Annotated in this window: 49 protein-coding genes (2 of these 49 only partly in view); 15 read left to right on the top strand and 34 right to left on the bottom strand. The window is 45.7% G+C overall.

Translation table 11 applies throughout. The features are described 5' to 3' along the window. The 17 genes from OO774_RS21105 to OO774_RS21025 form a co-directional block, all read right to left on the bottom strand. A protein-coding gene (locus OO774_RS21105) for a peptidylprolyl isomerase (RefSeq protein WP_264906494.1) crosses the window boundary here: on the bottom strand, positions 1-237 show its beginning. Its footprint begins 600 nt before the window's first position; only the first 237 of its 837 coding nucleotides appear in the window; the start codon lies at positions 235-237; the stop codon falls past the left edge of the window. Positions 238-247: 10 nt separating this feature from the next. Beyond that, entirely contained in the window at positions 248-700 is a 453-nt protein-coding gene (locus tag OO774_RS21100) for a nitrogen fixation protein NifZ (protein WP_264906490.1), read from the bottom strand. A 4-nt stretch (positions 701-704) separates the two neighbouring features. Beyond that, complete coding sequence (locus tag OO774_RS21095) at positions 705-998, bottom strand: nitrogenase-stabilizing/protective protein NifW (protein WP_264906489.1); 294 nt, start codon at positions 996-998, stop codon at positions 705-707. A 25-nt stretch (positions 999-1,023) separates the two neighbouring features. After that, positions 1,024-2,163, bottom strand: coding sequence for a homocitrate synthase (nifV, locus tag OO774_RS21090; protein ID WP_264906488.1), 1,140 nt, complete (start codon positions 2,161-2,163; stop codon positions 1,024-1,026). A gap of 10 nt (positions 2,164-2,173) precedes the next feature. Next, positions 2,174-3,406 carry a cysteine desulfurase NifS gene (nifS, locus tag OO774_RS21085; RefSeq protein ID WP_264906487.1) on the bottom strand — a complete coding sequence of 411 codons (1,233 nt, stop codon included), beginning with the start codon at positions 3,404-3,406 and terminating at the stop codon, positions 2,174-2,176. Next, entirely contained in the window at positions 3,396-4,286 is an 891-nt protein-coding gene (nifU, locus tag OO774_RS21080; protein ID WP_264906486.1) for a Fe-S cluster assembly protein NifU, read from the bottom strand. The genes nifS and nifU overlap by 11 nt, the downstream gene beginning before the upstream one ends. 450 nt (positions 4,287-4,736) lie before the next feature. After that, on the bottom strand, positions 4,737-5,021 hold the full coding sequence (gene fdxB / locus OO774_RS21075) for a ferredoxin III, nif-specific (RefSeq protein ID WP_264906485.1): 285 nt from the start codon (positions 5,019-5,021) through the stop codon (positions 4,737-4,739). Between the two features lie 24 nt (positions 5,022-5,045). Next, on the bottom strand, positions 5,046-5,525 hold the full coding sequence (locus OO774_RS21070; protein WP_264906482.1) for a NifB/NifX family molybdenum-iron cluster-binding protein: 480 nt from the start codon (positions 5,523-5,525) through the stop codon (positions 5,046-5,048). Then, positions 5,522-6,892: a nitrogenase iron-molybdenum cofactor biosynthesis protein NifN gene (gene nifN, locus OO774_RS21065; protein ID WP_264906480.1), complete on the bottom strand. Its 1,371-nt coding sequence runs from the start codon at positions 6,890-6,892 to the stop codon at positions 5,522-5,524. The genes OO774_RS21070 and nifN overlap by 4 nt, the downstream gene beginning before the upstream one ends. Position 6,893: 1 nt before the next feature. Then, positions 6,894-8,312 carry a nitrogenase iron-molybdenum cofactor biosynthesis protein NifE gene (gene nifE, locus OO774_RS21060; protein ID WP_264906479.1) on the bottom strand — a complete coding sequence of 473 codons (1,419 nt, stop codon included), beginning with the start codon at positions 8,310-8,312 and terminating at the stop codon, positions 6,894-6,896. Positions 8,313-8,461: 149 nt separating this feature from the next. Beyond that, the gene (locus tag OO774_RS21055; RefSeq protein WP_264906477.1) at positions 8,462-8,776 is read right to left on the bottom strand and encodes a hypothetical protein; all 315 of its coding nucleotides are present in this window, start codon (positions 8,774-8,776) and stop codon (positions 8,462-8,464) included. Next, positions 8,773-9,462, bottom strand: coding sequence for a NifB/NifX family molybdenum-iron cluster-binding protein (locus OO774_RS21050; protein ID WP_264906475.1), 690 nt, complete (start codon positions 9,460-9,462; stop codon positions 8,773-8,775). The genes OO774_RS21055 and OO774_RS21050 overlap by 4 nt, the downstream gene beginning before the upstream one ends. 16 nt (positions 9,463-9,478) lie before the next feature. Continuing rightward, on the bottom strand, positions 9,479-9,700 hold the full coding sequence (gene nifT / locus OO774_RS21045; protein ID WP_264906473.1) for a putative nitrogen fixation protein NifT: 222 nt from the start codon (positions 9,698-9,700) through the stop codon (positions 9,479-9,481). A gap of 60 nt (positions 9,701-9,760) precedes the next feature. Next, positions 9,761-11,326, bottom strand: coding sequence for a nitrogenase molybdenum-iron protein subunit beta (nifK, locus tag OO774_RS21040; protein WP_264906471.1), 1,566 nt, complete (start codon positions 11,324-11,326; stop codon positions 9,761-9,763). Between the two features lie 77 nt (positions 11,327-11,403). After that, positions 11,404-12,873 (bottom strand): nitrogenase molybdenum-iron protein alpha chain, encoded by a 1,470-nt coding sequence (gene nifD / locus OO774_RS21035; RefSeq protein ID WP_264906470.1) that lies wholly within the window; start codon positions 12,871-12,873, stop codon positions 11,404-11,406. A 65-nt stretch (positions 12,874-12,938) separates the two neighbouring features. Then, positions 12,939-13,814 carry a nitrogenase iron protein gene (gene nifH, locus OO774_RS21030; RefSeq protein ID WP_264906467.1) on the bottom strand — a complete coding sequence of 292 codons (876 nt, stop codon included), beginning with the start codon at positions 13,812-13,814 and terminating at the stop codon, positions 12,939-12,941. Between the two features lie 244 nt (positions 13,815-14,058). Next, positions 14,059-16,551 carry a nitrate reductase gene (locus OO774_RS21025; RefSeq protein WP_264906465.1) on the bottom strand — a complete coding sequence of 831 codons (2,493 nt, stop codon included), beginning with the start codon at positions 16,549-16,551 and terminating at the stop codon, positions 14,059-14,061. 385 nt (positions 16,552-16,936) lie between these two features. On the opposite strand from OO774_RS21025, the gene cobA reads away from it, so the two are divergent. From cobA to narL, 6 genes are all read left to right on the top strand, one after another. Beyond that, positions 16,937-17,749: a uroporphyrinogen-III C-methyltransferase gene (gene cobA / locus OO774_RS21020; RefSeq protein ID WP_264908677.1), complete on the top strand. Its 813-nt coding sequence runs from the start codon at positions 16,937-16,939 to the stop codon at positions 17,747-17,749. Positions 17,750-17,793: 44 nt separating this feature from the next. Continuing rightward, on the top strand, positions 17,794-20,334 hold the full coding sequence (gene nirB, locus OO774_RS21015) for a nitrite reductase large subunit NirB (RefSeq protein WP_264906463.1): 2,541 nt from the start codon (positions 17,794-17,796) through the stop codon (positions 20,332-20,334). 36 nt (positions 20,335-20,370) lie between these two features. Further along, positions 20,371-20,697, top strand: coding sequence for a nitrite reductase small subunit NirD (gene nirD / locus OO774_RS21010; RefSeq protein ID WP_264906461.1), 327 nt, complete (start codon positions 20,371-20,373; stop codon positions 20,695-20,697). A gap of 81 nt (positions 20,698-20,778) precedes the next feature. Then, positions 20,779-22,248, top strand: a complete 1,470-nt coding sequence (locus tag OO774_RS21005) for a NarK family nitrate/nitrite MFS transporter (RefSeq protein WP_264906460.1) — start codon at positions 20,779-20,781, stop codon at positions 22,246-22,248. Positions 22,249-22,436: 188 nt separating this feature from the next. After that, the gene (locus OO774_RS21000) at positions 22,437-24,191 is read left to right on the top strand and encodes a bifunctional protein-serine/threonine kinase/phosphatase (protein ID WP_264906458.1); all 1,755 of its coding nucleotides are present in this window, start codon (positions 22,437-22,439) and stop codon (positions 24,189-24,191) included. Between the two features lie 104 nt (positions 24,192-24,295). Then, the gene (gene narL / locus OO774_RS20995; RefSeq protein WP_264906456.1) at positions 24,296-24,940 is read left to right on the top strand and encodes a two-component system response regulator NarL; all 645 of its coding nucleotides are present in this window, start codon (positions 24,296-24,298) and stop codon (positions 24,938-24,940) included. Positions 24,941-24,964: 24 nt separating this feature from the next. Here narL and OO774_RS20990 read toward each other — a convergent pair whose 3' ends face one another. From OO774_RS20990 to OO774_RS20975, 4 genes are all read right to left on the bottom strand, one after another. Next, a complete protein-coding gene (locus tag OO774_RS20990) occupies positions 24,965-25,972 on the bottom strand; it encodes an AraC family transcriptional regulator (protein WP_264906454.1) in 1,008 nt (335 codons plus the stop codon). A 242-nt stretch (positions 25,973-26,214) separates the two neighbouring features. Next, on the bottom strand, positions 26,215-28,773 hold the full coding sequence (locus OO774_RS20985) for a glycoside hydrolase family 3 C-terminal domain-containing protein (protein ID WP_264906452.1): 2,559 nt from the start codon (positions 28,771-28,773) through the stop codon (positions 26,215-26,217). Positions 28,774-29,038: 265 nt separating this feature from the next. Continuing rightward, on the bottom strand, positions 29,039-29,512 hold the full coding sequence (locus OO774_RS20980; RefSeq protein WP_264906450.1) for an OsmC family protein: 474 nt from the start codon (positions 29,510-29,512) through the stop codon (positions 29,039-29,041). 38 nt (positions 29,513-29,550) lie between these two features. Then, on the bottom strand, positions 29,551-29,676 hold the full coding sequence (locus OO774_RS20975) for a hypothetical protein (protein ID WP_264908739.1): 126 nt from the start codon (positions 29,674-29,676) through the stop codon (positions 29,551-29,553). 363 nt (positions 29,677-30,039) lie between these two features. Here OO774_RS20975 and OO774_RS20970 point away from each other — a divergent pair, with 363 nt between their 5' ends. The 3 genes from OO774_RS20970 to OO774_RS20960 all read left to right on the top strand — a co-directional run bounded on the left by OO774_RS20970 (position 30,040) and on the right by OO774_RS20960 (position 35,038). Next, entirely contained in the window at positions 30,040-32,691 is a 2,652-nt protein-coding gene (locus OO774_RS20970) for an EAL domain-containing protein (protein ID WP_264906448.1), read from the top strand. A gap of 175 nt (positions 32,692-32,866) precedes the next feature. After that, positions 32,867-34,246, top strand: a complete 1,380-nt coding sequence (locus OO774_RS20965) for a nodulation protein NfeD (RefSeq protein WP_264906447.1) — start codon at positions 32,867-32,869, stop codon at positions 34,244-34,246. A gap of 9 nt (positions 34,247-34,255) precedes the next feature. Beyond that, entirely contained in the window at positions 34,256-35,038 is a 783-nt protein-coding gene (locus OO774_RS20960; RefSeq protein WP_264906446.1) for a slipin family protein, read from the top strand. 279 nt (positions 35,039-35,317) lie between these two features. On the opposite strand, the gene choV is transcribed toward OO774_RS20960, so the two are convergent. From choV to OO774_RS20895, 13 genes are all read right to left on the bottom strand, one after another. Beyond that, complete coding sequence (gene choV / locus OO774_RS20955) at positions 35,318-36,502, bottom strand: choline ABC transporter ATP-binding protein (RefSeq protein WP_264906444.1); 1,185 nt, start codon at positions 36,500-36,502, stop codon at positions 35,318-35,320. Positions 36,503-36,504: 2 nt separating this feature from the next. Next, the gene (gene choW / locus OO774_RS20950) at positions 36,505-37,347 is read right to left on the bottom strand and encodes a choline ABC transporter permease subunit (protein WP_264906442.1); all 843 of its coding nucleotides are present in this window, start codon (positions 37,345-37,347) and stop codon (positions 36,505-36,507) included. Between the two features lie 94 nt (positions 37,348-37,441). Continuing rightward, the gene (locus OO774_RS20945) at positions 37,442-38,380 is read right to left on the bottom strand and encodes a choline ABC transporter substrate-binding protein (RefSeq protein ID WP_264906440.1); all 939 of its coding nucleotides are present in this window, start codon (positions 38,378-38,380) and stop codon (positions 37,442-37,444) included. A 46-nt stretch (positions 38,381-38,426) separates the two neighbouring features. Beyond that, positions 38,427-40,130, bottom strand: a complete 1,704-nt coding sequence (gene betA / locus OO774_RS20940; RefSeq protein WP_264906438.1) for a choline dehydrogenase — start codon at positions 40,128-40,130, stop codon at positions 38,427-38,429. A 19-nt stretch (positions 40,131-40,149) separates the two neighbouring features. After that, positions 40,150-41,610: a betaine-aldehyde dehydrogenase gene (betB, locus tag OO774_RS20935; RefSeq protein WP_264906436.1), complete on the bottom strand. Its 1,461-nt coding sequence runs from the start codon at positions 41,608-41,610 to the stop codon at positions 40,150-40,152. 18 nt (positions 41,611-41,628) lie between these two features. After that, positions 41,629-42,228 carry a transcriptional regulator BetI gene (betI, locus tag OO774_RS20930; protein WP_014233980.1) on the bottom strand — a complete coding sequence of 200 codons (600 nt, stop codon included), beginning with the start codon at positions 42,226-42,228 and terminating at the stop codon, positions 41,629-41,631. A 616-nt stretch (positions 42,229-42,844) separates the two neighbouring features. Beyond that, positions 42,845-43,603 (bottom strand): SDR family oxidoreductase, encoded by a 759-nt coding sequence (locus tag OO774_RS20925; RefSeq protein WP_264906433.1) that lies wholly within the window; start codon positions 43,601-43,603, stop codon positions 42,845-42,847. Positions 43,604-43,612: 9 nt separating this feature from the next. Then, entirely contained in the window at positions 43,613-44,509 is an 897-nt protein-coding gene (mmsB, locus tag OO774_RS20920) for a 3-hydroxyisobutyrate dehydrogenase (RefSeq protein WP_264906431.1), read from the bottom strand. A 47-nt stretch (positions 44,510-44,556) separates the two neighbouring features. Beyond that, complete coding sequence (locus OO774_RS20915; protein ID WP_264906429.1) at positions 44,557-45,687, bottom strand: enoyl-CoA hydratase/isomerase family protein; 1,131 nt, start codon at positions 45,685-45,687, stop codon at positions 44,557-44,559. Between the two features lie 9 nt (positions 45,688-45,696). Next, on the bottom strand, positions 45,697-46,473 hold the full coding sequence (locus OO774_RS20910; protein ID WP_264906427.1) for an enoyl-CoA hydratase: 777 nt from the start codon (positions 46,471-46,473) through the stop codon (positions 45,697-45,699). 48 nt (positions 46,474-46,521) lie between these two features. After that, positions 46,522-47,676 carry an acyl-CoA dehydrogenase family protein gene (locus tag OO774_RS20905; protein ID WP_264906425.1) on the bottom strand — a complete coding sequence of 385 codons (1,155 nt, stop codon included), beginning with the start codon at positions 47,674-47,676 and terminating at the stop codon, positions 46,522-46,524. Between the two features lie 87 nt (positions 47,677-47,763). Continuing rightward, positions 47,764-49,257, bottom strand: coding sequence for a CoA-acylating methylmalonate-semialdehyde dehydrogenase (locus tag OO774_RS20900; RefSeq protein WP_264906424.1), 1,494 nt, complete (start codon positions 49,255-49,257; stop codon positions 47,764-47,766). Positions 49,258-49,327: 70 nt separating this feature from the next. After that, complete coding sequence (locus OO774_RS20895; RefSeq protein ID WP_264906422.1) at positions 49,328-50,506, bottom strand: thiolase family protein; 1,179 nt, start codon at positions 50,504-50,506, stop codon at positions 49,328-49,330. Positions 50,507-50,715: 209 nt separating this feature from the next. Between OO774_RS20895 and OO774_RS20890 the strand changes: the two genes are divergently transcribed. The 6 genes from OO774_RS20890 to OO774_RS20865 all read left to right on the top strand — a co-directional run. Beyond that, positions 50,716-51,102 carry a MerR family DNA-binding transcriptional regulator gene (locus OO774_RS20890; RefSeq protein WP_203492019.1) on the top strand — a complete coding sequence of 129 codons (387 nt, stop codon included), beginning with the start codon at positions 50,716-50,718 and terminating at the stop codon, positions 51,100-51,102. Positions 51,103-51,147: 45 nt separating this feature from the next. Beyond that, the gene (locus OO774_RS20885; protein ID WP_264906420.1) at positions 51,148-52,317 is read left to right on the top strand and encodes an isovaleryl-CoA dehydrogenase; all 1,170 of its coding nucleotides are present in this window, start codon (positions 51,148-51,150) and stop codon (positions 52,315-52,317) included. A gap of 101 nt (positions 52,318-52,418) precedes the next feature. After that, positions 52,419-54,026 carry a carboxyl transferase domain-containing protein gene (locus OO774_RS20880; RefSeq protein ID WP_264906419.1) on the top strand — a complete coding sequence of 536 codons (1,608 nt, stop codon included), beginning with the start codon at positions 52,419-52,421 and terminating at the stop codon, positions 54,024-54,026. 107 nt (positions 54,027-54,133) lie between these two features. Continuing rightward, positions 54,134-54,916: an enoyl-CoA hydratase-related protein gene (locus OO774_RS20875; RefSeq protein WP_264906418.1), complete on the top strand. Its 783-nt coding sequence runs from the start codon at positions 54,134-54,136 to the stop codon at positions 54,914-54,916. After that, complete coding sequence (locus tag OO774_RS20870) at positions 54,909-56,969, top strand: acetyl/propionyl/methylcrotonyl-CoA carboxylase subunit alpha (RefSeq protein ID WP_264906416.1); 2,061 nt, start codon at positions 54,909-54,911, stop codon at positions 56,967-56,969. Before OO774_RS20875 ends, OO774_RS20870 begins: the two co-directional genes overlap by 8 nt. Beyond that, on the top strand, positions 56,950-57,671 hold the 5' portion of the coding sequence (locus OO774_RS20865) for a hydroxymethylglutaryl-CoA lyase (RefSeq protein WP_264906414.1). It continues 181 nt past the right edge of the window; the window shows 722 of its 903 coding nt (coding positions 1-722); the start codon lies at positions 56,950-56,952; its stop codon lies beyond the right edge, outside the window. Before OO774_RS20870 ends, OO774_RS20865 begins: the two co-directional genes overlap by 20 nt.

Raw genomic sequence — 57,671 nt, 5'->3', positions numbered from 1 at the left:
TTCTTCCAAGCTTGGATACCCCTCCATCACTTCATTCATCGCTTGTTCAAGCTCATTATCATGAATATAAGTTTGGATACCTAAACTAGAACTCAGCACTGCAGACTGAATTCGAAATAGCTGTGCAACCTGGGCATCGACATCTTGGCGCTGCTGATCACTTAACCATTCCGGGTTTAATTTAAATTTTTCTGTCGCCACTTTCGCTGTAAGGTAGTGGCGTTGATATGCTTCCATGCTGACACTCCTAGGCCTCTATTGGGGTTAATCGTGTGGCATCTAACCTGATAATATGTTCACCAAACTTAACTTCATAATTCACCGAGCCATCCTCTAAATTTCGATATGCCCGATGTACTTCTATTACTTCGCCTTTAGACGCGAGCGGTTTACCAAACATCACTAAGCTGCAGGTTAATTTTGCTTTATCCAAAGATCGAAATAGGCAAGGAACCCAAGGTAATGCGGCGTCAATGACTTCACTGTCTCTAACACCAACCACTTTGTTTTCTGCTTCGATAAAAACCTGATAAATGAGCTGTGTCTGTAAAAAATAACCGCAACTTCGAACAATACCCGTGCTTCCGGCAGTCACTAGCAAGTCTCCCTTGTTCCGGTCTCGAAAACTGCCATCATTACGAATATTTCTCACGACTCTTACTTCTGTACCCGGCTCAAAACGGGGCATGTTCATCTGCATACTGTTACTCCGTTTTATCGCAGTCCGACTGACACGTCGCGCAAGCACTTTGATTCACCGTCGGCAGTCGCCCACGGGCAATTTGTCCATAGGCTGTCGATAGTGCATCTCGATAATCATCGTAACTATCCGTCGCCTTTTTCGCCGTTAATAACTGTCGGCATAGCCTTAACAGGGGAATGTGCTTGCTTTGCACAACCTGGCTACTGTATTCAATCGCGAAATAGTCTAAAAAGTCCTCTACACTCTCAAGTTGCTCAAGATCTTCAACGAGAGTGCTTTGTTCGGTGATGTCCATATCATTCACTCCTAAGATGTCGAGGCTAAGCCGTGTGTAACATTGATGTAAAACTTCTTAACTGCTGAGGAGTTGGGACGCATTTATAGGTTTCTGACCAGTAAACCAGCTGAGCTTTTATCAATTCACACTGTGCTCTAGTCAGTCGAATGCCCATTCCCCCATAGATTGACTCAATCGCCTGAATACCAGAGTGCTTACCCAACACCATTTGATGGGAACGCCCTACTAAGTCAGGTGCAACCCCCTGATAGTTATTGATGTCTTTAAGTAAACCATCGACATGGATACCCGATTCATGGGTAAAAACACATTCACCAACTATCGCTTTTTGTGGCGCAGGCTGTCGTCCAGATACGACTTGCACGTAACGACATAAGCCATCAAGTTTTAATAAATCAACGCCGGTTTCCGCTTGTTTCAGCACATTCAGGGCAACGGTAATTTCCTCTAGTGCCGCATTACCCGCACGCTCGCCAAGCCCATTAACTGTGGTATTGACAGAGTTCGCTCCAGCACGTATCGCCGCCAGAGAGTTTGCTGTCGCCATTCCCAAATCGTTGTGCGCATGCATTTCAATCTGCAGGCCCGTTGTTGCTCGCACCTCGGAGATGATCTGGTAAGTCGAAAATGGGTCCAGAATACCGAGTGTGTCAGCGAACCGAACTCGACTCGCGCCAAAAGACTCGACCACTTCGAGCACCCGGCATAGCACATCATGATCGGCGCGAGAGGCATCCTCCATCCCTACACAGACCTGCATTCCGCTCTCAAGCGCTTGTTGAATAACGCGCTCACAACCATTCAAAACATCGTCCAAAGTTTTATTCAGCTTATGTTTAATTTGTTGATGCGAAACAGGAATTGAGAGATCGAGCCAATCAAGTCCGAGGTTGCCAGCACACTGAACATCTTCCGCCAACATGCGGCACCATCCCATCGTCTCTGCCTGATGCAAACTACTGGTAATCGCTTTAATGGTTTCCCGCTCTTGCTCTCCCATCGCGGGAATGCCCACTTCAAGCTCTGGTACTCCGGCCGCTTCAAGTAACGACGCGATCTTTACCTTTTCTTCGGTGGTAAAGCCCACTCCTGGGCTTTGTTCACCATCACGCAAGGTTGTGTCATTGATAATGACGCTTGCTGGCTGTACATCCTTGTCCATCGCCATACTCCTAGCCGTATACAGGAATAAATTCCGTGGCACTTCCTTGTTGAGTTTCCGTATTCCAGTACGGTGACATTTCACGCAGTCGCTCTACGATTGGAGGCAAATGCTCGAGCACATGATCGATATCTTCATCGGTGGTAAATCGCGACAATGAAAAACGTAACGTGCCGTGTGCAGCAGTAAATGGAATCTGCATTGCTTTCATGACATGCGAAGGTTCTAATGAGCCAGATGTACAAGCAGAACCCGACGATGCGGCAATTCCGACCTGATTCATCATTAACAGCAGTGCCTCACCTTCAATATATTCCACTGCGATGTTGGTCGTATTCGGAACACGTCTCTTAGGGAAACCCGTCACGAAGCAACTTGGAATACGTGCTAACAGCCCTTGCTCAAGACGATCGCGGAGCATTTGAATACGTGATGTGTCTGTTTCCAGTGCAATGTAAGCCAGTTCAGCCGCTTTGCCCATCGCAATTACGGAAGCCGCGTTCTCTGTGCCTGCACGTCTCCCACGTTCTTGGTGGCCACCACGCAGTAACGGACGAAACTTAGTGCCGCGTTTTACATACAGCGCACCAACCCCTTTAGGTGCATGGAACTTGTGACCAGAAATAGACAACATGTCGATAGGACAGCTTTGAACATTAACCGGGCATTTTCCGACCATCTGTACTGCATCGACATGTACGACGACACCATAGCGTTTCGCTAGCTGTGCGACTTGTTCTACGGGGAATATCGTACCGGTTTCATTATTCGCCCACATGATAGAAATTATCGCCACATTACGACTTAAAGCTGCTTTCAGGGCTGTCATGTCGAGACGACCTTTTTTATCTACACCAATCCAGTGAATGGTGTAGCCTTTGCGATCCAATGTCTGGCAAAGTTGCAGTGTCGCCGGATGTTCGACTTGTGTAGTGATGATCTCTTTCTTGTCTGGGTAAGCTTCAACCGCAGACAAAATAGCCGTTGATGTGGCTTCGGTCGCGCAAGAGGTAAAGATCACTTCGCTTGCATGCTCCGCACCAATTAACTGTTGAACTTGTTCGCGAGCAGTCTCCATCGCATGGCCGACGACAGCGCCCAGGCGATGAATCGAAGAAGGATTACCATAATAGGTGTCTAAATACGGTAACATCACTTCCAGAGCTTTAGGATCAATGCGCGTTGTCGCATTATTATCAAGGTAAACCAGCTTATCACTGCTTAATTTAGCGTTAAACGTCATAAGAGCCTTCCTTTTTAATCGTGTTCGATGGAGTTTCTTGTACTGGGAACACCGTATAAGTGTCACCCAAGGCTTGGGTAATTTTTTGTTCCAGATTTGCCAGTGTCAGGCCAGATAAGCCACAACCGACACACGCACCGCTCATCTCGACAAAAACAATGTTGTCTTCAATATCTAACAGGCGTACATCACCACCATCCGCTTGTACCGAAGGGCGAACCTGTTCAATGATCGACTCAACAGTCGCAACGATCGCTTCGTCTGGCTCATAACGGCTTTTCGCCACGTCTATAATGAGCCCTTTTTCCGCCATCTCTTTGAGGCAGTCTTCCAAAACCCACTCAATTTTCTCGTGGCAAGAAGTACAAGCCCCACCCGCTTTGGTGTAGTTGACCACTTGTTCAAGCGTGGTGAGCTTATTGTCTTCCACTACACGTTTGATCATCAAATCATCGATAGCAAAGCACTTACAGATTAGCTCGCCTTCTTCATGATCATCTTCTAAAGTCTCACCACGATAGTTTGCAACTGCCGCATGTAATGCTTCCATACCCATTACGGAACAGTGCATTTTTTCTGGCGGTAACCCATCAAGATATTCCGCGATGTCGTTATTGGTAATGCTCATCGCCTCATCCAGTGATTTACCAATGATCATTTCCGTTAGCGCTGATGAAGACGCAATGGCACTGCCACAGCCGAATGTTTGAAAACCTGCGTCTAAGATCACTTCACTGCCCGGCTCTACTTTAAGCGTTAAACTCAATGCGTCTCCGCAACTAATTGAACCGACATCTCCACGTGCATTAGCATCACTAACTAATTTTGCGTTTTTAGGTTGAAAGAAATGTTCCTTCACCTTGTCTGAGTAATCCCACATAGCCACTCCTTGGTTGAATTTCTTTCGATTCTTTCGATGTTGTTACTGTTGCAATAAGCCGACCAAGATCACAAAAAATCGTAACCTTTTGACTTATATAGATAAAAGCATATGCTTTATATGGCATTGAAATAACCACGACAAAATTGTCGCACTGTTTGTAGGGATTGTGACAATACAAATTGTCAGCTAAGAAACATCAAGGGTACAAAGAGGATTGACTAAAAAGGATGAGACCTCACCCTTATTAGAAATTAAGCCCAAGCGGTGAGTCAAATCTAAAAGTCAACGTCATTCCGAGGAGCCATAGCGACATCAGGAATCTACTCACTTTTAGCGCAGAACCGGAGCTGTCACCTTCAGCGCCAGTACACTCGCAAAGAAGATCCTGAATCACACTCCTTCGTCGCTGTTCAGGATGACCGATTAATTGGAATAGGATATCCGTTGCTAAGCCGCAGCAAAGGTTTGGCAGTTTTTCGGACACACTTTTGAACACGCTTCACAACCAATACAATCTTCGGCGTTTTTAAGCGTCATGACCATCATGACTTCATCTTCGTCATAGTAGTCATCATCTTCATCAATGTCGTCGTTCTCAACCAGATCAAACACATCACGTGAACACACTTTAAAGCAGCGTCCACAGCCGATGCAGTTTTGTTTATCAATTGCTTCAATAAATTGAGGTACCCATGGATCACCACCGCGGGTATAGCTTATTTTATTACTCACATTAATCATCCTTGTATTAAGCGTTTACCAATCTTCATCCATTAGCTGAGTTAACCTCTTTTGCGTGTCTGAGGCGTCTGGCAGCTTATTTTTCTTAAGGGCTCTGGCGAGCCATCCAGTCTGAGCACTGTCTAATTCTGACATCACTTCCGTCAGTAAGAAGTGAATGTCGCACCCCTCACTGACTTTGACTGGCTGGATATCATATTCAATCAATTGTCGAATAGCGGAAGCGCCACATGCATTGCAAAAGATCGCTGCACACCCTGATAAGTCAGCGATGCGACTGGGTAATTTATCGTGTGCTGGGCCGCTAGTGCTGTATTCAATGGCTTCCATCAAGTGCCACTCCGACTCGTAGATACCGTAAATCAGCACGCCTTTGGCGGAACCAAAATGTTGGTCAACCGTTTGTCGATCCGAAGTGGTAAAAGCTATTTTAACGCGCAGGTCCTCCTCGGTTGGCTCCGGTGGAAGGTGTAGCCTTCTTTTTGTCGACTTCATAACACCTCCGTTGTCGGCATTACGTCATCCGCACTAAATCGATAGTAACTGACGTGGGGTGTTACCTCGTCTTTATGGTTACGAAGTAATAAGTTAGCGAGAGAGAACAGTCGTTGACGAGCACCTTCATAGCCTATTTGTTTCATCTCCATGTTGCCAAACTGATCAAAACATGGGAAGCCGACTCGCATAACCGGGACAACCGACTCGCACACGTTTGCGCAATGGCTGTTGCCAATCACTAGGGTGAGCTCAGGATTGGAAAGGTCGATGCACGAAAGATCACCGACAATGATCTCTTGCGCTTCCATGTTTTGTAACCCCGCTACATCTAGTGTCGTAACAACCTGACTAATAGTGCCACCAGCCATTGCCAACAGACCGACGTAACCTTGCGCCAAATCAGGTTCAAGTGCGATGGTGTATTGCTCGCCACTGAGCAGAAAATGCACATCAAGCAAGGCATCCTGCAGTCGTTGGCGCTCACGTGTTATCCATCCGGGAACCGGACGGCCACTTATTTCAGATAACGTCATGATAAATGGGTCGATTGCATCCAGATTCATCGCCATGCCAAATTGGCGATACCCAATGTCGAATCGCACTTTAAGCCATCGCGCGACATCGTCCATAGATTCGCCGAATACCAGCGTGATCGCGCTGTCGGCCATCAGCTCAACTTCAAGCACGGAGGTGCCACCCGTGCTGGTTGCACTGTAATCCTCACCGCCTAAGTGACCATCTAATGAAAGCGATAAGTCAGGAACAACAACAGAGTCCAGATCGAATGCTTCTACGTAGCGTTTAATCGTTTCAATATCCGCAGAAGTCATGCCAATAGTACAGAGAATATTCACTTGCGTGCGCTGTTTGGCACGACCTGTTGGTCCTCTCACCAATTGTTTCACCACACTACGAACCGTATGCGCATAACCGGATTGCATTGAACCGATAAAGTCTGGAGTCATCACCGGGACAATTCGAGTTTCGGCGTATTGCGGATGCTGCAGTGTAAAATTGGTGATCGCATGGTACAGGTCAGCCCCCTGCATTTCAGTTAGCCCTGTGCTCATGAGCACGATCAATTCTGGGGAATGCTTTTCACATAACACTTGTAGTGCTTCACTGACATTCCCCTCTCCCCCCATGACGGCAGAAACTTGATCAATTGCCGTATTCTGTAAGGGAATAGGTTCTCTTAAGTGTTGAATAAGGTAAACCTTAGTGAACGCACTGCAGCCTTGAGAGCCATGCATCAAAGGTATCGAGCCCGCAAAACCAAGGGTTGCCAGGGTTGCCCCCGTTGCCGGACTCGTCTTTAACGGCTGGGTAACCAGTGGTGAGTTTTGTTTGATTGGAGTAACCATATCAGGCTCCTTTTTCAATGATGGTAGAAGTGAATGTTGCGTCTTCGACGATCCAGGGAGCCTGACTTTGAACGGCTTGCCAGATAGGTGCTTCGATTGTTCTGCACAGTTCTTGCGCTAAGGTGAGCATTCCTTCATACCCGGCATAGGCATGTTCACGCTCTTGGTTGATATCCAGAAATGGCAACTTAGCTTTTAATGCGGTGTACATGTTTCGCCCACCGGCAATCATGACATCAGCGTGATGTTGATGATAAGTCTCAAGCAACAAAGTCGCGCCACCTTCATCCAGCATTAACGCCTCTTTGCCCATAATCTCCAGGATTTTATTTTTATCAGATTGGGTCGATTTACGGGTGCCAGTTGCAACACACTCAATACCCAGCTCTTGCAAGGCACTCACGACTGACCAGGATTTAACGCCCCCGGTATAAAGCAGCGCTCGCTTACCACTCAGTTTTTCTGCGTAAGGTGCCAGAGCAGAGCGAATGCGTCTTTCTTCTTCTGCAATCAAGATTTCTACTTCTTCGCTCAGCTTGGGGTCGCCCAGTAAACGGGCAAACTCTCGCAGTGAATTCGACGTATCTTCGATACCGTAGAAGCTCCCTTCAAACCAGGGGATACCCCATTTTTCTTCCAGTTTTCGTGCAACATTTACTTGTGCGCGAGCACAAACGACCATGGCAGCGTCTGCACGATGCATAGTTTGTATTTGATGGAACTGAGTATCACCTGCCATACAGCACAACACTCTTAACCCTAAACGCTCAAATAACGGCGATACATGCCAAAATTCTCCGGCGATGTTGTATTCGCCGATAAGAACGATATCGTGTACTCGGCGTGTCGAATCATGAAGCATGTTTGGTTTTTCCGGCGGCTCGGCGCTGCCCACCACGCGCTCAACCATCACATTACCGGCGATTCGGTTACCCAGGTTTTTGTTACCATAAAAGCCCGCTGCATCGACAGGAATCACAGGTATTTTCCAACGCTCTGTGGCAAGGGAACAGATGGCTTCAATATCATTCCCTTCCAGGGCTGGAACGCAGGTCATATAAACAAAAACCGCAGGTGGTTGATGTTGTTTAATAAGTTGTTTTATCGCATGCAACAGACGTTTCTCTGCACGTCCCATAACGACATCCTGCTCATTAAGATCAGTGGTAAATCCATAGCGAAACAGGTTGCTGCCCAGAGCACGAGTCCCGCGGTTGTTCCAGGTGTTTCCCGCACAGCCAATTGGACCATGTACGATATGTCCCACATCCGCTATTGGTAGTAAGCTTATCTGTGCGCCATCAAAACAACAGCCTCCAGCCGTTGCGCCAGGCTTTGGTCGGCTACAACCACTTTTTTCTCCGCTGTTGTGCTCACAGGCGGGTTCATCTTGCAGTAACTTGATCTCCGATCGCTTCATGCGGCTCTCCTTGAGTTGCAACAGTTAAAATTGAGATACTTAATACTTAGTTAGCTGCAAGTGCCATTCCACTCGTAACTCATTGATTAAATTAGGCACTGACAAAAACAAAAGCTGACATTGTCGTAAAACTGACAAAAAGCACTTCACTAATCGTGAAGCGCAATCACCAGGCCGGAACTCTGAGCTAATTCCTGAGTCAGAGAACTGCACCCAGACGTACTATGAGACACCAAATGGACATCAAAGCCACTCGCTTCGACGTACGCATCATGGGAGCCCATCTCTTCTTCAAAACAGAGAGTAAAACGCAAATCAGGATAACTGAATTGCAGGCGAGATAAGGTGTCCTGACTAATATCGGATTCATTGTCTAACTGCGAAACAATAGTAGACAGCATACTCTCGGATAAACTAGCCAGTTCAATGCCGGTAGCATGCTCAGCGGTAGCAGAATTACTCATAGCTCTTCCTCCAATATTCTCTCGGGAGTGTCAATGCCTAGAATACGTTTAATCCATGGCGGTGGGTTGGTCGCAATTACGTTAGATAAATCACTCAGAACTTCTTCCGCTGACATCGGTGTCATTTTTTTAATCGGATGAATATTGGCGCGAGTGACACGCGCAGCAGCGGGGCCACCAATAGACAGGGTGAACAACATGTGGCAATCACGAATTCTGTCTAACATCGCGATAGCACGTTGTTCGCCTTTTTTCTCAGTCGGCATGTCACGAACTTCAACCAACTGATGCTCCTTGGCACTGACTTCATAAATCAACACACGTAAACAAGAACCATAATGGCCGTTCACCACCTCGCCCTGATTCGAGGTCAAAGCGACTTTGAGTTTTGGTCCTGCAATCGGCGCTTGTACCGAAACTTGTGGTGCTGAAACATCGCTCACTTCCGGATTGCACAACACATCCAGAGCACTCGACACATCTTTGCGTGTCGGTCCAGAACCAAGAGAGCTCACCATTAAACGAAACGCTTTCGGTGATAAACCCACTAACTTAGTTTCAGTAAGCGGCTCACCCAGATGTTGGATCAATAGCCCTAACAAAGAGCGTAAGTCGATATTCGGTAGCGATTTAGACGCTAAAGCAACTCGAAAAGCTGCTTGGTCAGAAATAGTAGTGTCCATCATGATATTCCCCCTTAACTTACGCCGCTTGTAACCTTCTGGCTTTCACCGTGATTGGTAATCTGGGTTTTCTGGTCATGGGATCAATATGATAAATAGCACCATTTGCCAGGCGCACTTCACCACCCCATTTATCTTCAGAATCAAATTCGAAGAAAGTAATGACCTCTTCCAAATCCTTCTTAGGTAAATAAAGCGACAACTGGTTATTTTCGTTGTACTGAATCATTACATTAGCCATAACAACTCCCTCGTTTTAGGCTGAAAAAGGACCGACGGTAAATACCGCCGGTCATTTAGATTAACGAACTAAGTCAAAACCAAGGTCAGTTTTGCCTAGGTCGCTTGTGTCACGATCCAGCTTAGCCAGTACTTCGTTAACCAAAGTGGTTAAGACGTACATTGCACCTTCATAGCCCAGTGTAGATTGGCGATGTAAGTGGTGGCGGTCGAAAATAGGGAAACCAATGCGCACTAGTGGTACTTCAAACTCAGGACCTTTCGCTTTAGTGTCACGCTCAATGAATTTACCGTACGAGTTACCAATCAATAGATCGGGTTTGTCAGTAAACATTAGTGAACGTAGGTGCCACAAGTCTTGTTTGAAGAACACTTCGGCATCGGCACCGTATGGTGTTTCTGCAAGTTGTGCTTCAATTTCTTTCTTCCACTTCTTCGAACCGTTGTTACAAAGAACATGCTTAATTTCACAACCAAGCTCGGTTAGGAACTTACACATACCCAATAGGTAATCTGGGTCACCGTATAGTGAAATCGTCACGCCGTGCAACCAAGTGTGCGAGTCAGTCATCATGTCAACAAGACGACCACGCTCTTTAGTCAAAGAAGCAGGAATCGGTTGACCAGTGACTTCAGACACTTTCATTAAGAAATCATCTGTCCACTCCAGCCCCATAGGGATTGTCGTTGCAGGAACTTCGTGTTTCCAAACACCCTCGATGTATTTTTTAGATTTCACAAGTTGATTAGGCTGAAGCAAGAACGTTGTTTTAGCATTCGGTGCATCTTTCATTTCTTCAATTGAAGTACCACCAGCATACATACGGTATTCACCGTCTGCAGGGGTATCCAATACTTCAGATGGATCACATAGGAAAGAGTAATCAACGTCCATTTCTTTCAACATACGATGAATGACGCGATAGTTACCAAGGTAAGTTTCAAATCCAGGTACGATGTTGATTTTGCCATTGCTGCCAACATTAATACTTTCTTGATCAGTAAAGTATTTCATCATGCCTTCAAACATGCCGTCCCAACCCGTCACATGACTACCAACAAACGATGGTGTATGTGCAAATGGTGTAGGTAGCTCTTTTGGAATATGACCTTTATCTTTCGCGTTATTGATAAACGCGTTCAAGTCATCACCAATTACCTCAGCCATACAGGTAGTCGAAACCGCTACCACTTCTGGTCTGTATAGCGCGAACGCATTTTCCAAACCCTGGAACATGTTTTCCTGACCACCAAATACTGCCGCGTCTTCTGTCATTGAGTCAGACACACACGCTACTGGCTCTTTGAAGTGACGGTTAAAATAACTACGGAAGTACGCAACACAACCTTGAGAGCCGTGTACGTATGGTAATGTTTTCTCAAAACCTAGAGAACACAGTACCGCACCCAATGGCTGACAAGCTTTTGCCGGGTCAATCGTGATGTGTTTACGAGCAAAGTTTATCTCTTGGTATTCTTTGGTTGTTGTCCATTCAAAGGTTTCACTAACCTTCTCAGCATCAATGCCTTGTTCAAAAGATGCGCGTTTGTTCGACATCATCTCTTGATATTCTGGTTGCTGAAAGAGAGCATAACCAGTTTTAATATCTTCAACTTTTTGAGTCATGAGTATTCTCCTACCGTGCCACTAATCTGTGAACTCCGGCTCGGGTTACATTAATTGGAAATCCTTTCCAACTCACATTAAGCAGTTTTCGCTAGCGCTTCTTCTGATGCTTCTTCCAACCAAGGTGCTTTCATCTTGTTCCAGCAAGGGTTGTTGATAGTCAAATCCATATCGCGGGCGAAAATAGCGAAGCCATCAACACCGTGGTAAGGACCTGAGTAATCCCAGCTGTGCATTTGACGGAATGGGAAGCCCATTTTTTGGAATACATATTTCTCTTTAACACCTGAACCAACAAGGTCTGGTTTCAGCGCTTTAACGTATTCTTCCAGTTCGTATGCACTTGCATCATCGAATAGCAGCGTGGAATCCTTCACTTCCGGCGTCGTCTTCACGTAGTCATCGTTGTGAGCGAACTCATAACCTGCACCAGTGATTTCCATACCTAAGTCTTCATACGCACCGATGATGTGACGAGGGCGCAGACCACCGACGTAAAGCATCACTGACTTACCTTCGAGACGAGGGCGATACTTGTCGATAACCGCTTGCCATTGCTCACGGTAGCGAGCAATCACTTCTTCAGTTTGCTTCTGGATCTTGTCATCAAAGAATGCCGCAATCTTACGCATTGACTCTTCGATCTTGGTTGGACCAAACAGGTTGTATTCAATCCATGGAATACCCTGTTTCTCTTCCATGTAACGAACGATGTAGTTCATAGAGCGGTAACAGTGAACCAGGTTCAATGCCACTTTTGGTGTGTTTTTCATTTCTGGTAGCGTACCGTCACCAGACCATTGAGCAACAACACGTAGACCCATATCTTCAAGGATGATACGAGAAGACCAAGCGTCACCACCGATATTGTAGTCACCAATAATGGCTACATCATAAGGGGTTGATTCGATTTTCTCTTCACCTTCAGTTGCATCGAGAACGTAATCACGAATAGTATCGTTGGCGATATGGTGACCCAGAGACTGAGATACACCACGGAAACCTTCACAACGTACAGGGACGATGGTTTTACCGATTTCTGCGCCTTTTACTTTTGCTACCGCTTCGATGTCATCACCGATAAGACCAACCGGACATTCTGACTGAATAGAGATGCCTTTTGATAGCGGGAACAGTTGCTCAAGTTCATCAATTGCAGCTGAAAGTTTTTTGTCTCCACCAAAAACGATGTCACGTTCCTGGAAGTCAGTTGTGACATTCAGCGTACCAAATGAATCAACACCAGTCGTACCTGAATAGTAGTTACGACGACCAGCACGAGAGTACTGACCACAACCTACCGGGCCATGAGAGATATGAATCATATCTTTGACAGGTCCCCAAACTACCCCTTTAGAACCTGCGTAAGCACAGCCACGCACAGTCATTACACCGGGAACCGTTTTACGGTTTGACGTGATACAAGTCCCTTCTGATTTAGAATCACTAACCGCAACATGTTTCTCACGGTCTTCACGCGCTTTCTCAGGGTAGACTTCCAATACCTCGTCTATCAGCGCCTGCTTTTGTTCATTATTCATCGACATAATCTGTCTCCAAATCCATTTAAAGCTCATTTAGGCTTAATAAACATTCAAGCTAAATCAGTCGCTTACGCCAACTCAGCCGCAGTTTTACCAACGATAGACTCGTCTTCCACTTCCATGATGCCGAATTCCATTAGTAGGTCTTCCAACTCATCCATGGTACATGGCTCAGGAATCACGAACATTTCGTTCTCAATAACCTTCTTAGCTAGCGTGCGGTATTCGTCAGCCTGGTTACAGTGGGGATCGTATTCAATAACGGTCATACGACGGATTTCTGCACGCTGTACGATATTGTCACGAGGGACGAAGTGGATCATTTGAGTACCGATCTTAGCGGCTAGAGCCTTGATTAACTCATCCTCACGGTCAGTGTTACGAGAGTTACAGATAAGACCGGCAAGACGAACACTACCGGTTGCAGCGTACTTACAGATACCTTTAGAGATGTTGTTCGCCGCGTACATCGCCATCATTTCACCTGAAACAACGATGTAGATTTCTTGTGCTTTGTTTTCACGAATTGGCATCGCGAAACCACCACACACAACGTCACCAAGAACATCGTAAAATACGAAGTCTAGGTCATCTTCATATGCACCTTCTTCTTCCAGGAAGTTGATCGCTGTGATTACACCACGACCTGCACAACCAACGCCTGGCTCTGGACCACCTGACTCAACACATTTAACGTCACCATAACCAGTCAGTAGTACATCTTCTAGTTCGATGTCTTCAACAGTACCGGCTTCCGCTGCCATTTCCATGATGGTGTTTTGCATCTTAGTGTGTAGGATAAGACGAGTTGAATCCGCTTTTGGGTCACAACCGATGATCATTACTTTTTGACCAGCTTCAGCTAGAGCCGCCACTAAGTTTTGAGTGGTAGTGGACTTGCCGATACCGCCTTTTCCGTAAATTGCACATTGACGAATTGCCATGGTCTATCTCCTTTTTAATTTAGACTCATGACAGATATTGCGAAATGCATACCAACAACCAAACTTTATACATTTCAATGACTTATACGAGACCATCATTGTATTACTGAAAACAAACAACTGACATTGTTGGTTTTAGTACAAGGTTTGTTGGTCGTGATTGAATGGGTTGGCATAAGAAGGAGTAAAGGGTAACGAAAAGTCGAATGTTACCCTTGGGGCGACCGTTGGGGCGGGGTTTTGGCTAGTTCCCCATTAAAGCATGCAGAGAAAAATCATCGTCGACACTCTTGGTGAATAACTCACTCAACGCTTGGACTTCATGTGAGCTTGGCTCATCTTTGGTTAGCTTATATAAAGAGGCGACTTTCTTCTCTATTACGGTGATCATCCCTTTTATTAATGGATCATCTCTGGATATCTGCTTATCTATCGGTCGAATATGCGTTAACAATGACTCTATTTTTTGCTGAAGTTCCGTCATCTCCATTGGTGTACGGATTCGATACAGGTAGCCACCCTCCACTTTTTGTCTGGCGACATAGCCGACATTATCAAAAGCAATCGCCTCACTCACCAGCACAGTGGCGCAGGTCTGGAAATCATAAGGCTTGATATCAACAGGGGTATATTTAAATTCTGGTTGGCCTGATAAGTTATCCGTACGGGCATCAACCAAAGCACAAGGCTTACTTAACGGACCGGTAATTTCATTCCAGTGAATAGGGACAAAAAGTTCACCTGTCTTCATCGAATCACAAATCATAGCCTTAACGACGCACTCACCGTGCGAATTGAACACAGTGACCATCTCACCGTCACAAATGCCATATTGCATCGCCGTTTTGGGATGAATCAATACGTACGGCTCACTGGCATGCTCTGCCAAACGAGTCGATAACCCCGTTCGGGTCATGGTATGCCAATGATCCCGACTTCTGCCGGTATTCAGTACTAACGGGAAAGCTTTGCTTGTTGTTGCTTGCGGTGGCAGATGTTTTACCGCAATAAAGTTGGCGCGGTGGTCGTCTGTAAAGTAACGACCATCTGCAAACATTCTCTGATGGACAACCTCCTGTTGTTTCTGCACAACAGGCCACTGCTGTGGAGACAACGAGTGATACTCAGAGTCAGTGATTTCAGTAAGTCCAGTCAAATTCAGGTCTCTTTGTTTGGCCTTTTCATTTCCCTGGCCTGGGTTACCTACTGTTGTCAGTTGGGCATACTCTCTGAATATTTCTCCTTCATGTAGGTAATCAAATGCGTCTTTAAAGCCGATTCTTTGTGCCACTTGAGAAATAATCCACCAATCCGGTTTAGCCATACCCGGACTAGCCAGAAGTCGACGTTGACGAGAGATACGACGTTCAGAGTTTGTCACGGTGCCCGATTTTTCGCTCCAGCCTTGCGCTGGTAATAAAATGTCCGCATAAGCAGTTGTAGCCGTGTTCTCAATACAGTCGGAAACCACCACCAAAGGACAGTTTTCCAAAGCTTGTTTAATTTTGTCGCTATCAGGAAGGCTTACAATCGGGTTTGTCGCCATGATCCATACCGCTTTAATCTCACCGCGATGAATGGCATCAAACATATCAATGGCTTTTAATCCTGGCTTCTTCGCTAAAGTGTCGGTTTGCCAGAAGGCTTCAAGGTTCTCAATATCATCAGGATGATTGAACTCCATATGTGCGGTTAGCGTGTTCGCCAGAGCACCAACTTCCCGGCCGCCCATCGCATTGGGCTGTCCTGTAACAGAAAATGGACCAGCACCTTCTTTACCTATCTTTCCTGTCGCTAAGTGGCAATTAATAATGCTATTTACTTTGTCGGAGCCCTGAGAGGACTGATTCACCCCCTGGGAATATACCGTGATGACTTTTTCTGTTTGAGCAAAATATTCATAAAATTGCTGTAGCGAAGCCATATCAATACCAGTAGTCTCACTCACATCGGCATCATTTAACGCTGACTGGTAGGCATCACTAAAGCCATTTGTCGATGAACCAATAAATGAATGATCCATCTTATTATGTTCACCGAGATGCACCAATAAACCATTAAATAGTGAGACATCCGAACCCGGATTAATCGCTAAGTGAAGGTCCGCAATTTCACAGGATTCATTTCGACGTGGATCGATGACAATAACTTTTAGATTAGCGTTTGTTTGCTTAGCGGCTCTTAAGCGCTGAAATAGTACCGGATGACACCAGGCCAGGTTAGAACCAACCAAGATCACCAAATCCGTTTTCTCAAGATCCTCATAGCAGACCGGAACCGTATCCATCCCGAAAGCGCGTTTGTGTCCAACAACGCTGGAAGCCATACATAAGCGCGAGTTACTGTCGATATTCGCGGTACCGAGAAAGCCTTTGATCAGTTTATTCGCCACATAGTAATCTTCTGTCAGGAGCTGTCCCGAGACATAAAATGCGACAGAGTCCGGACCATATTTTGCGACCGTATCAGCGAAACCTTTTGCCACGCGAGATAGCGCCTCGTCCCACTCGGTGTCACACCATTCACCAGCGTCTGATCTAAGTTTTGGTGTCAATAAGCGGCCGTCATGGATAACAGTGTCTCCTAAAGCAATACCTTTAGTACATAACTTACCGAAATTTGCGGGGTGCTCTTTGTCGCCACGAACTTCTAATCGTCCATTCGACATTGGTCTGGCTTCAATTCCACACCCTACGCCACAATAAGCACACGTTGATTTGATCCATCCTTCGCTCATACCCACCAGTCTCCAACTTTATTTTTAAGAACTAACCAGCAAAATTCATTCCAATCACCATTATTTTGTTATTTTAGGTTTATTATTGTTATTTTTCAGTACTTTAAAAAAGCAACTAACCCTAAAGTGGTAGACTGACCCCCCCCTTAAAACTACCACCTTTTGTGTATATTTACCTATTTTGATGCAACGTTGACCATTTACCACCTTCGTCTACCACTTTTGGTATTAGCCTCTCTTTCCTATACATTCCACCTAACATAAGCGACACAGACACTAAGTATCTGTATTTAAATATATTTATGTATTTTTTCAAAAAATAAATCATGATGGCACTCATATTGCTTTGTGAGATACAACTAGCAAAATCACATTCGAGGCAATGATGATGAATACACAAGATTCAGTAATTGGAAGCGTATCACTGGTAGGTGCTGGTCCTGGCGATCCTGACCTACTTACCGTTAAAGCAATTAAAGCCATTGAGCGTGCCGATGTCATCGTATATGACAACTTAGTCAGTGAAGATGTGCGTGCTTTGTTTCCTGATCATTGCAAGCTCGTCTATGTCGGCAAAGCAAAAGGTTGTCACAGCTATAAACAAGAAGAGATAAACCAACTGATTGCGAATTTTGCTTTGGATGCAAAGAACGTATGTCGTGTTAAAGGTGGAGACTCATTCGTTTTCGGACGTGGCGGAGAAGAAATGCTGTTCCTGACTAAATTAGGCATCAGTGTCAACGTTGTTCCAGGTATTACAGCCGCATCCGGATGTTCCACGTACTCCAATATCCCACTCACCCACCGCGGTTTAGCTCAGGGGTGCACATTCATCACCGCGCACGCCGATAAGAAGCTTGAGATCAACTGGAATGCATTGGCTCAACTCAACCAAACGCTGGTCATTTATATGGGTTTGACCAAAGCACCACTTATACAAGAGCAGTTGATCAGTTCAGGTATGAACACAGATAAGCCCGTGGCAATTATTGAAAATGGTTGTACGCCACAGCAAAGAACAATCGTAGGTCAGCTATCCGAGCTTTCCGAATTGATCTCGCGTCACTCAATAAAGTCTCCAGCATTAATCGTCATCGGTAACGTTGTCTCTGTGGCTAACCAAATGGACTGGTTACAGCAGCTTAATAACAAAAATACGGAAGCACTTTCCGAGTCACGTTTACTCAAAAGCGCCTGATTACACGGCCATGGAAAGTCAGAATCACTAAAGGAAATGAGATTATGAGCAAGCAAAAAATCATAGTGGTCGGTAACGGAATGGTTGGCCATAAGTTTATCGACACTTTAATCCAGTCTGAACAAGAGAATGTTGAAGTAATAACGTTTTCTGAAGAGCCTCGCCTGGCTTATGACCGTGTTCAATTGACCTCTTACTTTACGGGTAAAACTGTCGACGATCTTTCGTTAACCAGCGAAGGTTACTATCAGTCAAACGGCATAAAATATTTGCTGAATGAAAAAGTAAGCACCGTCAACCCGGACGCTAAAGAGATTGTTACCTCTTCAGGTCGTGTTGAGAACTATGACAAATTGGTTCTTGCTACTGGCTCATACCCGTTTGTCCCACCGATTCCTGGTAATGAGAAAGAATTCTGCCATGTCTACAGAACCATCGAAGATCTGGACGAGATAGAGCGCTCAAGTAAAGAGAGCAAAGTTGGCGTAGTGATTGGTGGCGGGCTTTTGGGCTTAGAGGCAGCCAATGCGATCAAAAACCTAGGGCTAGAAACTCATGTTGTCGAGTTTGCGCCTCGTCTTATGGCGGTTCAATTAGACCAAGATGGCGGTGATTTACTTCGCCGTAAGATTGAAGCACTGGGTGTTACCGTTCATACAGAAAAAGCGACCACAGAAATCATCGATGGAAATGAATGCCGCTACAGAATGAACTTCGCTGATGGCACTCATATTGATACTGACATGATCGTCTTTTCAGCAGGCATTCGCCCACAAGATGAACTGGCTCGTAATAGCAGCATAGACATTGGAGAGCGTGGCGGTATTGTGATCAACAATCACTGCCAAACCAACTATGAAGATATCTATGCGATTGGTGAGTGCGCATTGTGGGAACAACGTATCTTCGGTCTAGTGGCACCGGGCTACCAAATGGCGAAAGTGGCGGCTCAACACATTCTTGGCTCAGAGCAGGCGGCACAATTTACAGGTGCCGATATGAGCACCAAACTGAAATTAATGGGTGTTGACGTTGCAAGCATTGGCGAAGTTCATGGCCAAACGGCTGGTGCGTTGTCTTACACTTACAAAGACGAGATTGAACAAGTCTATAAGCGCCTGATTGTCTCTGAAGACAAGAAAAAAATTGTTGGTGCGGTATTAGTGGGTGATGCAGATGCCTATGGCAACCTATTACAGATTCGCCAAAACGATCTTCCGCTACCTGAGAACCCATCGGTATTAATCCTGCCTAACGTGGCTGAAGATGAATCAGCCGGGCTCGGCATTGAAGCATTGCCAGACAGCGCAGTCATCTGCTCGTGCTTCGATGTCACGAAAGGTTCAATTAAACAAGCCGTGGCTTCTGGCTGCACCACAATGGCCGCATTAAAAGAAACCACTAACGCATCAACGGGTTGTGGCGGCTGTAGCGCGTTGGCTAAACAGGTGCTCGACAGTGAATTAGAAAAACTGGGCGTTGAAGTCAATAACGATATTTGCCAGCACTTTGCGTATTCACGTCAGGAACTCAGTGATCTTATCCGTGTAAACAAAATCAGAACGTTCGATGAACTGTTAGAAAAATACGGTCAAGGGCTGGGTTGTGAAGTGTGTAAACCGACGGCGGGTTCTATCCTAGCCTCCTATTGGAATGATTACATCTTGCAGGATGAACATATCGAGCTTCAGGATACCAACGATATCTACCTGGGTAACATGCAGAAAGATGGTACCTACTCTGTTGTACCACGCGTCGCCGGGGGCGAAATCACACCAGAAAAACTCATCGTTATTGGTGAAGTCGCGCGTGATTTCGATCTTTATACCAAAGTCACCGGAGGACAACGAATTGACCTGTTTGGCGCTCAACTCAATGACCTTCCAGCAATATGGCAACGCTTAGTTGATGCAGGCTTCGAAACTGGCCACGCCTATGGTAAATCGGTTCGTACCGTTAAGTCCTGCGTGGGTAGCACCTGGTGTCGATACGGCGTTGGCAATAGCGTCGGTTTCGCTATCGATTTAGAAAATCGCTACAAAGGCCTTCGCTCCCCTCACAAGCTTAAGTTTGCGGTATCCGGTTGTACTCGTGAATGTGCAGAAGCTCAGTCAAAAGATATTGGCGTGATAGCGACAGACAAAGGATGGAACCTCTACGTGTGTGGTAACGGCGGTATGCGCCCACGCCACGCTGATTTACTCGCAACCGACCTCGACGATGAAACCTTGATTAAATACGTCGACCGAGTGCTTATGTTCTACATCCGCACAGCAGACAGATTGCAGCGTACCTCTGTATGGCTTGAGAACCTTGAAGGTGGCCTTGATTACCTCAAAGAAGTGGTTATTGAGGATAAGCTCGGGCTAGCCGAAGAACTGGAAAGATCGATGCAAGAGAGCCTGGCAAATTACCAGTGTGAGTGGAAGACCACATTGGAATCCCCTGAAAAGCTGCGTCGATTCAGCCACTTTATCAACAGTCCTGATCGTGATGAATCACTTCAGTTCGTCAAAGTAAGAGAACAGAAGTTCCCGAAAAACACAGCAGAAGAGCTTGCTATCGAAGTGGTCGAAGTTAACTGATACCAATCTGGATATTTAATTTTTAGGAGAATCGATATGAGTAACTGGATATCAATCTGTGAATCATCGGTAATCGCACCCAACACTGGTGTCTGCGCCAAAGTAGAAGAAAAACAAATCGCGGTGTTTTTCAGTCAGCGCACTAACTCTTTGCATGCCATTTCTAACTACGACCCAATCGGTAAAGCCAATATTTTATCGAGAGGCATTGTTGGCTGCATAGACGAAACATTGTGTGTGTCATCACCGTTATATAAACAGCATTTTTGCCTAGAAACAGGGCAATGCATTGAAAACCCAGAATATAACGTGCCGATTTATGAAGTAAGAAACAACAACGGCATCATTGAGATAAGACAGTAACGAGCAGTATCAGTAAAAGCACCAGGTCATTGCCTTAACAAGGCAATGACGCTGAGAAAACTTTTAAAAGGAATAATGAACATGGAAAGCTCTAAATTTACACTCTTTTCCTTTACAGGAAAAATGAAGATCCTCCACTTAAGCTGGATGGCATTTTTTATTACTTTTGTTGTCTGGTTCAACTTTGCACCATTGCTACAAATGGTCAAAGAAACACTTGGTCTATCCACTCAGGAAATAAAAACCCTGTTAATTTTAAACGTTGCGCTGACCATACCCGCTCGCGTACTCATCGGCATGTTTACCGACCGTTTTGGACCTCGCATTGTCTATTCAGCATTGCTAGCCGTCTGCTCCATTCCATGTTTTATGTTCGCCTTTGCAGACTCATTTATTCAGGCCGCTATCGCTCGTTTCCTACTTGGCTTTATCGGTGCTGGCTTTGTTATCGGCATTCGTCTGGTGTCTGAATGGTTCCCACACAACCAACTTGGTACTGCAGAAGGCATTTACGGTGGCTGGGGTAACTTCGGTTCGGCCGCAGCAGCATTTACCCTACCAACGCTAGCATTAGTCTTCGGCGGTGACGACGGATGGCGCTACGCTACCGCTCTAACGGGTGTGATGAGCCTTCTATTCTCGGTTATTTTTTACAAAAACGTATCAGATACGCCAAAGGGAGCCACCTATTTCCGACCAAAACACTTGTCAGCGATGGAAGTGACATCGAAAGGCGATTTCTTTTTCCTACTGGCGATGAAAGTGCCTATGTACGCCGTACTTGCACTGCTTGCGTGGAAATTATCTCCTAGCAACATCAACATGCTCGACCATTGGATGGTAAACGCAATCTACGCGGGACTCGTGGTGCTTTACATTATCGACGCGAATCAGGTTTGGAAAGTCAACAAAACGATTTTCACAAAGCCAGTAGAACCTATTCATCAGTACAAATTCAAACAAGTTGCGGTTCTTAACGTTCTGTACTTTGCAACGTTTGGCTCTGAGCTCGCCGTGATTTCAATGTTGCCACTGTTCTTTTCAGAAACCTTTGAATTGTCCCCTGTCGTCGCAGGTATGGTAGCTTCGGCTTACGCCTTCATGAACCTGATGTCTCGTCCTGGCGGTGGTTTAATTTCAGATAAGTTTGGCCGTAAGCTAACACTACTCATCCTAACGGCTGGTCTTGCTGTGGGTTACTTCCTGATGGGACAAGTAAACGAAAGTTGGCCAGTATGGGTAGCAGTAGCCGCTGCAATGGCATGTTCATTCTTTGTTCAAGCAGGCGAAGGGGCTGTATTTGCAACCGTTCCTCTTATCAAGCGTCGCATGACTGGACAGATTGCGGGGATGACAGGAGCTTACGGTAATGTTGGCGCAGTGACTTACCTGACTATTTTATCTTTCGTATCTTACCAAACGTTCTTCTACGTAATCGCAGCGACGGCAGTCGTTGGTTTCGTTGCTCTGCTGTTTATGGAAGAGCCATCAGGTAAAATTGCAGAAGTTAACGAAGATGGCAGTGTGACACTTATCGACGTATCTAGCTAAAGTTTATAGAGAGAAGGGTTTTATAAATAAGTTTGATATAAATAAGGTTTATCGGGAGATATTGAGCTTTACTAACTTATATGCACTAGGTTGTTACTGTTTCAATATCGTTCAAAAGCTCGACCATCGATGGTTGAGCTTTTGTTCTTGTTCCTTTTTATTCTGGGAAATGCGGCAGGGAAGACCCAATGTTAGTTCAAGAAAAGTCAGCTCAAGAGAAGCAACATATCGAATTTTCTGGGTGCTCTTTAACCGGTAAAAGAGCAGAAAACCAAGACGCTTTTATCGTCAAATACCCCAACACTCGCGATGAACTCGCTTACAAAGGGGTTGTGGCTTGTATCGCGGATGGTGTGAGTTGCAGTAACCAGGCTCAACAAGCCAGCCAGACTGCTACCACTCAATTTGTGACGGACTACTATGCTACTCCATCAAGTTGGAGCATTAAGCGCTCCGTCAGTGAATTACTCACCAGTTTAAACAGCTGGCTTTATACTCAGGGCAAAGATCATCTTTACCATAACGGTATGGTGACGACTTTCAGCACCATTGTGATTAAATCCAATACCTGTCATATCTTTCATGTTGGTGATAGCAGAGTTTATCTTTATAGAGACAACAACCTCACTCTTCTAACCCGCGATCATCAGCGCACTAATTTTGGCCACCAGAGTTATCTGACTCGGGCCCTTGGTATGGATGAAAAAGTCGAGATTGATTTTCAGACATTGTCACTCGAAGAAAACGATAAATTAATTTTAACCACAGACGGCGTGCATGAGACCTTAACGCATGATGAAATCAAACGTCGAGTTAACACCATAGACTCTTGCGACGAGCTGGCTCAAGACCTATGCGACACGGCATTATTAAAAGGAAGCACTGACAATACAAGCTGTATCGTATTGAAAGTGGTTGAATTACCAAGCTTTAACTTAATTGAACATCAAACAGCCTTACTCGCCAACAACATTCCACCAGCATTAAAACAAGGTCAGAACCTGGATCATTTTGAAATACTAAAAACCCTATACGAAGGATCACGCAGTCACGTTTATCTCGCTTTAGATAAACAAAAAGGCGGCAATGTCATTATTAAAGCACCATCACTGAATTACAGTGATGACCCTGAGACGCTAAAGCGGTTTGCCAATGAATATTGGATAGCGACTCAACTGGACAGTCCGCGCGTAATGAAAATGTTTCCAAGGCCAAGGCACTCAAAATTTCTCTATCAAGTCTGCGAACACATTGAAGGAATAACTTTGCGTCAATGGATGCATGATCACCCCAGCCCACAGCTCGATACGGTGCGTGAGATACTGGATGGCATCGTAAAAGCAGTACGGGTTTTCCAGCGTGCAGACATGGTTCACCGTGATCTTAAACCCGAAAATATTATGATCACGAAAAATCAGGAAGTGAAAATCATCGACTTTGGTGCCGTTGAAGTGAAAGGCCTCAGCGAAATGCAAACGGAAGAAAACGTCACCTTCCCACTTGGCTCCGTTAATTATACCGCGCCTGAGTACATTAATACCGGGCAAGCGAGTACACTCTCTGATCTGTTTTCCATCGGTATAATTGGCTACGAAATGCTCACTGGGCATCTCCCGTATAAAGAACATTCTCAGCAAACGTTGCAGCAAGCCAGACATGTCAAATGGCAATATCATACCATTAAAGAATATCGCGAAGATGTCCCGCTTTGGGTTGACCTCGCATTTAAAAAGGCAACATCAGAATTCCCCAACAACCGTTATAAGGCACTTGGAGACTTCGTTGCAGACCTGTTTACCCCGAATACCCAACTATTAAACGGGGTAAGCAACAAACCGCTACTGAAACGTAACCCGATTTTATTTTGGAAGTCCTTTGCTTTGATCGCTTGTTCCGTTGCAGTCATTGAAGGGCTGCTTTTACTGCGCTTAACACCCAATTAGACGCTACAGGTAAGGGAATATTTTTCCGGCGCGAAAAATAATTGTAGATTTAGTGACTCTAAATCATGATGATAAAGTACTAAGAAGCGTTAAAGGAGTTAACGGTGAGCTTAGAAGAAGCAACTATAATGTTGGTCGACGACCACCCACTATTTCGCAGTGGCTTACGACAACTGATTGCCCTAGAGGAAGGCTTGCAAGTAATTTGTGAGTACAACAACGGTACAGATGCCGTTGAAGGTGCGGTTCAGCACGACCCGGACCTAATCATTCTTGATCTAAACATGCAAGGAATAGACGGATTAGAAACCGTCCGACAAATGAGAGAAAAAGGCGTCACTTCCCGTGTTGTGATGCTAACCGTATCTGACAACGAAGATGATGTTCTCAATGCCATATCAAGCGGTGCAGATGGTTACCTGTTAAAAGACATGGAGCCGGAAGACATCGTATCTAATATAAAACAAGCGGTATTGGGACAACTCGCCTTGTCTGATCGACTGACCAAAGTCCTTCTTCAATCGAGCAGTAAACCAAAAAAGCACGCGCAAGAAAGCCCACTAAAAACCCTCACCAATCGAGAACTTGAAATCTTATCGCTGATATCCAAAGGCATGAGTAATAAACTCATTGCTCATCAACTGAAAATCACCGACTCGACGGTAAAAGTCCATGTCAAAAATCTCTTAAAGAAGTTGAATGTCAGCTCGCGCTTAGAAGCCGCCGTCTGGATGATCGATAACCATTAAAACGAAAATGGGAGTGGAATGGAGTTAACTTGAATAGGCTTTACGGTACTGTATAGGAGACATGTCGTGGTTTTTACGCATAAATTTTGTAAAGTTAGACTGTGACGAGAAACCACATAACTCGCTAATTTCATTTATTGACTTATTTGTACTTCCCAATAATAAACAAGCTTTCTCCATCTTGATGTCTTTTTCTAATTCACTAAAAGAGGTTTTTTCTGCATTTAATTTTCTATTTAACGTCCATCGGCTCACGCCAACTTTATGGCAAACCTCTTCTAGAAGTGATAAATCATTTATGAAATATTTATCTTCAATTAAGCTTTTAATGATTTCCTTAACCACGTTTGAAAAACCATGAGTAATTTGAATTTGCTTACGAAGCTGTTCAATATTATTTTCTTGTAATCCATGTAAATACTCATTGAACGAATTATTTTTTTCGAACAAAGAAGATGACTTTATGATCATTTGATTTTTATTTTGGCCAAATAGACAGTTCGATTCAAATTGATCGTTGGTAAAGTTTTTGCCTAACTTGATTGAACTGTCGAACATAATACTGCATTCAATATCATCGACGTACTTGTTCAGGATGTCACGAATCAAAAGGAAGTGCCCCACAGAACCGTTCATAGGTGCAGCAGGATCTGTATTGCTGTACTCAATGCAAATTTTGTCATCGACAACATCCATGTGACAATGGTCGCTATCGCCAATAATGAATCTGTATTTTAAAAAGCTATCAATAGCGTTAACGGCATTTGATTCATTTAAAGATAAATTAAATAACTGAGGAAACAAGTCATATAAACCCGTAACAGATGAGTAATCTTTATAAATATGACGGTTATATTCAGATGTTTTAATAATAAATTCTTTGCTCTGTTGATAAGGAATTCTTCCATTAGGATTGGTTAAATTTAGTTTATTAATATTGCACTGCGAAATAATAGAGTCAACGTCCACACCAATTGAAGACAATAAGCTCACTTTTCGGTTTATTAATAAACTTGAAACAGAATATCCCATAACAGACTCAACCAATTATTTTCGATCCGTGAAATAATTTATTATAGGGCCTTTGTATCTATCAAACGTTACAAATTGATAAAAACCATGATAATGATCGTATTGTTTTAGATAGATTTGTGATCCCGAATCCACGCCGATTAAGAAAACAACACATTTTTTCTGATTTTATGTGCCACAACACAAAAAGAGGTGAACCGAAGTCCACCTCTTGAGTCACTGAATTAATGATTAATTAACGTTTACTGCTTTTTTAACAATCTTTGTTCTAGCAAAGGGCCGTATTCTGGTTGCAGCTCAATAGTACCGGGAGTGGTATCACTGACGACAATTTCATTGTCAATCGAGAAAGTAACAGTCTGGCTACCATTAAGGCTTGAAGAGTTACCAACATAAGCGGTATACGTACCAGGCTCAATAATCCATTGGTCACTCGCTTCGTTAAAGCTTGCTAACGTTTCTGCGGAGATATCGAATGTAAGCGTTTGTTCGCCACCAACAGCAATTTCATCGGTTTTATCAAATGCTTTCAATTCAATTTCAGGCTTAGCCAATTTAACATCTGGAGCCGATACATAAACCTGAGCGACTTCTTTACCTGCGTAACCACCAGTATTTCGAACTGTCGCGGTAATAGATACGCTGCCTTCAGCACCCTCAGAATTAAACGTATTTGAAACTACTGCTGCGTTCGCAAAGTCAAATGTGGTGTACGACAAACCAAAACCAAATGGGTACGCAACGTCAACATCGAAAGTTGAGTGGTAGCGGTAGCCGACATAGATATCATCGCTGTAGTACTGGTTGAAGTCACGCTCATCACAATCAGCGTCAGCAAGCACAAAACATGTATCGTAATTCAACTCAGGCGCATCATGAGGCCCAGCGTTGACTTTTTGGCCATCTTCAAACTTACCTGGGAATGAACCACCATCTTCAGAGTAACTTGAAACCGTATCCAGACCCATTGGGAAAGTTTGCGCTAACTTACCACTTGGGTTGACTTCACCCGAGATGATGTTCGCGACTGCCGTACCAGCTGTCTGACCTGGTAAGTAAGTTACTAAGATACCGTCAACTTCATCACGCCATTCTGCCGTATCAATTGAGTTACCTACGTTTAGGATTACGACAACTTTCTTGTCCACAGCGTGGAAGGCGTCAGAAACTCGAGTAATCAGTGAACGTTCAACCGCATTTAGGTAGTAACCTTCGTTCATCGGGTGAGTCAGCTCTTCCGTACGTTCTGGGTTATCGGTACCTTCCGCAGTAGTACGAGTGATGGTAATGACTGCAACGTCGCTACTGTCAGCAGCTGCTGTAATTGACGCAGTGTCAATGTTCAGCTCTCGACACACAGCAAAAGTACCTGCTGGGTTTGTTTCACCAGCTTGTGCGCCACCTTCACAGTATTTGTCTGCGTTAAAGTCTTCGTCATGTACCTCCATTGAACCTTCTAAAGAGGTAGAGTTGTACACGTTCATGTATAGATCTTCTAGATCAGAGTTGAGCGTATATTTCTCACTTAGACCTTCATTAAAGCTAACAATATGCTCTGAGTTAACCGAACCACTACCGCCACCAACAGGAAGTGTAGCGTACTGACCAATACCAAATGTCGCGATGTTAGAAGTTGTTGCCAGTGGTAATGCAGCATTATTTTTCAGCATTATAATGCCTTCTTCAGCCGCCTGCAGAGCCACTTCCGCATGCGCTGCCAAATCTGGCGTTCTGGTAAACGGAGTACCTAGAGCACTTGGTGTTTTCAGAGACTGTTTTAGTATTCTAACGATATTTTTGTCGAGTACTTCGTCAGTCAACTCGCCTCTCTCATAAGCATCTACAAGGTAAGGAGACCAATCATCACTACCACCGAAACGCCATACACCGCCCGGCTCGATGACATCGGTACCCGCTTTCAACATCTCAACAGGATCCCAACCTGCCCACCAGTCACTCATCGCCAGACCTTCAAAGCCCCACTCATCTCGAGCAATGGTGTTCATTAGGTCAGTGCGCTCACCAACGTTCTCGCCGTTAACTGAGTTGTACGATGACATAATCGCCCACGGCTGTGCGTGCTGAATGGTATATTTGAAACCACGCAAATAAATTTCGCGCATCGCTCGAGGGGTAATGACAGTGTTTGAAGTACGACGCAACGTCTCAGAGTTATTCGCTACGTAGTGTTTGATTGTGGTACCAATACCATGCTCTTGTGCGCCATTAACAATCGCAGCACCCATGACACCACTAATTAAAGGATCTTCTGAGAAGTACTCAAAGTTACGACCCGCTAGCGGGTGGCGTTGAATGTTCATACCAGGCGCAAGCCAGATATCAACACCGTATTCTTTACCTTCTTCACCAGCAGCATCACCCACTCTTTGAACTAAGTCAGCGTTCCAGGTTGAAGCAAGTACCGTCGCTGATGGAAAGTTGGTTGCATAATAAGTATTTGGATCACCGTCAACGGTAGCTGAAATACGAATACCTGCCGGACCATCCATTAACTTAATAGCAGGAACATCTAGGCCCGTTTCCTCATTTTTAACACCGTTAATATATCCAACAGTACCGGCAACGGCTTTGTCTGGGTCCAGGTTTACTGGTTGTGAGAAAAAGCCAGGGCCGATAACCATTTTTAGTTTTTCGTCTGACGTCATCTTAGAGACTATCTCTTGAGCCTGAGCTTCAAGACGCTCGTTATCAGTTATCGTATCTGTATCACTGTCATTACAGCCTGCAAGCAGTGCGGTCGCGACCATCACCGACACAACGCTTAATTTGGTCTTTAACATCCCTTTTACTCCTTTGTATTCACGTCATACCCAAGCAACTTCAAGATGCAAAATTCGGAGCGTTATCACGAGCACCAATTTGGGGGGAAATGATGCAGAGATAGAGACAATTCATTCAAAGTCGTTCACTCAAAACCAAGCATCTTGTCGTTGCCTTGGGTTTAAGCAAATACTATTGAGTTTTTGGGCAAGATACTTTGACATTCGGTGCGCCGTTTTTGCCTTTCGGAGTAAGAGTAAAAAGTGTGAGCGCGGTTTTATTCTACTAACTTGGGGAGAGGATATTGGTAAACACTTCAGTTTTAACAGAGTTAGCAATAAAACAGTTTTCGTGTGCCATGTGATGCATTTTCTCTATCTGTGCAAACGTAGGCTGTTTATCGCCAGAAAATACGATTTTTGGATTCAGCGTCACGCGGGATACCCACTCTTTGCCGTTGCCTTCTTTTGTGAGCTCACCCTCAGCGGCGTCAACATAAGAGTCAACGACATAACGTCGCTTAGCAGCTATCGACAAAAACACCAACATATGACAGCTCGAGAGTGCCGCAACAAACGCTTCTTCCGGATCCACATTTTCTTCGACTGACAATGGAAGCGGAACCACATGAGGGGAAGGAGAAGCGGGTACTTGTAAGCCGCCATCAAACGACCAAGTGTGCGCCCGGCTGTACTGATTGTCGCTAAAAACTTCACTTGATTGACGCTGCCATTCGATTAAGGCGGTGTGCTTACTCATACTCACTTCCTATCTGTTTGTGTATTACATCATTTAAATTAGTTAAAGAATGACAACAGTCGATGAAACCAAGTGATCTCTCCATAGGCAATTAAATCATAAATGGTGAAGAAGATCATACAGATAATGGCTAATTTGGCTAATCGGTAAACAATAAACATCATAAGTTCCTTATTTTTTAGACAGTTTACTATCACCGACAAAATTTAGAAACTCAGATAAAAAACCGTACTTTTTCGTTTCAAAGCGTTTAATAGCCATAGTGCGTACAAGCCAACATCATGCGTTGTTTTGTTTGAATATCTATATCGTGGGTAACTACGCGGAGCCCATACAGCAACACTCTATCAATATTTCGCCAATTCAATTTTAACAATTTGAACTTTCATCAAAAAAATATAGTATTAGATGCCATACACTTTCACAAAACTTATACCTATAACCATTTTTTAATGCAAACATTTCGCTTATCTAACTTAAACCTTCGCTATAAGACGGCTCTATACTTCTCACTTGGTTTGCTTGGAATGGTACTAAGTTGTCTGATTATAAGTCGCTATTTTTTTCTGTATAGCGTCGACCAATTGGAAAACATGGAAATTGACCTAGCCAACCAGCAAGCGCTATCTGTGGTTGATTTGATGGTATCCCAACAAAATGCTAACTCTTATGACTGGGCATATTGGGATGAAACTTACGATCTTTTTCTCGATAGCCCCGACATAACAGGCTATACCGAGCGAAACCTGTACTTAGAAACGCTCAACTCGTTAAATCTGGATATGATGTCGTTTGTCACGCTTGCTGGGCAAGAGATGCTCTCACTGACTCGAGAAAATTCACCTGAAAAATCTTCTGCGTTATCCACTAAAGTTGTACATCATCCGCTCATTCAACAGCATATAGTGTCAACGAACCAAAAACCGGATTCTCATCGAACCCAACTTTCTGGGCTATTAAAAATCGATAACACTATCTGGGGGCTTACTTTAACACCGGTAAAAAACAGTAAGGGTAGTAGTGCTTCAAATGGCTGGTTGTTGTGGGGAAGGAATTTAACGACGCGTTTTCTCGGTGACTTTGCAGCCATACTATCTGCACAAAACGCATTAGCCCCTCTAGTATCCCCACAAGCAGATAATACCCTTGCGCGCGAGATTGTGAAGTCTTCGACGGCTATTACCAAATCTACGCTGCTGAACGACCTCGGAGGTTCTCCAATTGCATGGTTGGAAACGGAAATGACACGTGATTACTACTCTAAAGGTAGTGCGCTGTTTCTTTACCTATTCGCTACCGTCGGTGTTGTCGCTACAGCCATCGCAACGGTCACACTAGCCATTTTCAAAAAGAAAGTCGCAATTCGATTCAATCACTTTGCTGACGACATGCACAAAATCGTGTCGGAATATAAACTTGAACCTGTTCAGTCAATTACTGAGGATGAGCTGGAACTCGCGACTAAATTGATACAGAAGCTTTCTGACAATACATCCATAACACAGTCTCAGTTAAAAGATTCAATGCACAACTTTAGTGCGTTATATCATAGCTCTTCGTTAGGTATGCTTTTTGTGATTGAGCGTGAAATTGTCGATGCCAACCCACGAGCGTTAGACATACTCAATCATCAAAAGTCTGAATTGATTAAGCGTCCACTCGATTCCCTTTGCGCGCATGATGACCGAGAAGCACGACTCAAGGAAATGCTGATTGAATTAGAAAACGGCAGAACACTGTTCGAAGCGCAACTTCTCGATGGTAACGGCGATACTATTGACTGTCTGATTGAAGCCGCGTTCATCCAGCACCATGGGCAGAGCGCAATCATGCTGCTAATTCAGGACATTAGGCAAGCAAAACAACAAGCGGAGATGATTCAGCAATTGACCGATTTTGACCCTGTCTCCGGCTTCTGCAATCGCGCATCTATCATGGAAGCACTTGATAAGCTGGTAAAAACACAACCTAATCGCTTTTCATTTGTTTTTCTTAAAAATAAGCAGCTAAAGCAACTTGCAGAAGTATACGGACACCGCGTCTTCGACGAAGCCGTTCAGCACCTTGCCAAATTGCTGCGTGAAGCATTGGGGCAATATAAAATAGGTCGTGTCAGTGAACATGAATTTGTTATTTTAATCCCTGATGAGGCAAACCATCAGGATGTGATTGAATCCACCAATCACTTGTTAAAACAACTCTCATGTAAGGCTGTTTTTTCTGGCATCACTGTATCTCTTAACAGCAAAGCCGTGATGATGGACCCCAAAATCACCCACCAGCCTGTGGATCATCTTCTGATGGCGGCTCGCCACTCAGCACAATCGTTAAGTGGAAAAAAGGTTCGTGAAGTCTTCGTTACTGGAGAAGCACTATCCGAACAAGCAGAAGCGTTAAAAATCATTAATCGTGACTTAGAAGGCGCAATACAGCAGGGAAAAATCACTCCGTACTATCAACCCATCGTTGATGCCAAGTCAGAAGACGTCATCGGTTTTGAGGCGCTTGCACGCTGGCAACACCCAGAACTCGGTATGGTATCACCGACTGCTTTTATTCCCGTGGCTGAGCAAGGAAAATTGATTATTGAGCTTGGGCAGTCCATCCTCGAGCAATCTTGCGCATTTATTGGTCCACTCAATCGAGAGCGTATCGCTAAGGGGTTACCGCAACTCTCCGTTCACATTAACTTGAGTGCACGTCATTTTTATCACTCAAAATTAATTTCCTACCTCACGACATTGATTGATGAATACCAAATCTCTGCAGGAAGCCTTGTGCTCGAAATCACCGAAAGTATGTTAATGGGTGCTAAATCCGACTCTATCAACAGTATCAACGAGATTAAGAGGCTGGGCGTTCAGCTCGCTTTGGACGACTTTGGTACCGGCTACTCATCATTCAGTAGCATCTGTAACTTCCCGCTGGATATTGTCAAACTAGACAAGTCCTATATTGATGAAATTGAATTCAATGATCGAGCGAAAACAATTGTACGTAATATTGTAAATATGTCTCAGGAGTTAGGATTAGCCATCGTTGCAGAAGGTGTAGAAACAGCGAGTCAGGTGCGTAAACTCAAAGTCTGGAATGTCAATAACCTACAAGGCTTCTACTTTTATAAACCTATGAAAGCAAAGGAAGTATTGGAGAAGTTCTCCGGTAAACCAATCCATTAGCTTAAGTGAGGCAGGCAATCATTCTTTGAACTTGCCTGCCGACAGCCCCTGCACCGCCTTTACCGTTCATTCCCTCTCTCCTGATCTTACAAACCAAAGTCATCTAACGACGCATACAGTGACTACTTGCGTATATACTTTAAACAAGTCCCTGTCACTGCACTAGGAGGACGGTATGAAACGAATACGAATATGGCTCTTGCCGTTTATCCTGTTTGCCAGTCAAGCATTGGCGAACACGGTATGGATCGTCCCGGTTAATGGTGCGATTGGCCCCGCTATCAGCGATTATCTTGCCAGAGAAATAGAGCAGGCTCAGCAGGAAAATATCAGATTAGTCATTTTGAAAATGGATACTCCGGGAGGCCTCGATAGCTCGATGAGAGACATCATCCATGCTATCACCACATCATCTATTCCCGTCGCCACTTGGGTTGGCCCTTCAGGTTCCAGAGCGGCCAGTGCAGGTACTTATATTCTTCTCGCCAGTCACGTAGCAGCAATGGCCGAAGCAACAAACCTTGGTGCGGCTACTCCAGTTGCGTTAGGTGGTGGTGCACCGGGAGCCCCTTCCCCTGGCGAAGATCAAAACGAACAAGGCAAAGACCAACAAGAACCTGCAGATAGCACCTCAGAAAAAGTCCCCGCTAAAACAGCAATGGAGAAAAAAGTCATTAATGACGCGAAAGCCTACATTAAAGGTCTAGCCAAATTACATGACCGCAATGCCGAATGGGCGGAGAAAGCGGTCAGTGAAGCGGCCAGTCTGGATGCACAAGAAGCACTAGAACTGAATGTCATTGATTATATCGCTAACTCTCCAGAAGAACTGGTTCAACTGATAAACGGCACAACCGTCAACATAAACAATCAACCCTCAACATTATCATTGGATAATCCGGTTTGGGTGGAAAGAGTGCCCGATTGGCGTGCAGAAATGTTAGCCGTTATCACCAACCCAAATGTCGCTTACATTCTTATCCTTATCGGAATCTATGGCCTGCTTTTGGAATTCTATAATCCTGGGATCGGTTTACCCGGCGTTTTAGGCGGTATTTGCCTGTTACTTGCCATGTACGCACTGCAAATGATGCCTGTCAACTACGCAGGTTTAGGTCTGTTATTACTAGGTATCGCACTTATGGTAGCAGAGGCATTCAGCCCGAGCTTTGGCGTTTTGGGCTTAGGCGGTGTGGCAGCCTTTATTCTGGGGTCAATATTCCTTATGGATAGTGACTTACCAGGCTTCCAAGTCGCGCTGCCTTTAATTTTTGGTCTTTCAATCTTCTCTGTCGCACTTATCGTGTTGACCGTCGGCATGCTGGTTAGAATTCGCCAACGACATGTGACTACCGGCTTAGAGACGTACCCGGGTAAACATGCAGTAGTCAGTGATGACTTTATTGACGGCGAAGGCCGTGTGCAAATGGACGGTGCATTCTGGCAAGCCAAAACAGAAGAACACCAAGGACTCAAACAAGGTGACCAAGTTACCGTTGTTAATGTTAAAGGGCTAACCTTAACCGTGAAGCCCAGTGACCGCCCTAATAAATAGGAGGCGAATATGTTGCTCTACACTGTTTCTGTGATCGTCGTTCTGTTGATCGCACTAGCGACACAGATTTTCAAAGTATTACGTGAGTACGAACGTGGTGTCATTTTCTTCTTGGGTCGATTTCAAGAGGTAAAAGGCCCTGGCCTTATCATCTTGATCCCCTTTATCCAACAAATGGTACGAGTAGACTTACGAACCATCGTTCTGGACGTGCCAACCCAAGACCTGATAACCAAAGATAACGTGTCTGTGCGCGTAAACGCCGTGGTCTACTTCCGTGTGGTAGACCCACAAATGGCCATCAATAATATTGAAAGCTACGGCGAAGCAACCAGTCAGTTGGCACAAACCACGCTGCGTTCCGTATTAGGTCAACATGAGTTAGATGAGCTTCTCTCCGAGCGGGATCGACTCAATAAAGACTTACAAGCGATCCTTGATCAGCAAACCGATGACTGGGGTATAAAAATAGCCACCGTCGAAGTCAAACATGTTGATCTGAATGAAAGTATGGTGCGGGCTCTTGCACGTCAAGCCGAAGCCGAGCGTAATCGTCGTGCGAAAATCATTCATGCAACGGGTGAGTTAGAGGCGTCTAACAAGTTAAAAGATGCAGCTAAAATGTTGAATGAAGCCCCAAATGCCCTGCAATTACGCTACATGCAGACACTGACAGAAATCACCACGGACAAAACGTCAACGATAATTTTCCCTATGCCAATTAACTTAGTTGAGGCGGTGCAAGACATTGCGAATGCAGTGAATAAAGGTAAAGAAGACAAAGATCAATAATCCTGCGTTTTCATTACTGAAAGACTCTTCAGGATGACCGTGGTCTATTCTCATTCATCGACGTCATTCCAGCGAGCCTTGGCGAGACTAGGAATCTACTATCCGCGCGGTCAGATGTTTTAGGGATTGTCCTAACAGCAAAGTGCTCTAAAAGTAGATTCTGAATCACGCTCATTCCTCGCTGTTCAGAATGATGTGTATATACTCTGAACCACATAGAAAAAAGCCGCAGCGTGACTGCGGCTCTTCTTACTGTGGCATTCTACAAGCTGGCGTTAATCAAGCCACTTTATCTGACCTGAAATTTCCAAGTAGTGCATCGTATAACTCATTATCACTCAACACGCCTACCAGCTGGTTATCTTCCACCATCAATAGTGGCTGATTACTGCGCTGTTTTAGCTCAATCGCTTCACGCATGCTGATGTCCGGGCTCACCTGAACCAATGAGTTTTCGTTCACATCATTGAGGTTCGATGATTCGGCATCCCATAATATCAATAAGTCGCCTGCATCAGCTAAGCTCAAGCCTTTAGTTTCTTGAGTCACCCAAATATCTTTATCTGGACAGATAAGTACACGTTGTTCTTCACGAACTAAAGTGTCACTCGACTGCATCAAAGAGCGACCTTTGAGTACATTTAATGGATTAGTGTGTGCCACGAAGTCCGCTACATAATCGTTCTCTGGCGTCAGGATAATCTGCTCTGGTTTGCCATGCTGAATCAGTTTGCCCGACTCCATGATCGCGATATTGTTACCAATTTTAAGCGCTTCATCCAAGTCGTGACTTACGAACAGAATCGTCTTGTTCAGCTTCTCTTGAAGAAGAATCAGTTCATCCTGTAACTGAGCACGAATCAAAGGATCGAGTGCCGAAAACGGTTCATCCATGAGTAGAATGTCAGTATTCATCGCAAATGCGCGAGCCAAGCCAACACGCTGCTGCATACCGCCAGAAAGCTCATGTGGGAACTTATTCTCCCACTCAGATAGGCCCACCATTTCTAACTGCGCACGTGCTTTTTCACGACGTTCAGCTTTGCCAATGCCTTGCATCTCCAGTCCAAACGCCACGTTATCTAAGACCGATAACCAAGGCATCAAGGCGAACTTCTGAAACACCATAGAAACACGATGAGTACGTAAATGGCGAAGCGTCTGTTCATCACAGTTCGCCAGTTCCACCATGTTGTCGCCATCTTTGATTTTCAAAGAGCCACGAGAGATATCATTCAAGCCATTCACAGTACGAAGCAAACTGGACTTACCTGAACCGGACAAGCCCATCAGTACACAGATCTCACCCTGTTTGACGCTCAACGATACGTTATCAACGCCAACCACTTGACCCGTTTCGTCGATGATTTCTTGTCGTGATTTACCTTGGTCTAGCAGGTTCAGCGCTTGCGTTTGCTGTTGACCAAATACCACATCAAGGTTTTCAATAGTAATTGCGTTCATGATTACGCCTCCTTCTGGTTTGGTGCTTTACACAAGCGATCAAGGATGATTGCCACAAGAACAATGGCTAATCCTGCTTCAAAACCTTGTGAGATATTTACCGTGTTTAGCGCACGTACAACCGGCTTACCTAAACCGTCAGCACCCACTAGCGCCGCAATAACCACCATTGAAAGAGACAGCATGATACATTGCGTCACGCCTGCCATGATGCTTGGTAATGCCGCAGGTAACTCCACCTTAAACAGCAGTTTCATGCGGCTTGCACCAAACGCCTTACCTGCTTCTAATAACTCTTCCGGTACTTTAATAATGCCCAGATAAGTCAATCGAATTGGTGCCGCAATGGCGAATATAATGGTTGAGATAAGCCCCGGTACGATACCTAAACCAAACAGAACCAGTGTCGGAATCAGGTATACAAACGTTGGTACGGTTTGCATCAAGTCCAGAATCGGTCTGAGTAATGTATATAACCAAGGACGATGCGCAGCCATAATTCCTAAAGGCACACCAATTAATACGGAAATCGTTGTCGCAGCAAAAACAAGGACAAAGGTTTCCAGCATCTCTTGCCAGTAACCAAGGTTAAGAATCGCTAACAAAGCAAGCACGATAAATACCACAAGAGGAATACTACGGTGTAAGAACCAAGCGATTGCTGCCGTCATAATGATTGGAGCCGCAGGTGGCATCCATTTGAAAATATCCACCACAAACATAATGATGGTTTCAAGTGTAATAGAGATAGTGTCAAAGAAACCAGACGCATTGACGGTTAACCAATCAACACCCGTTTCCATCCACTGCCCTAAAGGTAGTTTGTTGTCCGTAATCATATTCACAATAAACCCTTTTTGTTAATGAAGTGGGTACTCCGACCCACCAGATATACCTGATTAGCCCATCAAATTGAGACTGTTCGGGTATAAGATCGAATTAAGCGTCTGTTTTTAAGTACGCTGAAATAGCTGCCTGTGCATCCTGGCCATCGACCGTTTTCACATCTTTCAGCCACGCTTCGATTTGATCTTGATTCGCGTTTAACCACGCTTGGGCCGCTTTCGATGGCTTTTGCTTCTGGTTAAGAATCGCTTCCATTAACTCGTTTTCCATTTCCAGGCTAAACTCGAGGTTCTTCACTAACTGACCAACATTTGGACACTCAGAAAGGTAGTTTTTACGAACGTTGGTATAAACGTTAGCGCCACCGTAGTTTGGACCAAAGAAGTCGTCGCCACCCGCTAGATATTCCATCTCAACGTTGTTGTTCATCGGGTGCGGCGCCCAACCCAGGTATACAATCCACTGGTTGCGACGGACTGCGCGAGAGACTTGTGAAACCATACCAGCTTCACTTGACTCAACTAAGCTGAATTCTTTCAGGCCAAACGCATCTTTGTCGATCATGGATTGGATTAAGCGGTTACCATCGTTACCCGGTTCGATACCGTAGATGCGGTCTTTAAATTTGTCGGCATGCTTTACCAGGTCAGCAAAGTTGGTAACACCTGCATCATAAACATATTTTGGAACGGCTAGCGTGTACTTCGCACCTACAAGGTTAGCTTTAACGGTCTCGACGGTGCCAGCATCACGGTACTTAGCGATATCTCCTTCCATTGTTGGCATCCAGTTACCGAGGAAAATATCGATGTCGCCATTTGCCATTGACGAATAGGTGACTGGTACAGAAAGCAGATCCGTTTTGGTCTTGTACCCTAAACCTTTTAGAAGTTCGGAAGTAACGGCGGTGGTTGCCGTAATATCTGTCCAACCTACATCGGCAAATCGAACAGTTTCACATTGGTTTGCGTAAGCACCAGTAGCTAAGGTACTTAACGCGATAGATGAGAAAATTTTAGTAATCTTAGACATGTTTAGTTCCTTGTAATGATTTCTGACTTACTTGTTAATTTATTATTCATTTAGAGACCGAAGCTAAATCCCTTTTTGGGGGATGGATTCGTTGCGTTTCTTGCCAGTTCGGAGCGATCCAAACCGGTGTGTTATTTTGTGATTCGAGTTTGTTACCCAAAATCATATCTGCCGCTCGCTCGGCCACCATGATGGTTGGTGCATTCAAGTTGCCATTTGGGATGGTTGGAAAAATTGATGAATCCACAACACGTAACCCTTGGATACCTCGTACCTGGCACTGCTCATCCAGTACAGCTAGCGGGTCATCATCCGCGCCCATTTTGCAGCTACACGATGGATGGTAAGCACTCTCTACGTTCTGCTTCACCCATTCATCAATTTGCTCGTCAGTCGTGATGTTTAAACCTGGCTGAATCTCATCGCCACGGAACTCATCCATCGCTGGCTGATTCAAGATTTCACGTGTCAGGCGAATACAATCACGCCAGTCCTGCTTATCCTGCTCGGTTGAGATGTAGTTGAACTCGATCTTCGGCTTGTCGTTCGGATTCGACGAAACTACTTCTACTGAGCCTCGGCTTTCTGGCTTATTAGGGCCAACGTGCACCTGGAATCCATGACCATCAAAAGCAGCTTGACCGTCATAACGCATTGCCGCTGGTAAGAAGTGGTATTGAATATTCGGCCACTTCAAGCCTTCGCGAGAACGAATAAACGCGCACGATTCAAAATGATTGGTTGCACCCAGGCCTTTACGAGTGAGAATCCACTCGGTACCGATTAAACCTTTACTCACCAAACCTAACTTACTGTTAAGCGTGATTGGCTGTTTGCAATGATATTGGAAGTAAACCTCCAGATGGTCTTGCAAGTTTTTACCTACGCCTTCCAGTTCATGTTTCAGCTCGATCCCGGCTTTATCCAGTACGTCTTTAGGACCGATACCCGAAAGTTGCAGCAGCTGTACCGATCCAATTGAACCCGCACTAGAAATCACTTCACTGTTTGCAAAACACTGTTTAACTGAACCAGATTGCTCGAATTCAACGCCGACCGCTTTCTTGTCTTCAAGTAAAACACGGTGGACGGTGACTCGCTTCATTAACGTGAAGTTCTTGCGCTTTTTAGCACGGCTTAAGTACGCATTGGACGTCGAAGCACGCACGCCTTTATCAACCGTCATATGCATCGGACCGAAGCCCTCTTGCTGGTAACCGTTGTAATCATCCGTTTCTGGGTAACCCGCATCTTTACCAGCTTCGATAAACGCTTCGTACAGTGGGTTAAGCTTCATGTCATTACCGTTGCAGGTGCCAACAGGGCCACTATCGCCACGGTACTCGTCCGCGCCACCAACCCAAGATTCTGCTTTACGGAAGTAAGGTAAACACGCCTGGTAGTTCCAGCCTTTTGCGCCCTCTTCTTCCCACTGGTCGAAGTCGCAAGCATGACCACGTACGTAAACCATGCCATTGATCGATGAGCTACCACCAAGAACTTTACCGCGAGGGCAGTGTAGCTGGCGTCCATCAAGACCATCTTCTTTCTCAGTCTCGAATTGCCAAGCGTATTTTTCGGTGTTCATCGGGTAAGAAAGTGCTGTCGGCATTTGGATAAAAATACTCTTATCGGTGCCACCCGCTTCCAACAATAAAACAGAGTGCTGACCGCTTTCACTCAAGCGATCCGCTAAAACACAGCCGGCCGAACCCGCACCGACGATAATATAATCGTAGTGTTGTTGCATTTTGATTCTCCTGGAAGGTTTAAGCGTAAGGGCTTTCGAAGTCGCTCAGTTGAACTAGTACACTCTTAGTTTGCGTGTAGTGCTTCAATGTTTCGACGCCGTTCTCGCGGCCAATACCGGACTGCTTGTAACCGCCTACTGGCATTTCTGCCGGAGAATCACCCCAGGCATTAACCCAGCAGATACCCGCCTGAATTTTATGAATAACGCGATGGGCGCGAGAGAGGTTCTGCGTGAAGACACCCGCAGCCAGACCATATTCCGTGTCGTTGGCACGCTCGATAACCTCAGCTTCGTCACTGAACTTAAGCACAGACATGACAGGGCCAAAGATCTCTTGCTGCACAACACTCATGCTATCGTCACAATCAACAAATACTGTTGGTGCAACGAAGTTACCGCTAGCCAGACCATTGTCCGTGACTTTGTAACCGCCAGTCAGTAGCGTTGCGCCGCTTGCTTTCGCTTCTTCAATCGCAGACAACACTTTGCCTTCATGTTCTTTAGAAATCAGCGCACCGATTTGGGTGTTTTCATCACGAGGATCACCGATAACCAATAATTCTGTGCGAGTTTTCAGCTGCTCAACGAACTCGTCATAAATGGATTCATGAACAAATACGCGCGTACCGTTGGTACAAACTTCACCCTGAGTATAAAAGTTAGCCACCATAGCCGCTGAAACAGCGTCGTTTAATTTCGCATCGTCAAAGACGATCAGTGGTGACTTTCCGCCTAACTCCATCGTAACTTGCTTAAGCGTTTTCGCGCTGTCACCCATGACAATTTTGCCCGTGCCTACTTCGCCGGTAAAAGAGACTTTCGCAATATCAGGATGCGCCGTTAGCATTTGGCCAACGCGGTAATCACCCTGAACAACATTAAATACACCGTCAGGCATGCCCGCTTCTGAGTAAATTTCAGCCAGTTTAAGAGCTGTCAGCGGCGTTTCTTCCGATGGTTTGAAAATCATTGCGTTACCAGCAGCAAGCGCTGGTGCAGATTTCCACATCGCGATTTGAATTGGGTAGTTCCAAGCACCGATACCCGCACAAATGCCTAGAGGTTCGCGGCGTGTGTAGAAAAACTGGTTTTCATTAAGCGGTTGTTGTTCGCCCTGTAAGCTAGGCGCTAAGCCCGCATAATATTCCAGTACATCAGCACCTGTCGTAATATCAACAGCGTTTGCTTCTTGGATTGGCTTACCTGTATCGGCTACTTCTAATGCGGCTAATTCGTCATTACGTTCGCGTAGAATCGCAACGGCTTTGTTAAGAATACGGCTACGTTCGATTGCCGTCATTGCAGACCATACTTCAAAGCCGCGTTTTGCAGACTCAACCGCCGCTTCCATATCATGCTGATTTGCTTGTTTAACATTGGCTAACGGTTCACCATTAGCGGGATTGTATGTGGTGAAATGCTCTTCAGAGCTGCCGGTGTACATTGCACCGTCGATGTAATGTGTTTTCATTTCCATTTTGAAGACCTGTGACTTTTAAATTTTTTGTGAGTAGTACGTTAGCTGCTTTTCGAGATAGTCGTTGATGATGACTCTTGCTTTTTCTGCATCGATGCCTTGCGGGTTGAGCGTTCCGCGTAGCCATATTCCATCAATGAGTGACGCAATCCCGTGAGCAACCAATTCCGCTTGCTCTGCACTTAATAGTGCTTTTAATTCTCTTCTTAGATGGGACAAAAGACGTCGTTCATTTACACGTTGCAGACGTTTTAGCTGTTCGTCATGCATCGAATAAGACCAGAAGGCTAGCCATGTCTTGGCCACTTTATTTTCAGCCTGAAAGCCGACAAAGTTACCGTCAATAATGGCATTGATACGTTGATGATGAGCGTCAGCCGGCAGCTCACGCAGCTTTTTCGTGATCGTGAATGAAAGCTGGCGAAGGATCTCTCGCATCGTTTCTTCCAATAACCCGTGCTTACCACCAAAGTAATGATTGATGATACCCGTTGATACGCCAGCTTCTTTGCTGATCAACGAGATACTCGCTGCATGTAAGCCCACCCTATCAATCACTGACATTGTTGCTTTCACCAGCTGTGGCTTCCTGATTTCAGGCATTCCCACCTTCGGCATTTCATCCCCTTTCATTTTTAATTGAACGGTTAGTTAAATATAAAATGCCTGAAAATTAGTTCGATCTCAAATTATTTTTTACTATTTCACCCAAAGAATGTTGTAAGTTTGTTCTCTAAAACACAAAGATGATACATTAACGATAACAAATTTAGGGGCAAAACCCGGCATCAAACAAGAACAAATAACCATATACATCAATAACTTAAAATTACATTTCTATAATTGTTATGTTTTCCTATTTTTGGGTAGATTATTTTTTAGATTTTTCCACACAAAAAAAATACATCGTGCACTAATGATTGCACCGTAATGGTATTGCTTGCACAAACATTGACCCCGCCACGCGGCAACATTTTAATAACATTAAAAATTTCATTCGCACCATGCTTGTCCACTTTCATCTATGGAGTTGCCTACGTTTAGTCTATGATGAATAAATGTGATCAATGTACGGTTTCAGAACAAGCTTTCAAAAGGTGTTGAGGAAGGTAGGATGCGAGGTTAAGTTGGAAAAATAGTATTGAAGAAAAAGTACTCGCTGAGTAAATGACAGATATAGACGTGTAGGTGTTGGCTAACAATACAGCACCCATTGTTAGCCTTGTGATTAAGCTTACATTCGCATACCGCCATCAACTTCTAATACTCTTCCGGTTACGAACTCATTAGTTAATACATATTTCACGGTCGCTGAGATCTCATCAGCAAGACCCAAGCGGCCGACAGGAATCATCTTGATTAGCCTATCCATGGCTTCCGGTTTAATCTGGTCCGTCATCGCCGTTTTGATTACGCCCGGCGCGATCGCAACAGAGCGAATACCAAATCGTCCTAATTCCTTCGCCCACACCGTCGCCATTGTCGCCACTGCTGCTTTGGAGGCAGAGTAGTTGGTTTGGCCAATATTCCCAGCACGAGCCACACTGGATATATTAATAAGCACACCTTTACTGTCGGTGTTGAGCATCACTTTGCTCGCTTCACGACCGCATAAGAAAGTACCCGTGACATTTACGTCCATAACCGACTGGAACTGCTCCAGAGACATTGACGTGATCTGACCGTCTTTCACTTTAATGAACATACCATCACGCATGATGCCAGCGTTGTTAATCACGCCATTGAGCTGCTTAAAGTCCGCTTCAATTTGCTCAAATGCCGTGCAAACCTGTTGTTCGTTTGTCACGTTCGTCACATAAACTCGGGCATTAACGCCCAGAGATTCACACTCTGCCTGTGTCTCCCTCAATTGTTCCAAATTGAGATCGATTAACGCGAGATTCACTCCGCTTTCTGCCAACGATAGCGCCACCTGTTTGCCAAGCCCCTGCCCAGCACCTGTAATCGCAACAACCTTATTTGCTAACTCCATAAGCACTCCTTAGGCTTGATTTTGCTTTTGGTAGAACTCAAACAAGCTAGAGAAATCTTTCTGTCCGTTGCCCTGACCGTTATGAAAATTAAATAGATTGCGTGCCACGCTACCCATTGGCGTTGACGTTTGACTGGCAACTGCCGCTTCCATTGCAAGGCCGAGGTCTTTCGCCATAAGCTGACTCATAAAACCACCTTGATAGCCATTACTCGCCGGCGCATTCTCCATCACGCCAGGACACGGGTTGTAGAGCTCTAACGCCCAGTTTCGACCAGAGCTTTGCAGCATAATGTCAGACAGCACTTTAGGATCGAGACCGTTCTCGATACCGAGGTTAAGTGCCTCACAAGTGCCGCTCATCAGAATACCCAGCATCATGTTATTGCAGATTTTCGCCACCTGACCAGCACCAGCGTCACCCGCATGGAAGATGTTCTTTCCCATATGGTCAAGCAGCGCTTTAGCTTGAACAAAGTTCTCTTGTGAGCCACCAACAATAAATGTCAGTGTCCCTGCTGCTGCGCCAGCCACACCACCAGAAACAGGCGCATCGACAAAGCTGATGCCTAACTGTTGTGCCTTTTCGCCAACCAGACGCGCGGTTGCCGGATCAATGGTGGATGAGTCAATCAGTAATGTTCCAGACTCAACACTTTCTAAGATGCCATCCTGACCAAGATAGACACTTTTGACATGCTGACTAGCAGGTAACATTGTGACGACAATGCCCGCCCCCTGAACGACTTGCTGAACAGAATCAGCACTCGAAGCGCCAAGTGCGGTCAGTTCCGCCACGGCGTTCGGATTCAAATCAAATACTTCAACCTTCAAACCGGCTTTAACCAGGTTCTTGGCCATAGGTGCACCCATATTGCCAAGACCAATAAATGCTATTTTATTCATGTTCTGTCTCTTCCTTGTCGCTAATCCGCTTTAACTATTCCGTTCAACTAAAGTTCAGCTGTCGCCAATTGCGCGCCTTTAAGTGGGTAATCCACTGAATCAATGGGTGCTAAAAAGCGTTGCAGCTCCTGTGGTGTCACATCGACAACACTGTTGTGCATCCACGTTGGCTGATTGGTTTTATCGATGATAAGCGCACGAACCCCTTCCCTAAAGTCACCTTCTAAACCACAGCGTAATGTGAGGTTAAACTCCATATCAAAACACGCATCCAAAGACAGCCCTTGATACTGAGTCAATTGTTGGTAAGTAAGATTGAGTGAAAGAGGACTGCCATAGCTGAGTGCTTTCTGCGCATTAGCAAACCATTTATCATCCACATCAGCGCTGGCTATCGCGTCAGCTATCGTTGGTAAATCGCCACGACAAAGCTGCTCTATCAAGCTAGCATGAGGTAGCATTAAGCCCTGACCCGGCTCTTTAACTTCTAGAGTGCGAAGTAGTGTCGCAATCTTCTCGTTAATGTCCGTTTCACTTTTCCAATGAGTACTGGAGAGTTGAGAGAAGAAGCTTCCCTTACTATCAGGATGGGTAATCCATTGACTCAACCCTAATGCTTTCATGTCGGTCGCATTAATCTGACAGGCAGTTAAACCAAGAAACAGCGCGTAGTGTTTTGGCAACTGATTCAAAAAGTAGGTCGCGCCCACATCCGGATAAAGACCAATTTTAATTTCTGGCATCGCAAAGCGAGTGTTGGTCTCCGCCACACGATGACTTGCACCCATAAACAAACCGACCCCACCACCCATCAGGTAGCCATGCCCCCAAGCGATAATAGGCTTTGAATAGGTATGAATCAGGAGATCGCAGCGATATTCAAGATCGAAGAACGTCTTCATGGCTGAAAGTGCAGAGTTAAAATCTTGCTCTTTGTTTTCTAACGCGCGGTAAATGGCTTGAATATCACCCCCAGCACAGAATGCTCTCTCGCCCTTAGCATGCAAACACACCGCAACGATGTTGTCATCGATTTGCCACTCAAGCAGTTGGGTGTAAAGCTGCTCGATCATTTCATAACTCAGAGCATTTAGTGATGCAGGGTTATCTAACTCAAGCACGCCTATGATGGAGCCATCAGCACATTCTAATTTTGATATATTTACTTTGTTCGCCATGACAACTCCCTAGCTATTGGTCCAGTTTGGCTTGCGCTTTTGCAAGAATGCGTTCACACCCTCTGTCTGATCTTGCGTATTGAAAAGCTGTAAGAACAGTTCACGTTCCAAAACCAGCCCTGCCGCATGTGTCTGGCTGCGTCGATTTTGGATGAGTGTTTTGCAAGCAGATACAGACTTAGGCGATTGACCCGCGACACGCTGTGCCAGTTGCATTGCGGTTTCCAACGCTTGTCCTTTTTCAACGACTTCTTCGACCAAACCGATTTTCTCTGCTCGCTCGGCCGTCACACGTTCACCACATAGGATCATGCGCTTCGCCCAACCTTCACCGACTAGCGCAGTGAGATTTTGCGTTCCTCCGGCACAAGGCAATAGGCCAACCGACGCTTCTGGTAACGCCATTTGTACTTGTTCTTCAGCGATACGAATGTCGCAAGCCATCGCTACTTCCAAACCACCGCCCATTGCATAGCCATTGATCGCCGCAATAGACACCCCATCAAACGCTGACAAGGCTTCAAACGCTTCACCAAATGCGAACGCCATATCCGCCGCTTGCGATTTGTCACCCGAGGCGAAATTATTAAGGTCAGCACCAGCAGAGAAGAACTTCTCCCCTTCACCCGTTAGTACCAAAGCGTAAATAGAGCGATCGTTGCTGAGCTCAATTGCCAACTCTTTAAGCTGATTCAAAGACTCAAGCGTCCACGTATTCGCAGGTGGATTACTGATGGTTAGCTTGGCAATGTGATTTTCGCGCTCTAATTTGATTTGTGCTGTCATAATCTTTCAATCCCTTTTGTTCTTTAAGGTAAGGCTCTACTTCGCAGGCTAAACCAGCTCAACGCCTTCCGTGAGTAGACGTCTTGAGATGATAAGACGCATGATTTCGTTGGTACCTTCAAGAATTTGGTGAACACGTACGTCTCTGAAGTGACGCTCAACTGGATACTCTTTGATGTAGCCATAACCGCCGTGAATTTGCAGTGCCTGGTCACAGACTTTAAAGCCCACATCAGTCGCAAAGCGTTTTGCCATTGCGCAGTACGCACTTTTTTCTGCGTGCTGAGCATCGAGTTTTGCAGCCGCAAGTCTCACCATTTGACGCGCAGCGACCAGTTCTGTTGCCATGTCCGCCAGTTTGAATTGCAGCGCCTGGAATTGTGCCAGTGAACGTCCAAACTGTTTACGCTCTGTCATATACTGTTTTGCTTCGTTTAACGCTTGTTGTGCCGTACCAACAGAACAGGTAGCGATATTGATTCGACCACCATCAAGGCCGAGCATAGCGAATTTAAAGCCCTCCCCCTCTTCACCCAACAAGTAGTCAGCCGGAATTCGGACGTTTTCGAAGGTGATCATGCGCGTTGGTTGGCAGTTCCAGCCCATTTTGGCTTCCTTCTTACCGTAACTGATGCCTTCGCTGTCAGCAGGCACAACAAAAGCAGAAACACCGCCTGCGCCTTCTCCACACGAGCGAGCCATAACAACGAGCACATCCGTATCACCCGCACCTGAGATAAACACTTTTGCACCATTCAAAACAAACTCATCGCCATCACGCACTGCACTCGTCGTCAGAGATGCCGCGTCAGAACCTGCATTTGGCTCTGTCAGGCAATAAGAAGCGAGCTTTTCACCCGTGATCAGTTCACCACTAAATTGTTGAGCAACTTCCGGTTTAGCAAAGCTGGTGATCATCCAGGTTGCCATATTATGGATAGTCATAAACGCTGTGGTCGCCGTACAACCCATCGCCAATTGTTCAAAAATAATCGCAGCATCCAAACGGGAAAGCCCCAAGCCACCGTGCTCTGGTGGCGTATAGATACTCAAAAAACCCAGTTCACCCGCCTGGCGAAGTACATCTTTAGGGAAGTGGTGTTTTTCATCCCACTCTGCGGCGTGCGGTGCAAGCATCTGTTCTGCGAACTGTTTCGCTGCGTCTGCGAATGCGATTTGATCTTCGTTTAATTCAAAATCCATCTTGAAATCCTAGGGTCTAATTCATTTCAATCGAATCTAGGCCAAGCTCTGACTTCGGCTTGGCCAGAATGTTGTCAGCGAGGATGATTAGTTGAGCTCGATAGTCATATTCGGGCCGCTTGGAATGTCATCTTCAAACCAGCGTGCGGTGACCGTTTTTGTTTCGGTGTAGAAGCGAACTGCTTGTTTACCGTAGGCATGTAAATCGCCGTAGAAACTGCCTTTCCAACCGGTAAATGAGAAGAATGGCAATGGAACTGGGATTGGCACGTTAATACCCACATTACCCACTTCAATATTGTGCTGATACTTTCTCGCAGCAGCGCCATTCGCTGTGAAAATAGACGTACCGTTACCAAAACGGTTCGCGTTGATAAGCTCAATCGCCTCGTCCAGATTATCCACTTCCATGGTCAGCAACACTGGGCCAAAAATCTCTTCCTGATAAATCGACATGTCTGTCGTCACGTTGGTAAACAGTGTTGGACCAACCCAGTTTCCGTCAGGGAAACCAGCCACTTGGCAATCGGTACCGTCCAGAACACAGTTCGCGCCAGACTCTTTGCCTTCATTAATTAAGTTCACCACACGTTGTTTCGCTTGCGGGCTAATAAGCGGACCATAACCCGCCGATTCATCATCCCACGCGCCTGGCTGAACTTGAGCTAACGCCTCTTTAAGCTCTGGAATCCATTCTTTTGTTTCACCAACAAACACCGCGACCGAAATCGCCATACAGCGCTGACCTGCGGCACCAACTGAAGCGCCAACAAGGTTATTAATCACTTGCTGTTTATTTGCATCAGGCATAATCACCATGTGATTCTTCGCACCAGCAAATGATTGAACACGTTTTAGGTTGTCAGTGCCCGTTTTGTAGATGTACTCACCAACTGGCACAGAGCCAACAAAAGAGATAGCGCGGACGACTGGATCAGTAAGAATGCGATCAACTTGTTCTTTGCTGCCGTGGACAATTTGCAATACACCTTTTGGTGCACCGGCCTGTTCAAACAGTTCAGCCAGTTTCATCGCGGTTAGCGGCACTTGCTCTGACGGTTTCAAAATGAAGGTGTTGCCACACGCAATCGCCATAGGGAACATCCACAATGGGATCATCGCAGGGAAGTTAAAAGGTGTGATGCCAGCACAAACACCAAGTGGTTGAATGTAAGAGTAACCATCAATATTCGTTGCGACATTCTCAACCGTTTCGCCCATCATTGAGCTACAAATGTTTGCGGCTTGTTCAACGACTTCAATCCCGCGCCAAACATCACCTTTAGCATCCGCTAGGGTTTTACCTGTCTCGCTTGAAAGCAATATTGCCAAATCGTCGTGCTGTTCTTTTAGTAGATGTTGGTAACGCAACATCAGTCTCGCACGTTCTGGTGCAGCCACTTCTTTCCAACGCTTAAACGTCTCTGTTGCGCTGGCGATCGCTGCATTCATTTCTGATTCCGTGGCACAAGGCACTTGTGCAATCACTTCATTAGTTGCCGGGTTAGTTACATCTAGCCATTGTTTTGAGTCGGAGATGGCGAATTCACCACCGATATACTGCTTTACTTGTTCTGTCATGATGACATCCTTGTATTTTTCAGCTTTTTACTGACTACTGTTATGTAAGTGAAACTTTGTTGAGAGTGAATTAGCAGATTTCAATCGCGATTGCGGTTGCCTCACCACCACCAATACACAGTGATGCAACGCCACGTTTACCGTCGGTCTGTTTAAGCTCGTGAATCAAAGTCACGAGAATTCGGTTGCCACTCGCACCAATAGGATGACCTAACGCACAAGCACCACCGCGTGGGTTAACTTTGTTCTCATCGAGTTCGAGTACTTTCACTGCGTATTGAGTGACAACAGCAAAGGCCTCATTAATTTCCCAAAGGTCTACGTCCGATTTGTCCCAGCCCGTTTTTTCCAGCAGTTTTTCAATCGCGAAGACGGGTGCGATGGTGAACTCTTCTGGCAGCCTTGCATGTGTGCTGTAAGCAACAATTTTGGCCAGAGGTTGAAGGTTTTCCTGACGACCTAACTCGCTGTCGACCAATACCATTGCCGACGCGCCATCTGAAATGGAGCTTGAGTTTGCCGCTGTTACGCCACCATCTTTAGCAAACGCAGGGCGCAAAGTTGGAATTTTGGCAAAATCGAGTTTGCTCGGTTGCTCATCGTCGGCAACCAAGATGTCGCCGCGTCGACTTTTCACGTTAACAGGCACGATCTCTTCTTTGAACAAACCTTGCTCAATCGCTTGCTGCGCACGAGTCACCGATTGCTGCGCCCAAGAATCCATGCTTTCACGATTAAACTGATACTTTTGCGCGGTTTGTTCAGCAAAGACACCCATCAGCTCGCCTTGATAGGCATCCTGTAAGCCGTCGTAAAACATGTGATCGAGCACTTGCTCGTGGCCTAAACGAAAACCCTCGCGCGCTTTTTTTAATAGATAAGGAGACGAAGACATGTTTTCCATACCACCCGCAATAACCGCATGCGCGTTGCCAGATTGAATAAGATCATGAGCAAGCATCACGGTCTTCATGCCCGACCCACATACCTTGTTCAGCGTGGTACAACCAATGGATTGTGGCATGTCAGCTTTTAAACTCGCCTGTCTTGCAGGGGCTTGCCCCACACCTGCTGGTAGTACACAGCCCATCAGTACTTCATCTATTTTGTCTGCATCAAGCTGACTTTCTGCTAAAGCGCCCTGAATGGCTGTCGCCCCGAGTTCGGTGACATCGGTTGAAGCTAATGCCCCTTGAAAAGCACCGATAGGCGTTCGTTTAGCGGCAACAATCCATGTTTCGTTTTTCATTCTGTTAACCTTTTGTTGACGTTTACGTCATAACTATACTAACATTTACGTTAACGTCAAGTTTGAGATTATTGTTTGTTCGGTTGAATCGTCAGTTTTGGGTAAACGTCAGTAATATCAAGGCTCAAGAGTGTTCACTAGTTATTTACTTTAACGTTAACGAATTGTATATTTGGATAAATGTTATACGAAAGTCGTAAGGTTAAAGAATGAATACATTTAAGATCAGTGAGCTCGCGAAGGAGTTCGATATTACAACCCGAAGTATTCGCTTTTACGAAGATTTAGGTCTGCTAACTCCAGAACGTAAAGGCAACACTCGAATCTACAATGGTCGCGATCGAATTCGACTAAAACTGATTTTGCGAGGTAAGCGATTAGGCTTTTCTCTCGCAGATATCAAAGAGTTGTTTGAACTCTACGATACCGATCAAAGTACTGAGCAGTTGAACTATATGATTCGGTTGATCGAAGAGAAGAAGGCAGCATTGCAACAGCAGGCGAATGACATTCAAGCGGTAATGATGGAATTAAATGCTGCGCAGTTGCGATGCCAAAACACACTGAGCTCCATGAAAGGCGAAAAAGTCACCTGACACCTCAGCACTGGGATGTAGGTGACGTAAAGGCAAGGACACGCAATGAAATCTACCTACTCTTCCCTAAACTTTGTTTATGACGAAAATACCGATTTGCTTCGTGAGCAAATCAATAGTTTTGCTGCAAGAGAAATTGCGCCTCTTGCGCAATCTATCGACCAATCTAACGACTTTCCAAACCATCTTTGGTCCAAATTAGGTGAAATGGGTCTTTTAGGTGTGACCACCAGCGAAGAGTTTGGTGGCGCAAACATGGGCTACCTCGCCCACGTGATAGCGATGGAAGAAATCAGCCGGGCATCAGCCTCGGTTGCTTTAAGCTACGGTGCACACTCCAACCTTTGTGTTAACCAAATCCACCGCAACGGAACTCAAGCACAAAAAGAGAAATATCTGCCTAAACTTATCTCCGGTGAACATATTGGTGCGCTAGCAATGAGCGAGCCTGGCGCAGGTTCCGATGTGGTATCCATGCAGCTTAAAGCCGAACGTAAAGGTGATATTTTCCTGCTAAATGGCAACAAAATGTGGATCACCAACGGTCCGGATGCCCATACCTATGTTGTCTACGCCAAAACCGATCCAAGCCAGAGTGCAAAAGGCATTACTGCTTTTATTGTCGAACGTGGATACCCTGGTTTCACTCAAGCGCAAAAGCTCGACAAACTAGGCATGCGCGGTTCCAACACATGTGAGTTGGTATTCCAAAACTGCGAAGTCCCTGCTGAAAACATTCTCGGTGAAGAAAACCAAGGCGTGAAAGTGTTGATGAGCGGTTTGGACTACGAACGCGTTGTCCTTGCCGGCGGCCCGCTTGGCATTATGCAGGCATGTATGGATATCGTTGTGCCATACATCCACGACCGTAAACAGTTCGGCAAATCCATTGGCGAATTCCAGCTTGTGCAAGCGAAAATCGCGGATATGTACACGCAAATGAATGCCGCGAAAGCCTACGTTTACGCAGTGGCAGCCGCTTGTGATCGCGGTGAAACCACACGTAAAGACTCCGCTGGTGCGATTCTCTACAGCGCGGAACTGGCAACCAAAATGGCTTTGGATGCGATCCAGTTACTCGGAGGAAACGGCTACATCAACGAGTTTGATACGGGTCGTCTGCTTCGTGATGCCAAGCTATATGAAATCGGCGCAGGCACTTCGGAAATTCGACGCATGCTTATTGGTCGCGAATTGTTTAACGAAAGCGCCTAGCAATCAGCCCCAGGCATTCTGACTCAAAATAATTTCATTAATCAACCTAAATTGGCGACGGGCGCTCTGTGCCCGTCGCCCCGAATGGAGATCGGCTATTTATGGCTTGTTTGACGACCAATATTAATACCCATTCAGAGCAGTATCAGGAAAACTACCGCTCTATGGCGTCACTTGTGGATCAACTTTATACCGTGACCGCCCAAATAGAGGACGGGGGCGGCGAAAAAGCGCGAGAACATCAGCAGAAGAAAGGCAAGCTTCCTGCTCGAGAGCGCATCCTGGCCCTACTCGATCCAGGCTCGTCCTTTTTAGAAATCGGTCAATTTGCTGGCTGGGATGTGTACCCTGATTATGTTCCATGTGCTGGAGTGGTTGCGGGTGTGGGTGTGATAGATGGTACTGAGTGCATGATCGTCGCCAACGACGTGACAGTCAAAGGCGGCAGTTACTACCCACTTACGGTTAAAAAACACCTAAGAGCACAGGAAATTGCAGAAAAATGCCAACTGCCGTGTGTTTATCTGGTCGACTCTGGTGGCGCTAACCTGCCTCGCCAAGACGAAGTCTTCCCGGACAGGGACCACTTCGGTCGTATTTTCTATAACCAAGCCCGTATGTCGGCCAAAGGCATCCCTCAAATTGCTGTCGTGATGGGGCTGTGTACCGCTGGCGGCGCGTACGTTCCTGCCATGTGTGATGTTTCCATCATCGTAAAAGAGCAAGGAACGATCTTCTTAGCGGGTCCACCTCTTGTAAAAGCAGCAACAGGCGAAGAAGTGAGTGCTGAAGATCTTGGCGGTGCCGATGTTCACTGCCGTACGTCTGGCGTGGCCGACTATTATGCAGAAAACGATCACCATGCATTAGAACTCGCGAGACAAGCCGTTTCACAAATCAACCACTTAAAGCCGATTCAACTTAAGCAAAAAGCGCCACAAGAACCACGTTTCTCTGCGCATGAGCTTTACGGTATCGTCGGTACCGATCTTAAAAAGCCGTTTGATGTAAAAGAGGTGATTGCACGAATAGTTGATGATTCACAGTTTGACGAATTTAAAGCCTTGTTCGGTGAAACCTTAGTCTGCGGCTTTGCTCATATCCACGGTATGCCAATTGGGATCGTTGCTAACAACGGCATTCTATTTTCAGAATCGGCTCAAAAAGGCGCCCATTTTATTGAGCTGTGTGCACAGCGAAAAATTCCTCTGCTTTTCTTGCAGAACATCACAGGCTTTATGGTCGGTCAAAAGTACGAGGCTGAAGGTATCGCTAAGCATGGTGCGAAGATGGTGACCGCTGTGGCGTGTGCAGACGTGCCTAAATTTACCGTTGTTATTGGTGGCTCGTATGGCGCAGGTAATTACGGTATGTGCGGCAGAGCTTATGACCCAACCATGATGTGGATGTGGCCAAATGCACGTATTTCCGTCATGGGTGGCGAGCAAGCTGCGGGCGTAATGGCGCAAGTGACCCGTGATATTAAAACGCGCAAAGGTGAAAGCTGGAGCGTAGAGGAAGAAGAAGCGTTCAAGCGTCCAATTGCGGAGCAATATCAAACGCAAAGTCACGCTTATTACGCCAGTGCTCGTCTGTGGGACGACGGCATTATTGATCCCGCGAAAACCCGTGATGTTGTCGGTATTGCTCTGTCTGCTGCACTCAATGCCCCAATCCCAGACAGCAAATTTGGCATCTTCCGTATGTAGTCGGATGCAAGGCAAACCTTAACTCCTCGCTATCCATCAATGTGTAGCCAATTAATGTTTAGCGAGTATTGGAATATCAGACTGAAATGTCAGACAAAGGAAGTCACATGACCGGACTACTGCTTGAAAAAGACAGCAATGGCGTTGCCTGGTTGAGCCTGAATCGGCCAGAAAAACACAACGCGTTTAATGACGCATTGATCGCCTCACTGATTGAGACACTAGAACAACTCGAAAAGGAAGATTCTCTGCGTGCACTGGTGTTAACTGCACAGGGAAAACACTTTTCTGCGGGTGCTGATCTTGGCTGGATGCAATCAATGGCAAGCAAAACTGAAAGCAAAAACCTTCAAGATGCGCAGCAACTAGCAAAACTTTTGCATACGCTAGATACCTTCAGCAAACCAACGATTGCCATGGTGCATGGCGCGGCATTTGGTGGTGCGCTTGGGCTGATTTGCTGCTGCGATATTGCCATTGGTACACCTGAGAGCCGCTTCTGTTTGAGTGAAGTGAAACTCGGCTTATTGCCCGCCACCATCGGCCCATACGTAATCCGAGCGATTGGACAACGACAAAGCCGACGCTATTTTTTAACCGCGGAACTGATTGATGCCGAGACTGCGCTTTCGATGAACATTCTTCATCTAATCGATCCCCAGCCCAAAGAGGCGGTCAATCGTATGGTTGATCACCTGCTTGATAATGGCCCGCAAGCCATGCAAGCGGCAAAAGCTCTTTGTTTACGCTGTGATAACCAACCTATCGACCACTCATTAATGGAATACACCAGCCAAGCGATTGCCGCTGCTCGTGTGTCCGCAGAAGGACAAGAAGGCCTGACTGCTTTTTTCGAAAAGCGTGCCGCTCATTGGAGGAATCATGTTTAAAAGAATACTGATTGCAAATCGCGGTGAAATCGCATGCCGAATCATTAAAACCGCAAAAAGCATGGCCATCGAAACCGTTGCCATCTATTCCGAGGCCGATCGCAACAGCCTGCACGTCAAACAAGCGGACTTTGCCGAATTTATTGGCCCCGCTCCGGCGAGTGAGTCGTATCTGGATATTGATGCCGTCATCGGTGCTGCAAAGAAATGGCAAGCCGATGCTATTCACCCTGGCTACGGCTTTCTGTCGGAAAACCCGAAACTGGCGAAAGCGTGCAATGAAAATGGCATTGTATTTATTGGCCCTTCCACCAGCGCCATTGAGGCAATGGGTTCTAAATCTCAAGCCAAAGCCATCATGTCAGAGGCGAACGTCCCGCTGGTTCCCGGCTATCACGGTACAGATAACAGCGTAGAACATTTATTGGCAGAAGCGGAAAAAATCGGTTACCCCGTGATGCTCAAAGCGACGCAAGGTGGTGGCGGTAAAGGCATGCGAGTGGTCAACAGTGTTGCTGAAATGCCGTTAGCCATTGACGGTGCTCAGCGTGAAGCACTTTCAAGCTTTGGCGACAAACAGCTTCTTATCGAAAAATGCATATTGCAGCCGCGCCACGTGGAAGTGCAGGTATTTGCTGACCAACATGGTCACTGTGTCTATCTGTCTGATCGCGATTGCTCTATTCAGCGTCGTCACCAAAAAGTCGTCGAAGAAGCGCCTGCTCCCGGTCTGAGTGATGAACTGCGTAAACAAATGGGTCAAGCCGCTGTTCAGGCCGCTCAGGCGATCGACTACGTTGGCGCTGGTACGGTTGAATTCTTACTTGATAGCCGTGGTCAGTTCTACTTTATGGAGATGAATACCCGCCTGCAAGTTGAACACCCAGTCACTGAATTGATAACAGGTGTAGATTTGGTTGAATGGCAGTTCAACGTTGCGGCTGGCGAGCGTTTGCCTATCTCACAAAACGAAATCACGCATAGCGGTCACTCAATCGAGCTACGAATTTACGCCGAAGACGCCGTGAATGACTTTATGCCGTCGACTGGCCGCATTGATTACTTGAAACAACCCGTCTCAGACAGCAATGTTCGCTTGGCGTGTGTGCGTGTCGATAGTGGTGTCACCCAAGGCGATACCATTAGCGAGTACTACGATCCGATGATTAGTAAACTGATCGTCTGGGGTCAAACGCGCGACATTGCACTCAAACAGCTTAAACAGGCTTTAACTCAGTATCACGTGCGTGGCGTCACCACCAACATCGGTTATCTGCACAGCATTATTTCTCAGCCAGCCTTTGCTGATGTTGAGCTTGATACTGGATTCTTGGTCCAACACCAACAAGGCATTAACGAGCAACAAAACGTGTCTGATTCTATCTGGCTCACATTAGCCGCCATTGCGCGCTGGAACGATATCACCTCGACGTCTGGCGATTCATCATTACCGTCCCCTACTAAGCAAGGTTTTAGGCTGTCGGTTGAGAACGTGTATCGATTTAACTTCACGGATACAACGGCTAACCATCAAGTACGCTTACACCATTGTGCTAAGGAGTCCGGTTTCCAGCATCCTGACCAATTTACGATTCAATGTGGTGATCAAGTACATCAGGTTTGCCTGCTTGAAAAAGATGGCCAGTTCATCGTTGATATTGATGAGGTGCGTTACATCTTTAATGCACTCAACGACGAGCAGAAGACGACGCTGTTTTATCTTGGTCAGCAACGCACATTCGCACATCAACCAAGCTTTGAATCAGCAAAAGGCACGGATGATGAGCTTAGCCCAACCGCACCACTTAACGGCATAATCTCTGCTGTCATGGTGAAAAAAGGCGACAAAGTGGCGGCTGGCGATCCACTGCTAGTTCTCGAAGCGATGAAAATGGAATACACCATCACCGCTCCAGTGGCTGCCACTGTTGATGAGATTTTTTACCAGCATGGAGACCAGGTGCAGCATGGATCGATACTGCTACATTTGGTTTCGGCACCAGAGCGTGCCTGTATCGATAAGGAGTGCGAGTATGCTACCAGCGAAGGTTAATACCGTCGAAGTTGGCGCTCGCGATGGCCTGCAAAATGAAACGGCAGTGACGTTGGTGGATAAAATCCGCTTGATCGATCAATTGAGCCTCAGTGGCTTAAAACACATCGAAGCGGGTTCTTTCGTCTCGCCGAAATGGGTACCACAAATGGCCGATTCTGATCAGGTATTTGCGGGAATAACTCAACAACCAGGCGTGGTTTACAGTGCGCTCACACCAAACTTAGCCGGCTTAGAGCGAGCACTGGAAAGTGGCGTAAAGCAAATAGCGGTATTTGGCTCCGCTTCCGAAGCGTTCAGCCAGAAGAACATCAACTGTAGTATTGCGGAAAGCCTCGCGCGGTTTGAACCTGTGATCGCTTTAGCACAGCAGCATAACATTCCTGTGCGTGGCTATTTATCCTGCACCATGGTTTGCCCCTACGAGGGAGAAATAAAACCAGAGCAAACCACCGCGGTCGCGAATACGCTGTTTGATATGGGATGTTATGAAATTTCTCTGGGCGACACGGTCGGTAAAGCAACCCCAAATCGAGTTATTGCCATGCTTGATTCGCTGTTAACGCAACTACCAAAAGATGCGCTCGCAGTACATTTTCACGATACTTACGGGCAGGCATTGGCCAACATCTACCAAGCCTTGCTGATTGGAATCAATACTATTGATAGCGCCGTTGCAGGTTTGGGAGGTTGCCCTTACGC

The organism is Vibrio sp. STUT-A11 (assembly GCF_026000435.1).
Taxonomy (GTDB): domain Bacteria; phylum Pseudomonadota; class Gammaproteobacteria; order Enterobacterales; family Vibrionaceae; genus Vibrio.
The sequence above is the reverse complement of the archived record's forward strand: the minus strand, read 5'-3'. Positions and strand labels throughout refer to the sequence as shown.

Excerpts from the sequence above, each read along its gene's own strand:
- OO774_RS21100 (WP_264906490.1), bottom strand. The coding sequence starts at position 700 with ATGCAGATGAACATGCCCCGTTTTGAGCCGGGTACAGAAGTAAGAGTC.
- OO774_RS21095 (WP_264906489.1), bottom strand. The coding sequence starts at position 998 with ATGGACATCACCGAACAAAGCACTCTCGTTGAAGATCTTGAGCAACTT.
- nifV (WP_264906488.1), bottom strand. The coding sequence starts at position 2,163 with ATGGACAAGGATGTACAGCCAGCAAGCGTCATTATCAATGACACAACC.
- nifS (WP_264906487.1), bottom strand. The coding sequence starts at position 3,406 with ATGACGTTTAACGCTAAATTAAGCAGTGATAAGCTGGTTTACCTTGAT.
- nifU (WP_264906486.1), bottom strand. The coding sequence starts at position 4,286 with ATGTGGGATTACTCAGACAAGGTGAAGGAACATTTCTTTCAACCTAAA.
- OO774_RS21070 (WP_264906482.1), bottom strand. The coding sequence starts at position 5,525 with ATGAAGTCGACAAAAAGAAGGCTACACCTTCCACCGGAGCCAACCGAG.
- nifN (WP_264906480.1), bottom strand. The coding sequence starts at position 6,892 with ATGGTTACTCCAATCAAACAAAACTCACCACTGGTTACCCAGCCGTTA.
- nifE (WP_264906479.1), bottom strand. The coding sequence starts at position 8,312 with ATGAAGCGATCGGAGATCAAGTTACTGCAAGATGAACCCGCCTGTGAG.
- OO774_RS21055 (WP_264906477.1), bottom strand. The coding sequence starts at position 8,776 with ATGAGTAATTCTGCTACCGCTGAGCATGCTACCGGCATTGAACTGGCT.
- OO774_RS21050 (WP_264906475.1), bottom strand. The coding sequence starts at position 9,462 with ATGATGGACACTACTATTTCTGACCAAGCAGCTTTTCGAGTTGCTTTA.
- nifT (WP_264906473.1), bottom strand. The coding sequence starts at position 9,700 with ATGGCTAATGTAATGATTCAGTACAACGAAAATAACCAGTTGTCGCTT.
- nifK (WP_264906471.1), bottom strand. The coding sequence starts at position 11,326 with ATGACTCAAAAAGTTGAAGATATTAAAACTGGTTATGCTCTCTTTCAG.
- nifD (WP_264906470.1), bottom strand. The coding sequence starts at position 12,873 with ATGTCGATGAATAATGAACAAAAGCAGGCGCTGATAGACGAGGTATTG.
- nifH (WP_264906467.1), bottom strand. The coding sequence starts at position 13,814 with ATGGCAATTCGTCAATGTGCAATTTACGGAAAAGGCGGTATCGGCAAG.
- OO774_RS21025 (WP_264906465.1), bottom strand. The coding sequence starts at position 16,551 with ATGAGCGAAGGATGGATCAAATCAACGTGTGCTTATTGTGGCGTAGGG.
- cobA (WP_264908677.1), top strand. The coding sequence starts at position 16,937 with ATGATGAATACACAAGATTCAGTAATTGGAAGCGTATCACTGGTAGGT.
- nirB (WP_264906463.1), top strand. The coding sequence starts at position 17,794 with ATGAGCAAGCAAAAAATCATAGTGGTCGGTAACGGAATGGTTGGCCAT.
- nirD (WP_264906461.1), top strand. The coding sequence starts at position 20,371 with ATGAGTAACTGGATATCAATCTGTGAATCATCGGTAATCGCACCCAAC.
- OO774_RS21005 (WP_264906460.1), top strand. The coding sequence starts at position 20,779 with ATGGAAAGCTCTAAATTTACACTCTTTTCCTTTACAGGAAAAATGAAG.
- OO774_RS21000 (WP_264906458.1), top strand. The coding sequence starts at position 22,437 with ATGTTAGTTCAAGAAAAGTCAGCTCAAGAGAAGCAACATATCGAATTT.
- OO774_RS20990 (WP_264906454.1), bottom strand. The coding sequence starts at position 25,972 with ATGGGATATTCTGTTTCAAGTTTATTAATAAACCGAAAAGTGAGCTTA.
- OO774_RS20985 (WP_264906452.1), bottom strand. The coding sequence starts at position 28,773 with ATGTTAAAGACCAAATTAAGCGTTGTGTCGGTGATGGTCGCGACCGCA.
- OO774_RS20980 (WP_264906450.1), bottom strand. The coding sequence starts at position 29,512 with ATGAGTAAGCACACCGCCTTAATCGAATGGCAGCGTCAATCAAGTGAA.
- OO774_RS20975 (WP_264908739.1), bottom strand. The coding sequence starts at position 29,676 with ATGATGTTTATTGTTTACCGATTAGCCAAATTAGCCATTATCTGTATG.
- OO774_RS20970 (WP_264906448.1), top strand. The coding sequence starts at position 30,040 with ATGGTACTAAGTTGTCTGATTATAAGTCGCTATTTTTTTCTGTATAGC.
- OO774_RS20965 (WP_264906447.1), top strand. The coding sequence starts at position 32,867 with ATGAAACGAATACGAATATGGCTCTTGCCGTTTATCCTGTTTGCCAGT.
- OO774_RS20960 (WP_264906446.1), top strand. The coding sequence starts at position 34,256 with ATGTTGCTCTACACTGTTTCTGTGATCGTCGTTCTGTTGATCGCACTA.
- choV (WP_264906444.1), bottom strand. The coding sequence starts at position 36,502 with ATGAACGCAATTACTATTGAAAACCTTGATGTGGTATTTGGTCAACAG.
- OO774_RS20945 (WP_264906440.1), bottom strand. The coding sequence starts at position 38,380 with ATGTCTAAGATTACTAAAATTTTCTCATCTATCGCGTTAAGTACCTTA.
- betA (WP_264906438.1), bottom strand. The coding sequence starts at position 40,130 with ATGCAACAACACTACGATTATATTATCGTCGGTGCGGGTTCGGCCGGC.
- betB (WP_264906436.1), bottom strand. The coding sequence starts at position 41,610 with ATGGAAATGAAAACACATTACATCGACGGTGCAATGTACACCGGCAGC.
- betI (WP_014233980.1), bottom strand. The coding sequence starts at position 42,228 with ATGCCGAAGGTGGGAATGCCTGAAATCAGGAAGCCACAGCTGGTGAAA.
- OO774_RS20925 (WP_264906433.1), bottom strand. The coding sequence starts at position 43,603 with ATGGAGTTAGCAAATAAGGTTGTTGCGATTACAGGTGCTGGGCAGGGG.
- mmsB (WP_264906431.1), bottom strand. The coding sequence starts at position 44,509 with ATGAATAAAATAGCATTTATTGGTCTTGGCAATATGGGTGCACCTATG.
- OO774_RS20915 (WP_264906429.1), bottom strand. The coding sequence starts at position 45,687 with ATGGCGAACAAAGTAAATATATCAAAATTAGAATGTGCTGATGGCTCC.
- OO774_RS20910 (WP_264906427.1), bottom strand. The coding sequence starts at position 46,473 with ATGACAGCACAAATCAAATTAGAGCGCGAAAATCACATTGCCAAGCTA.
- OO774_RS20905 (WP_264906425.1), bottom strand. The coding sequence starts at position 47,676 with ATGGATTTTGAATTAAACGAAGATCAAATCGCATTCGCAGACGCAGCG.
- OO774_RS20900 (WP_264906424.1), bottom strand. The coding sequence starts at position 49,257 with ATGACAGAACAAGTAAAGCAGTATATCGGTGGTGAATTCGCCATCTCC.
- OO774_RS20895 (WP_264906422.1), bottom strand. The coding sequence starts at position 50,506 with ATGAAAAACGAAACATGGATTGTTGCCGCTAAACGAACGCCTATCGGT.
- OO774_RS20890 (WP_203492019.1), top strand. The coding sequence starts at position 50,716 with ATGAATACATTTAAGATCAGTGAGCTCGCGAAGGAGTTCGATATTACA.
- OO774_RS20885 (WP_264906420.1), top strand. The coding sequence starts at position 51,148 with ATGAAATCTACCTACTCTTCCCTAAACTTTGTTTATGACGAAAATACC.
- OO774_RS20880 (WP_264906419.1), top strand. The coding sequence starts at position 52,419 with ATGGCTTGTTTGACGACCAATATTAATACCCATTCAGAGCAGTATCAG.
- OO774_RS20875 (WP_264906418.1), top strand. The coding sequence starts at position 54,134 with ATGACCGGACTACTGCTTGAAAAAGACAGCAATGGCGTTGCCTGGTTG.
- OO774_RS20870 (WP_264906416.1), top strand. The coding sequence starts at position 54,909 with ATGTTTAAAAGAATACTGATTGCAAATCGCGGTGAAATCGCATGCCGA.